General features: G+C 37.0%; 52 protein-coding genes, 1 tRNA gene and 1 other RNA gene (1 of these 54 only partly in view). 26 read left to right on the forward strand and 28 right to left on the reverse strand.

Translation table 11 applies throughout. The features are described 5' to 3' along the window. The 3 genes from AC3QLY_RS14000 to aat form a co-directional block, all read left to right on the forward strand. On the forward strand, window positions 1–361 hold the end of the coding sequence (locus AC3QLY_RS14000; RefSeq protein ID WP_074420197.1) for an AraC family transcriptional regulator. The gene continues 518 nt to the left of window position 1, outside the view; the window shows 361 of its 879 coding nt (coding positions 519–879); its start codon lies beyond the left edge, outside the window; it ends in the stop codon at window positions 359–361. 89 nt (window positions 362–450) lie between these two features. Further along, the gene (locus AC3QLY_RS14005; RefSeq protein ID WP_074420198.1) at window positions 451–765 is read left to right on the forward strand and encodes an ATP-dependent Clp protease adaptor ClpS; all 315 of its coding nucleotides are present in this window, start codon (window positions 451–453) and stop codon (window positions 763–765) included. Beyond that, entirely contained in the window at window positions 755–1,441 is a 687-nt protein-coding gene (gene aat, locus AC3QLY_RS14010; RefSeq protein ID WP_492989892.1) for a leucyl/phenylalanyl-tRNA--protein transferase, read from the forward strand. The genes AC3QLY_RS14005 and aat overlap by 11 nt, the downstream gene beginning before the upstream one ends. Here aat and AC3QLY_RS14015 read toward each other — a convergent pair. From AC3QLY_RS14015 to AC3QLY_RS14025, 3 genes are all read right to left on the reverse strand, one after another. Beyond that, a complete protein-coding gene (locus tag AC3QLY_RS14015) occupies window positions 1,438–2,049 on the reverse strand; it encodes a DUF4294 domain-containing protein (RefSeq protein ID WP_074420200.1) in 612 nt (203 codons plus the stop codon). The two genes, aat and AC3QLY_RS14015, sit on opposite strands and share 4 nt — an antisense overlap. 62 nt (window positions 2,050–2,111) lie before the next feature. After that, window positions 2,112–4,550 (reverse strand): cytochrome c biogenesis protein CcsA, encoded by a 2,439-nt coding sequence (ccsA, locus tag AC3QLY_RS14020; protein WP_288071212.1) that lies wholly within the window; start codon window positions 4,548–4,550, stop codon window positions 2,112–2,114. A gap of 84 nt (window positions 4,551–4,634) precedes the next feature. Next, entirely contained in the window at window positions 4,635–5,042 is a 408-nt protein-coding gene (locus tag AC3QLY_RS14025; RefSeq protein WP_074420202.1) for a cytochrome c maturation protein CcmE domain-containing protein, read from the reverse strand. A gap of 144 nt (window positions 5,043–5,186) precedes the next feature. On the opposite strand from AC3QLY_RS14025, the gene AC3QLY_RS14030 reads away from it, so the two are divergent. The 13 genes from AC3QLY_RS14030 to AC3QLY_RS14090 all read left to right on the forward strand — a co-directional run bounded on the left by AC3QLY_RS14030 (window position 5,187) and on the right by AC3QLY_RS14090 (window position 16,038). After that, window positions 5,187–5,783, forward strand: a complete 597-nt coding sequence (locus tag AC3QLY_RS14030; RefSeq protein ID WP_218330381.1) for a hypothetical protein — start codon at window positions 5,187–5,189, stop codon at window positions 5,781–5,783. 28 nt (window positions 5,784–5,811) lie between these two features. Then, a complete protein-coding gene (locus tag AC3QLY_RS14035) occupies window positions 5,812–7,107 on the forward strand; it encodes a radical SAM family protein (RefSeq protein ID WP_081299007.1) in 1,296 nt (431 codons plus the stop codon). A gap of 18 nt (window positions 7,108–7,125) precedes the next feature. Beyond that, a complete protein-coding gene (locus AC3QLY_RS14040) occupies window positions 7,126–8,037 on the forward strand; it encodes a DMT family transporter (protein ID WP_492989893.1) in 912 nt (303 codons plus the stop codon). Window positions 8,038–8,157: 120 nt separating this feature from the next. Then, window positions 8,158–8,739 (forward strand): hypothetical protein, encoded by a 582-nt coding sequence (locus tag AC3QLY_RS14045; RefSeq protein WP_143439408.1) that lies wholly within the window; start codon window positions 8,158–8,160, stop codon window positions 8,737–8,739. A 135-nt stretch (window positions 8,740–8,874) separates the two neighbouring features. Then, a complete protein-coding gene (locus tag AC3QLY_RS14050; protein WP_262900152.1) occupies window positions 8,875–9,009 on the forward strand; it encodes a hypothetical protein in 135 nt (44 codons plus the stop codon). 37 nt (window positions 9,010–9,046) lie between these two features. Further along, complete coding sequence (locus AC3QLY_RS14055; RefSeq protein WP_075051499.1) at window positions 9,047–10,270, forward strand: TCR/Tet family MFS transporter; 1,224 nt, start codon at window positions 9,047–9,049, stop codon at window positions 10,268–10,270. Window positions 10,271–10,411: 141 nt separating this feature from the next. Beyond that, window positions 10,412–11,407: a pyruvate dehydrogenase (acetyl-transferring) E1 component subunit alpha gene (pdhA, locus tag AC3QLY_RS14060; protein ID WP_068241218.1), complete on the forward strand. Its 996-nt coding sequence runs from the start codon at window positions 10,412–10,414 to the stop codon at window positions 11,405–11,407. Between the two features lie 47 nt (window positions 11,408–11,454). Then, complete coding sequence (locus tag AC3QLY_RS14065) at window positions 11,455–12,144, forward strand: tetratricopeptide repeat protein (protein WP_492989894.1); 690 nt, start codon at window positions 11,455–11,457, stop codon at window positions 12,142–12,144. After that, on the forward strand, window positions 12,144–12,653 hold the full coding sequence (gene ribH / locus AC3QLY_RS14070; RefSeq protein WP_081298999.1) for a 6,7-dimethyl-8-ribityllumazine synthase: 510 nt from the start codon (window positions 12,144–12,146) through the stop codon (window positions 12,651–12,653). The genes AC3QLY_RS14065 and ribH overlap by 1 nt, the downstream gene beginning before the upstream one ends. Window positions 12,654–12,656: 3 nt before the next feature. After that, window positions 12,657–13,376 carry a (Fe-S)-binding protein gene (locus AC3QLY_RS14075; RefSeq protein WP_074420210.1) on the forward strand — a complete coding sequence of 240 codons (720 nt, stop codon included), beginning with the start codon at window positions 12,657–12,659 and terminating at the stop codon, window positions 13,374–13,376. Between the two features lie 25 nt (window positions 13,377–13,401). Then, window positions 13,402–13,821 (forward strand): EVE domain-containing protein, encoded by a 420-nt coding sequence (locus tag AC3QLY_RS14080; protein WP_074417932.1) that lies wholly within the window; start codon window positions 13,402–13,404, stop codon window positions 13,819–13,821. 26 nt (window positions 13,822–13,847) lie between these two features. Continuing rightward, window positions 13,848–14,546 carry an SIR2 family NAD-dependent protein deacylase gene (locus tag AC3QLY_RS14085; RefSeq protein WP_074417926.1) on the forward strand — a complete coding sequence of 233 codons (699 nt, stop codon included), beginning with the start codon at window positions 13,848–13,850 and terminating at the stop codon, window positions 14,544–14,546. A 166-nt stretch (window positions 14,547–14,712) separates the two neighbouring features. Next, on the forward strand, window positions 14,713–16,038 hold the full coding sequence (locus tag AC3QLY_RS14090) for a hypothetical protein (protein WP_074420211.1): 1,326 nt from the start codon (window positions 14,713–14,715) through the stop codon (window positions 16,036–16,038). Between the two features lie 6 nt (window positions 16,039–16,044). On the opposite strand, the gene AC3QLY_RS14095 is transcribed toward AC3QLY_RS14090, so the two are convergent. Then, window positions 16,045–17,277: a nucleoside recognition domain-containing protein gene (locus AC3QLY_RS14095; RefSeq protein ID WP_074417924.1), complete on the reverse strand. Its 1,233-nt coding sequence runs from the start codon at window positions 17,275–17,277 to the stop codon at window positions 16,045–16,047. Window positions 17,278–17,523: 246 nt separating this feature from the next. On the opposite strand from AC3QLY_RS14095, the gene ychF reads away from it, so the two are divergent. From ychF to AC3QLY_RS14110, 3 genes are all read left to right on the forward strand, one after another. After that, on the forward strand, window positions 17,524–18,627 hold the full coding sequence (ychF, locus tag AC3QLY_RS14100; RefSeq protein WP_068241231.1) for a redox-regulated ATPase YchF: 1,104 nt from the start codon (window positions 17,524–17,526) through the stop codon (window positions 18,625–18,627). A gap of 82 nt (window positions 18,628–18,709) precedes the next feature. Beyond that, window positions 18,710–19,852, forward strand: coding sequence for an NAD(P)/FAD-dependent oxidoreductase (locus AC3QLY_RS14105; RefSeq protein ID WP_074420212.1), 1,143 nt, complete (start codon window positions 18,710–18,712; stop codon window positions 19,850–19,852). 49 nt (window positions 19,853–19,901) lie between these two features. Beyond that, entirely contained in the window at window positions 19,902–20,771 is an 870-nt protein-coding gene (locus tag AC3QLY_RS14110) for a glutaminyl-peptide cyclotransferase (protein ID WP_492989895.1), read from the forward strand. A 7-nt stretch (window positions 20,772–20,778) separates the two neighbouring features. On the opposite strand, the gene hisF is transcribed toward AC3QLY_RS14110, so the two are convergent. The 13 genes from hisF to prfB all read right to left on the reverse strand — a co-directional run bounded on the left by hisF (window position 20,779) and on the right by prfB (window position 33,673). Beyond that, the gene (hisF, locus tag AC3QLY_RS14115) at window positions 20,779–21,567 is read right to left on the reverse strand and encodes an imidazole glycerol phosphate synthase subunit HisF (RefSeq protein WP_288071198.1); all 789 of its coding nucleotides are present in this window, start codon (window positions 21,565–21,567) and stop codon (window positions 20,779–20,781) included. Then, window positions 21,567–22,292 (reverse strand): 1-(5-phosphoribosyl)-5-[(5-phosphoribosylamino)methylideneamino]imidazole-4-carboxamide isomerase, encoded by a 726-nt coding sequence (gene hisA, locus AC3QLY_RS14120; RefSeq protein ID WP_074417921.1) that lies wholly within the window; start codon window positions 22,290–22,292, stop codon window positions 21,567–21,569. The genes hisF and hisA overlap by 1 nt, the downstream gene beginning before the upstream one ends. A gap of 10 nt (window positions 22,293–22,302) precedes the next feature. Beyond that, window positions 22,303–22,890 carry an imidazole glycerol phosphate synthase subunit HisH gene (gene hisH, locus AC3QLY_RS14125; protein ID WP_218330376.1) on the reverse strand — a complete coding sequence of 196 codons (588 nt, stop codon included), beginning with the start codon at window positions 22,888–22,890 and terminating at the stop codon, window positions 22,303–22,305. A 49-nt stretch (window positions 22,891–22,939) separates the two neighbouring features. After that, window positions 22,940–23,710 (reverse strand): tryptophan synthase subunit alpha, encoded by a 771-nt coding sequence (gene trpA / locus AC3QLY_RS14130; protein ID WP_074417919.1) that lies wholly within the window; start codon window positions 23,708–23,710, stop codon window positions 22,940–22,942. Next, window positions 23,707–24,162: a GNAT family N-acetyltransferase gene (locus tag AC3QLY_RS14135; protein WP_074417918.1), complete on the reverse strand. Its 456-nt coding sequence runs from the start codon at window positions 24,160–24,162 to the stop codon at window positions 23,707–23,709. The genes trpA and AC3QLY_RS14135 overlap by 4 nt, the downstream gene beginning before the upstream one ends. A 20-nt stretch (window positions 24,163–24,182) precedes the next feature. Beyond that, on the reverse strand, window positions 24,183–25,397 hold the full coding sequence (trpB, locus tag AC3QLY_RS14140) for a tryptophan synthase subunit beta (RefSeq protein ID WP_074417917.1): 1,215 nt from the start codon (window positions 25,395–25,397) through the stop codon (window positions 24,183–24,185). A 15-nt stretch (window positions 25,398–25,412) separates the two neighbouring features. Continuing rightward, a complete protein-coding gene (locus AC3QLY_RS14145; protein WP_218330375.1) occupies window positions 25,413–26,051 on the reverse strand; it encodes a phosphoribosylanthranilate isomerase in 639 nt (212 codons plus the stop codon). Beyond that, window positions 26,042–26,833, reverse strand: coding sequence for an indole-3-glycerol phosphate synthase TrpC (gene trpC / locus AC3QLY_RS14150; RefSeq protein WP_218330374.1), 792 nt, complete (start codon window positions 26,831–26,833; stop codon window positions 26,042–26,044). The genes AC3QLY_RS14145 and trpC overlap by 10 nt, the downstream gene beginning before the upstream one ends. A 45-nt stretch (window positions 26,834–26,878) precedes the next feature. Next, entirely contained in the window at window positions 26,879–27,874 is a 996-nt protein-coding gene (trpD, locus tag AC3QLY_RS14155; protein ID WP_074417914.1) for an anthranilate phosphoribosyltransferase, read from the reverse strand. Between the two features lie 60 nt (window positions 27,875–27,934). Then, window positions 27,935–28,585, reverse strand: coding sequence for an anthranilate synthase component II (locus AC3QLY_RS14160; protein WP_228733071.1), 651 nt, complete (start codon window positions 28,583–28,585; stop codon window positions 27,935–27,937). Between the two features lie 19 nt (window positions 28,586–28,604). Next, complete coding sequence (locus AC3QLY_RS14165; RefSeq protein WP_074417913.1) at window positions 28,605–30,029, reverse strand: anthranilate synthase component I family protein; 1,425 nt, start codon at window positions 30,027–30,029, stop codon at window positions 28,605–28,607. Between the two features lie 232 nt (window positions 30,030–30,261). After that, window positions 30,262–32,472, reverse strand: a complete 2,211-nt coding sequence (locus AC3QLY_RS14170) for an alpha-N-acetylglucosaminidase (protein WP_492989896.1) — start codon at window positions 32,470–32,472, stop codon at window positions 30,262–30,264. 111 nt (window positions 32,473–32,583) lie between these two features. Next, window positions 32,584–33,673 (reverse strand): peptide chain release factor 2 gene (prfB, locus tag AC3QLY_RS14175; protein WP_218330372.1). Its coding sequence is split into 2 segments (ribosomal slippage): window positions 32,584–33,612 and window positions 33,614–33,673, totalling 1,089 coding nucleotides; the frame shifts between segments, so codons are not numbered across the junction. Window positions 33,674–33,908: 235 nt separating this feature from the next. Here prfB and AC3QLY_RS14180 point away from each other — a divergent pair. After that, a complete protein-coding gene (locus AC3QLY_RS14180; RefSeq protein WP_218330371.1) occupies window positions 33,909–34,400 on the forward strand; it encodes a hypothetical protein in 492 nt (163 codons plus the stop codon). Here AC3QLY_RS14180 and rnpB read toward each other — a convergent pair. The 7 genes from rnpB to AC3QLY_RS14215 form a co-directional block, all read right to left on the reverse strand. Further along, window positions 34,401–34,744, reverse strand: an RNA gene (gene rnpB / locus AC3QLY_RS14185) — RNase P RNA component class A. A 12-nt stretch (window positions 34,745–34,756) separates the two neighbouring features. Next, window positions 34,757–35,458 (reverse strand): dienelactone hydrolase family protein, encoded by a 702-nt coding sequence (locus tag AC3QLY_RS14190; protein WP_218330370.1) that lies wholly within the window; start codon window positions 35,456–35,458, stop codon window positions 34,757–34,759. A gap of 10 nt (window positions 35,459–35,468) precedes the next feature. Beyond that, on the reverse strand, window positions 35,469–36,503 hold the full coding sequence (locus AC3QLY_RS14195) for a Smr/MutS family protein (RefSeq protein WP_288097502.1): 1,035 nt from the start codon (window positions 36,501–36,503) through the stop codon (window positions 35,469–35,471). Between the two features lie 195 nt (window positions 36,504–36,698). Further along, on the reverse strand, window positions 36,699–40,223 hold the full coding sequence (smc, locus tag AC3QLY_RS14200; RefSeq protein WP_218330368.1) for a chromosome segregation protein SMC: 3,525 nt from the start codon (window positions 40,221–40,223) through the stop codon (window positions 36,699–36,701). Between the two features lie 215 nt (window positions 40,224–40,438). Next, window positions 40,439–40,885: a DUF3276 family protein gene (locus AC3QLY_RS14205; protein WP_143439285.1), complete on the reverse strand. Its 447-nt coding sequence runs from the start codon at window positions 40,883–40,885 to the stop codon at window positions 40,439–40,441. Between the two features lie 90 nt (window positions 40,886–40,975). Further along, window positions 40,976–42,835: an ABC transporter ATP-binding protein gene (locus AC3QLY_RS14210; protein WP_218330367.1), complete on the reverse strand. Its 1,860-nt coding sequence runs from the start codon at window positions 42,833–42,835 to the stop codon at window positions 40,976–40,978. A 56-nt stretch (window positions 42,836–42,891) separates the two neighbouring features. Continuing rightward, a complete protein-coding gene (locus AC3QLY_RS14215; RefSeq protein WP_218330366.1) occupies window positions 42,892–43,329 on the reverse strand; it encodes a CBS domain-containing protein in 438 nt (145 codons plus the stop codon). A 128-nt stretch (window positions 43,330–43,457) separates the two neighbouring features. On the opposite strand from AC3QLY_RS14215, the gene AC3QLY_RS14220 reads away from it, so the two are divergent. Next, window positions 43,458–43,542: transfer RNA gene (locus tag AC3QLY_RS14220), tRNA-Ser, on the forward strand. Window positions 43,543–43,642: 100 nt separating this feature from the next. Here AC3QLY_RS14220 and AC3QLY_RS14225 read toward each other — a convergent pair. Continuing rightward, window positions 43,643–45,652, reverse strand: a complete 2,010-nt coding sequence (locus AC3QLY_RS14225) for an LTA synthase family protein (protein ID WP_218330365.1) — start codon at window positions 45,650–45,652, stop codon at window positions 43,643–43,645. A gap of 101 nt (window positions 45,653–45,753) precedes the next feature. Next, the gene (locus AC3QLY_RS14230; RefSeq protein ID WP_218330364.1) at window positions 45,754–46,461 is read right to left on the reverse strand and encodes a C40 family peptidase; all 708 of its coding nucleotides are present in this window, start codon (window positions 46,459–46,461) and stop codon (window positions 45,754–45,756) included. Between the two features lie 160 nt (window positions 46,462–46,621). On the opposite strand from AC3QLY_RS14230, the gene dnaE reads away from it, so the two are divergent. Then, window positions 46,622–50,299, forward strand: a complete 3,678-nt coding sequence (gene dnaE, locus AC3QLY_RS14235) for a DNA polymerase III subunit alpha (protein WP_218330363.1) — start codon at window positions 46,622–46,624, stop codon at window positions 50,297–50,299. 180 nt (window positions 50,300–50,479) lie between these two features. After that, window positions 50,480–50,797 (forward strand): thioredoxin, encoded by a 318-nt coding sequence (gene trxA / locus AC3QLY_RS14240; protein ID WP_075051771.1) that lies wholly within the window; start codon window positions 50,480–50,482, stop codon window positions 50,795–50,797. A gap of 60 nt (window positions 50,798–50,857) precedes the next feature. On the opposite strand, the gene AC3QLY_RS14245 is transcribed toward trxA, so the two are convergent. Next, window positions 50,858–52,114 carry a nucleoside permease gene (locus tag AC3QLY_RS14245; RefSeq protein WP_218330362.1) on the reverse strand — a complete coding sequence of 419 codons (1,257 nt, stop codon included), beginning with the start codon at window positions 52,112–52,114 and terminating at the stop codon, window positions 50,858–50,860. Window positions 52,115–52,298: 184 nt separating this feature from the next. On the opposite strand from AC3QLY_RS14245, the gene mqnE reads away from it, so the two are divergent. After that, window positions 52,299–53,477: an aminofutalosine synthase MqnE gene (gene mqnE / locus AC3QLY_RS14250; RefSeq protein WP_218330361.1), complete on the forward strand. Its 1,179-nt coding sequence runs from the start codon at window positions 52,299–52,301 to the stop codon at window positions 53,475–53,477. A 34-nt stretch (window positions 53,478–53,511) separates the two neighbouring features. On the opposite strand, the gene AC3QLY_RS14255 is transcribed toward mqnE, so the two are convergent. Then, the gene (locus tag AC3QLY_RS14255) at window positions 53,512–54,948 is read right to left on the reverse strand and encodes an L-serine ammonia-lyase (protein ID WP_218330360.1); all 1,437 of its coding nucleotides are present in this window, start codon (window positions 54,946–54,948) and stop codon (window positions 53,512–53,514) included. A 121-nt stretch (window positions 54,949–55,069) separates the two neighbouring features. On the opposite strand from AC3QLY_RS14255, the gene AC3QLY_RS14260 reads away from it, so the two are divergent. Further along, on the forward strand, window positions 55,070–56,266 hold the full coding sequence (locus AC3QLY_RS14260; protein WP_288071190.1) for a serine hydrolase: 1,197 nt from the start codon (window positions 55,070–55,072) through the stop codon (window positions 56,264–56,266). A gap of 95 nt (window positions 56,267–56,361) precedes the next feature. Continuing rightward, window positions 56,362–57,558, forward strand: coding sequence for a pyridoxal phosphate-dependent aminotransferase (locus tag AC3QLY_RS14265; RefSeq protein ID WP_228733070.1), 1,197 nt, complete (start codon window positions 56,362–56,364; stop codon window positions 57,556–57,558). Window positions 57,559–57,671: the final 113 nt, after the last annotated feature.

Raw genomic sequence — 57,671 nt, forward strand, 5'->3', positions numbered from 1 at the left:
AACAATGATTCAAAATTTGCAAAACAATACTAATCAGGTTAATAAAGTAATGGATTATTTAAACACCCATTTCAAAGAAGAAATCAGCCTGAAAAAAATGTCGTGCATTATGAATATGAGTGAAGCTACATTAGCCCGTTTTTTTAAAATGCAGACAGGTAAATGTTTCACCGATTTATTAATTGAAAAAAGAATATCTTATGCAACCAAGTTACTGATAGAATCAAATGATCCAATTCATGAAATTGCCTACCAGTCAGGTTTTAATCAGGTTACCCACTTTAACCGTTTATTCAAAGCACATACCGGGTTTTCTCCCAAAATGTATAAGCAATTCCTACTTTCTTCCAAAACAGCCTGAATCATTTTTTCAAAACTTTGCTCTTTTCAACAAATGACCATGTAGAGTGTTGTATTTCCTATTTTAACAGAACTACCTATTTTTGCAGTATGATTCAGATTTTAAATCATACGAAAGAAAAAAATTGGGAAGAGGCCTCCATTGATACCATTACAGCATCAGTGCCTACCTGTCATTTAATTGTATGGAATGATGATGTGAATACTTTTGACTGGGTAATTGAAACCCTGATTGAAATTTGTGGCCATACGCAAGAGCAAGCAGAGCAATGTGCCTTATTAATACATATGAAGGGCAAGTGTGTGGTAAAAAATGGAGATTATGAAACCTTAGATCCCATGCGTAGTGCTATTTTAGACAGAGGTATCAACGCCACCATCGAAACCATTCCTATTGGTTCTTAATCATTCATTTCCCGATATTGATTACCACCCTATGCCTCTTTATCAATTAAATGAAACATTTTGGTTTCCGCCGGTTACCGAAAGTATGGAAGATGGCCTTTTGGCAATAGGCGGTGATTTACAAATACCTCGTTTACTCACAGCCTATAAAAAAGGAATATTCCCCTGGTATGAAGGGAATTCACCATTGTGGTGGTGCCCGGATCCCAGATTTGTACTTTTCCCAAATGAACTTAAAATTAGCAAAAGCATGCAGGTATTGCTAAAGAAAAATGCTTTTGAGTTTTCTGTTAACCAGGCATTTCATGCTGTGATTAAACATTGCAAAATAACCAAACGAAATGGGCAAGATGGAACATGGATAACCAATGAAATGCTTGAAGCTTATACCACACTGCATCAATCAGGCTGGGCACATAGCGCTGAAGCCTGGCAAAATGGCCAATTAGTGGGCGGGCTTTATGGCATAAAAATGGGAAATATATTTTTTGGGGAAAGTATGTTTAGCTTGGTGAGCAATGCCAGCAAATTTGCTTTTATACGTTTTGTGCAACAATTAATGGAGGAAGGAATTGTATTAATTGACTGTCAGGTGTATACAGAACATTTAGAAAGTCTGGGTGCACAATTTATCAGTCGGGAAAATTTTACCGAAATTTTGTCGAGAAATATTTAACCCCGCATACCATACATTCTTTCCAGGTCGCGTACAATGGTTTCAATATCCCGGTCATTTCCATTGGGGTCGTAGTTTTGTTTTAAACTGGTACCGAAAAAGAAGGCAACAGTTTGATAAACAGTGGCTGTTAAACTTCCCTTATATTCCTGAATAATTTCATAACAATTATTCCCGGTTTCTCTATAAATCAGTTTCATTAAAATTTTGCCCTGGTAAATGGATAATTGCGTTAACTTATCTGTAAATTCTTTTCTTAATTCTTTTTCTCTGGAGCGAATAATTTTTCTTCTTTCGCTTTTATTAGTAACACCTGCCAGGCGGGCATTAATTTCATTCATAATTCTGCCTGCAGCTTTTGCATAAGGATAGGTAACGTACACTGCATTGCGTAGCCTTGTCCATTCAGTCCAATATCTTTTTTGGCGGGCATTTAAGCGGTAAAGAATGGAAACATCCGGTAAATATCCCATGGGAATGGTATCACCTTCCGGTGTAATAAAAGCATGAACGGGAATGGTATCATAAATGCTGTGCTGTGCATGTGATTGCCTGGCAATCAAACACAAACAAACGATTACAATCATATGCAGGATTCGCTTTACCATACACGCTGATATGCTGTAGACATATATTCACTGGTTAATGCTGCCAGCGTAATAAAAGTAACCTATTCTTTTGAAAAAAGTACCAGGCGGATTCGCTGATAAATAGACATAAAAAAGCCAATTACCATTATTACAACCCCCAACCAAAGCATATTAATCAGAGGAAACTCATATACTTTTAATGTTACCAAATCGGTAATGGCGCCACTCTCTCTTACTCCTATTTCTAATTTACCATCCTGCGGGTTACTCACTTTATTAAATTTCACTATCAGACTTTGTGCTTTAACCGTATCCGGATAGTTGATTAAATCGTTATTATCAATAACAATTCCGGGTGTTATGGGATAACGGCGACCATCTTTAGTAATAGCAGTCATATCTAAAAACAATGCGGTTTCACCATTTTTAAATTTATCTTTTTGCGATTCAGGATTTACCTGCACTTTATTCAAGATAAGCATACCATTGCTGTAAAAAGTAGTATCGCCTGGTTTTATGGCAATATTTCTAAAAGTGGCAGTATCTGCCTGATCATTTTGCTGAAAGGATGATATGTATACAAAAATATCTCTGTTCCAATAGTGCTTTGAATCCGGATTGGGAGAAAAGCCTTCCATCCCTTTGTTATTTTTAATGATATCAGGATATACTTTGAACTGTTCTTTACCATTTTTGGCCTTAAAATCAATTTCATAATACCGTTTACGGTCTTTGGGGTTTAATGTATCCTGTACATAGGTTACCATGTATTTACCCATATCGGTAGCAACCCCTTTAAACAAAGTAATATTTTCTGCAGGATCTTCTTTTTTGTCTTTTTTAAACACTGCAATACCTGTTGTATTCCAACTCAATACTTCTTTTTTACTTGAAGAGATTAATACACCCAATAAAATCATTCCAAATCCAACATGCGCTACAGAAGCACCGGCAACCTTTAATTTTCCTTTTAAAACAATCCATATATAAGCAGCATTGGCAATAATGGAATAAATAGCCGCATAAATTCCCACATAAATGGCTACCAGAAAGCCAATACCTTGTTTGTTATAATGAATATTGCCCCAAATGCATATGGCTGAACCAACCAATAATGCTGCCACTGTTGGCCATAATATTTTTTTACCAAAATATTTTTCAGGCGTGCTTTTGTATTTAAAATACTGCGTTACCGCCGTTAAAATTCCAATGATTATTAAAATAAATATTTGAACCTGATTGAAAGAAAATTCCGGATCTTCAGGTGGAGCTATATTGGTACCAAATAATTTGTTATACACAGGAACGGATGTTTTGGCCGCAATAATAATAGCAGCAAGAAACAGTACCAATGCACCAATAAACATCCAAAATTCTCTGCTGTAAGTATTTTCTTCTTTCTGGATAGCCGGAATTTTTTTATAACGCAAGAAATATAAAACAAGGGCAGGAAATAAAAATACCAGTACAAACAATAACAACTGCACATTCATACCTAAATCGGTGAATGCATGTACAGAAGTATCGCCCAGTATACCACTACGGGTTAAGAAGGTAGAATAAAGCACTAAAATAAAGCTGAGAATATAAAAAAGATAGGTAGAACGTAAAGAATAGCCTGTTGATTTATAGATAAGATTCGTATGTAAGCCTGCAATCATTACAATCCAGGGTACTAAAGAGGCATTCTCAACCGGATCCCATGCCCAATAGCCGCCAAACGATAAACTTTCGTAAGCCCAGGCAGCGCCCATCATAATTCCGGTACCCAAAACAGCACCTGAAAATGCAGCCCAGGGAAGACTTATTTTTATCCAGCTATGGTCTTTTTTATATAAGCCTGCAATAGCATAGGCAAAAGGCACAATGGTTGAGGCAAAACCTAAAAACAATACCGGCGGATGAATGACCATCCAATAATTTTGTAATAATGTATTTAAATCATTTCCTTCATGAATGCGGGGCAATTGCAAATAATTTGGGTCAGAAAAAATAGGAATATCAGGCATTTGCTGACGCCATAAAATAAATGGATTACTCCCTACCTTGTAGCCAAAAAAGTAGATGCCAATTAACATAGAGGCTATGCAAAACTGCGCAAAACTTATCACCGTCATCACGCCTGCTTCCCATGTTTTGCTGGTTTTTATTAAAATCCAACCCAGCACACAATGCCAAAAACTCCACAATAAAAAACTACCTTCTGAACCTTCCCAAAAACAACTTAATATATATTTCAATTGCAAACTGCGGGAGGAGTGGTTCCACGCATAAAAATATTCAAAATAATGATTATAAATAATATAATATAATGAAAAGAAAACACCCAATACAGAAATGGTTTCAATTAAAAATGAAATACGGGCAAGCTTTATCCAGCTCTGTTTGTCTGATTGCAGATCGGGAATACGAGCTGCATTAAAATAAGCAATGGTGGCCACTAATGAAGCCACCAAAGAAAGGATAGAAAAAAAATGACCAATTTGTCCGGGTAAAAGGTGTTCTCCGTTATACTGCATAATGTATCAACTTAATAAAAAGGGTAAATGAGTGGCAAACTAAGCATAAAATGAGGATTGAATGAAAAACCCTGTTGTTTATTGTTAGTCTTGCTTCGCCATAGATTTTTCGGTAGACTGGGGATTATCTTTATATTTTGAAGGGCACTTTAATAAAATATCTTTACATTCAAAATGATCACCATCCATACGGCCTTTTAATACCAACCGGTCGCTTTTTTCCATATCAGTAGGTTTGGTATTATGGTAAACAACTTTTACTGAATTGCCCAATGTATCAATGGCAGTAAAACTTAAAAAATTGGGGTCTTTCACTGCATCGTACTGAATGGGTTCATTTTTGTCGAGTTTAGCAATTAAATTCACAAATTTTCCCGGCTTTTCTTTTGCTGAAGCAATGGTTTCATAAGTGGTTAAATTACCGGTATAGCTAATTAAAACAGTAATGGCTGCTGCAATGGCTACTAATAATATCAAATGCATCTTCTTCATATCATTCGTATTTTACTGCGCAAAAGTACTTGTAAAATGAATAGATAATACTGATGTTACTCAGCTATTCTTAATTTATTGCCTTTCATTTAACAAAAATATGAGTGGGTGCAGTTTTTAAACCTATTTTTGCGGTTTTGGATTATGATAGCACGCCCTTCAAAAACATACGATTATATTATTGTTTTAAAATACCCTGTTCGTTTTTTTAAAGCAATTGACATCATTAGTCAGTTAATGCTGGTTATTGCAAGTGTGACTTTTATTTTAAGAGGTATTTTATTATATCATGCCGGCATTAGCGGCGGCATATACACCCTTTTTTTTCTGATTCCCATTTTAATCTTCAGCTGGTGGATATGGTGTTACCGGCAACAATCCAGAGGCTATATGCCTTTTTACCGGTTTGCTTTAATGATAGCAGCCTGGGGATGGTATTTGTATCCAAAAGGCCTATTCTTTGCCATTCTGTATTTAATTGCTGCGGTACTTGAAAAGCCGGCCAAGGTATTGCCGGAAGTTGCTTTCGACAGCAAAGAAATTGTTTTCAACAGTATTCCTTCCAAAAAAATTAGCTGGTTACAGGTAAATAATGTGATACTGAAAGACAATATTTTAACAATTGATTTAAAAAACAATCAATTGATACAAAAAAATGTGGATGCTGAAGTATCGGAAAAAGAAGAAGCTGAATTTAATGCTTTTTGTGCAGCGCAATTACGGGCCGCACAAAAAAATTAATTTATTTTTGAATTGAACGAAATTACACATGTTACAACAATCGCCTTTTTTATTGTATTCAGATGGTAATGGCAATATTTTTGAAGATGAAACCCTTTTTGCAACCGGACGTGCTGGTTGGGATGCATTTCAGGTGCCGGTAGAAGACTGGATAACCTTACCTGAAGGAGGTAACCTGTATGAATTACCACAACGTAGGGGCATTGGCGTTGATATAAAAACCGGTGAAATGCGATTGTGTGAAAAAGGCTGGGCGGTTGCGGCGTTTATTCCACCCGCACATACAGGATTATTTTTGGCTGCCTACGAATCGTTTCCCGATGCGCCCACCCTTCCATTATTCTGCTATACTGCAGCAGGTTGGTATAACAATACCATTTATGTACCTGCTATCAGAATTGAGAAAGATATTCGCCAGGAATGTGCAGGATATGATGAAAAACTGATTCAAACCGGCGCTAATCAATTACTGAAAAATTATCCGAGAAACAGGTTAGTACAACATTTAATGAATAATTGTTGTAATACCTATCACTGCCCCGCTGCCAGAAATTTTGCTTTGGGAAGATGGGAATGCCCTGTGCCTACCTCTCCGGCTTGCAATGCCAATTGCATTGGCTGTATTTCTTTTCAACCGGAAGAAGAAACTATTGTTTCAACCCAGGATCGGTTAACTTTTAAACCTACTGCTGCAGAAATTATTGAATTTACGGTACCCCATTTGCTACAAGCCCCCTATCCTATTGTAAGCTTTGGGCAGGGTTGCGAAGGTGAACCTTTATTGATGTGGGAAACCATTCGTGATGCCATCATTGAAATCAGAAAGCATACCTACAAAGGCAGTATTAATATCAACACAAATGGCTCTAAACCCGATGCAGTGGCCGAATTATGCAAAGCCGGTTTAAACAGTATTCGGGTGAGCACCAACTCTGCACAAAAAAGTATTTATACCAGCTATTATCGACCCAATAATTATGCATTTGAAGATATTATTGAAAGCTTGAAAACAGTTCGCCAATTTGGAGGATGGAGCAGTATTAATTATTTTGTTTTTCCCGGCGTAACTGATACTGTTAAAGAATATGAGGCTTTAAGAAAATTGATCCAAACTACAAAACTCAATATGATACAATGGCGTAATTTTAATATTGATCCCGACTGGTATCTGGGTCAAATTAATATGGTCGAAACAGGCGAAATGCTGGGCATTAAACAATTGCAACAATTAATACATGAAGAATTTCCGGAAGTAAAATTCGGTTATTTCAATCCTCCCATTGAGCGAATAAAAGGCAATTACGAAAAAGATTTTGCCCATTAATGAATGTATGAATCTCAAATGAGTAACAAAAAAGTTCTGGTAGGTTTTTCTGCTGCAATATTTGCAGTGGTATTGTGGTCTGGCAATTTTATTGTTGCAAGAGGATTGGCAAAATCAATTCCACCGGTACAATTAAGTTTACTACGATGGTGTACCGCCTCCATTCTTTTATTACCATTTGCATATGCAAAAACCAAACAACAATGGAACCTCATTATTCAACATCGCCGTTATCTTTTGGGTACTGCATTTATTGGAATTAGTTTATTTAATACACTGCTTTATTTTGGTGGTCATTATACACAAGCCATCAATCTTGCCATCATCGGAACTTCGGCATCACCGGTTTTTTCTACTTTTTTAGCCGCTATTTTTTTAAAAGAAAAAATTGGTATAGCCAGAATAACGGGCATGCTTTTATGTTTATGGGGTGTATTATTTTTAATGACAAAAGGTAACTGGCAACATTTACAGTTGTTAAAATTTTCAACAGGCGATATTTGGGTTTTCTTAAGCGCACTTTTATTTGCAGTATATACCATTATGGTAAAGAAAAAACCTGCACCCCTTGATGCAACGGTATTTCTTTTCATAATAATAACAGCCGGAACCCTGCTACTAATTCCATTATTATGGATTCAACCATTTTTTTTGCAACAAAAAATGATATGGACTCCAAATACCATTTGGATAATTCTTTATTTGGGCTTAGGCGCATCTGTTCTGGCTTATTTAAGCTGGAATAAAGCGATACCCTTGTTGGGTGCGGCAAGAACGGCCTTATTGGGCAATTTAATTCCGGTACTAAGTACTGTTGAAGCCGTTATTTTTTTGGGTGAAGCCTTCAGTAACATTCACTTAATAAGCAGTATCATTATTATTGCAGGCATAATTATTGCCAATTTACCAAGACTCAAAAAAGAAATTTAAATAAGCGTGAATGCACAACTGCTATTGATGAATTTTTAACAAATTTTCTCAATCATGGGCTAAACCTTTATGTACAAAAACAGTCTTTACAGGCACGTTTTCATTGCAAAAAAATTTATTATGCTTTATAAAAAAATATTCAATACTATTTTAATAGCTATTTTATTTGCTGCCTGTTCTACCCCTAAAACATATTTTACTGCTGCCATCCGCTCTCAATTAGCAGCTAATCATCAACCACTTGATAAAATTCAATTTTATAATGACAGGAATATTGTGTTAAGAAGAGATGTAAAAACCGGTGAAGCTAAAGTAAATGATGGTAAAGTAGTTTTGGAAAATGGCCGTAATGTAAATATTATTACATTAAAGAAAAATACGCCTGGTGTTTGTGTATTACAACGGAACAATATTGTAGGCATTGCATTTGAACAAGACAACAATAATTTTATCACTTTTGGCAAAACCAAACAGGCTCGGCCCAACGATCCCTATCGTATTTTAGCAAATGAATGGATCAATGAATATGGCGTAATTAATTATGATGGCCAACCATACCACATTGAGCCCGCAGGTACCGAAGCGAGTATTATGATTAAATCTAAAATTCTACGTAAACTCAATATTAGTCAACGCGAAATGAAAGGAAGAAAAGTAAATGATAATGATATGAGTAATCATACAGCAACTGAAAATAAATAAGCTGTGTAATTTCTTGCATTCTTATATAAACTACACCCTGAATGCAGTTTAACCTGCTATTTAAATTTGTTTTATTCCGACCAACTAACTTACCGGGAGGATTTCAGATGGCTCAAAAAAAACAACAAATCGGATATGATTTTATATCTGCAAGCTTTTGCTGCATTGCTTGAAGAAAAATTAACCGAGTATACCAATATTTCGGATGTATTGCAGGCATCAGCAAAACAAGCCTATTCCAATCTATTAAAAAAGATTGATTCAGGATAGATAATTTACTGTTATTTTGCTGCCACATTTTCACTTCATGGCAAAAGACAAAAAGCAGGCGGCATTGGGTTTTATTTTTATTACATTATTAATAGATGTTACCGGTTTTGGCATCATTATTCCCGTATTGCCCAAGCTCATTGAGCAACTTATTCATGGTAATTTAAGCCAGGCATCGAATTACGGTGGCTGGTTATTGTTTGTATATGCTGTGATGCAATTCATTTTTGCCCCCATTCTAGGCAATTTAAGTGACAGATATGGCAGGCGTCGTATTTTATTATTTTCTCTTTTTGGTTTTGGAATGGATTATTTGTTACAAGGCTTTGCACCCAATATATTCTGGTTATTTGTGGGCAGGTTTATTGCAGGCATAACCGGGGGTAGTTTTACCACAGCATCTGCTTATATTGCCGATATCAGTACTCCTGAAAAAAGAGCGCAAAACTTTGGAATGATTGGTGCAGCATTTGGCTTAGGTTTTATCATAGGACCTGTTTTAGGTGGTATTTTAGGTCATTACGGACCAAGAGTACCTTTTTTCGCAGCAGCTGTTCTGGCTTTTGTTAACTGGCTATATGGCTATTTTATTCTTCCTGAATCATTGCCTGCCGAAAACCGCCGAAAATTTGAATGGAAACGCGCCAATCCTTTGGGTTCACTGGTTCAATTAAAAAAATATCCGGTTATTTCCGGTTTGGTTTTCTCCATTACATTGTTGTACATTGCCGGCCATGCTGTACAAAGTTGCTGGAGCTATTATACCATGAGTAAGTTTGGCTGGGATGAACGAATGGTTGGCTATTCTCTCGGTTTCATCGGGTTAATTGTTGGCATTGTGCAGGGTGTTTTAATACGTTCCATTATACCCAGATTAGGTCAGGAGAAAAGCATATACATTGGATTAAGTTTATATGCAGTAGGTTTTCTTTTGTTTGCATTTGCCTCAACTACCTGGATGATGTTTGTATTTATGATACCCTATGCGCTGGGTGGTATAGCCGGCCCATCTATACAAGGTATCATCTCAAACCATGTTCCACCCAACGAGCAAGGCGAATTGCAGGGAGCATTAACCAGTTTAATGAGCGCCACTTCCATCATTGGCCCATTAATGATGACACACATCTTCGCTTATTTCACTTCCTCAAAAGCACCGGTGCATTTTCCGGGAGCAGCCATGTTATTGGGCGCCTTACTTACTTTTATCAGTACAGCGTTCGCTTATCGAACACTTAAAGCGGAAAAAACAGACCAATAAAATATTTGTGCTCTCACGGTAACAAATACATTTCTAAAATTTAGATAGAGCGACTCTTTCATTCACTGAAATTCACTTAAAATATTGCCCTCTGTAATTTACATTCTAAGTACTATATTTGCCCCTCAAAATTAAGTAGCAGTGGCAACAAAATTTACGAAAGAAACATACCTATACTGGTACGAATTAATGCAATTGATTCGCCAGTTTGAGTTGAAAGCAGAAGAAATGTATAAAATGGCCGGAAAAATCAGAGGTTTTTTTCATGCCTATGTAGGCCAAGAAGCTATTGCAGCCGGCTGTATGACAGCAACTACGCCCGATGATCCATTCATTACCGGATACAGAGACCATGGCTGGGCATTAGCAAAAGGAGTATCACCCAATGCCTGTATGGCGGAATTATATGGAAAAGCTACCGGTTGTTCTAAAGGAAAAGGTGGCAGTATGCACTTTTTTAGTGTTGAACATAAATTTTATGGCGGTCATGGCATTGTAGGTGCACAAATTGCTACCGGTGCAGGTCTAGCCTTTGCTGAACAATACCGTGGCACCAATAATGTTGCCTTATGTTTTTTTGGCGATGGTGCTGCCCGTCAGGGAATTTTACATGAAACATTTAATCTGGCTATGCTGTGGAAATTGCCTGTTATTTTTATTTGTGAAAACAACAACTATGCAATGGGCACTTCTGTTCAACGCACATCAAATGTTGTTGACATTTATAAATTAGCAGATAGTTATGATATGCCCGGCGATAAAGTAGATGGTATGATTCCGGAAGATGTACACGAAGCCGTAGCCCGTGCCGTAAAACGTGCCCGTGAAGGCGGTGGCCCTACTTTGTTAGAAATGAAAACATATCGCTACAAAGGTCATTCTATTTCTGACCCCCAGAAATACCGTACCAAAGAAGAAGTAGATGAATACAAAAATCAGGACCCCATTCACAAGGTTTTACAAACCATCTTAACCAATAAATTTGCTACACAGGAAGAGATTGATGCCATTGATGCTAAAATTGCCCAGGTTGTTGAAGCCTCCGTGCAATTTGCCGAAGAAAGTCCATTCCCCGATGATAGTGAAGTTTACAAAGATGTATATGTAAACGACAATTATGTTTTTGATATTGATTAATTAAAACAATAACACAGTACAACTTAACACTTAAACCCACTATTGTAATGAGTGAACATACACACCCACACGTTGAAAAAGACCCATTATTAAAAGCTGAATATTTTTGGAATAAATATTCAAAACAAATTACCATTGCCGTTATTGCAATTATTGTTGTGGCGGGTGGATGGTATGGATACAATCAATACATTGTTAAACCCAAAGAAGAAAAAGCAGCAGAAGCTATTTATAAAGCACAGGAATATTTTGCACAGGATTCTTCTAATCTGGTATTAAACGGTGACGGATTTAACAAAGGTGTTCTTTATATCATTAAAAACTATGATGGTACAAAATCAGCCAATTTAGCTAAATATTATGCAGGTATCAGTTACCTTAAATTAGGCAATTTTGCAAATGCTGTAAAATACCTGAAAGAATTTTCAACCGATGCCCTGCAAATTCAGATGTCTGCCTATGGCGCATTGGCTGATGCTGAAGCTGAATTAGGAAAAAATGATGATGCCATTCAAGATTATAAAAAAGCCGGAACCACTTTCCCTAAAGATGCGTTCTCCTCTTCTGAATACCTGTTCCGCGCAGGTTTATTAAGCGAAACATTAGGTAAAACGAAAGATGCCATTGAATTCTATAAAGAAATCAAATCAAAATACCCGCAAACCGATAAAGGCCTTCAGGCCGATAAATACATTTATAGATTAAGCATCGAAAAAAATGATTTAAGCGTAAAATAATGACTGCAAAAGGAAATACAACATTACATAAAGGCATCCCCGTAATAAAGGATGCCTTTGTATTATTGGTTAAAACCGAATGGAATGCACCTATTGTTGATGCATTGGAAAAAGGTTGTATCAAAATTTTAAAAGCCAATCATATTGGTTATAAAGTGATGACGGTACCTGGCGCCATTGAAATCCCATTTGCTATTCAACAACACTTCGACTTTACTGTTAATATACCCGATGCTTATATTGCATTGGGAACGGTAATAAGAGGCGATACACCACACTTCGATTATGTTTGCAAGTATGTAACCGAAGGTATATTACAACTGAATTTGAGTTTAGCAAAACCGGTAATTTTCGGTGTACTAACAGTTGAAAATGAACAACAGGCCAAAGAAAGAATTGGCGGAATACATGGCCACAAAGGAGAAGAAGCGGCCATTACAGCCATTAAAATGATTGATTTAAACAGAAAGATTCAGGCCCAGCAGTTTGAGTTTGATATAAAGTATTAGGAAATGAATGTGCAATTGTTTATACCATGTTTTATTGACCAGTTGTATCCGCAGGTTGGTTTCAATATGGTAAAAGTACTGCAAAAAGCAGGATGCACGGTTCATTACAATACCAACCAAACCTGTTGCGGCCAACCGGCTTTTAATGCCGGATTTTGGGGCGAATCAAAAGAAGTTTGTTCAAAATTTATCAAAGATTTTTCAGGAGATGAATTTGTTGTTGCACCCAGCGCCAGTTGTATAGGTTTTGTAAAAAATTACTATCCCAAACTATTTGAAAACACTTCTATGCACAACGAGGTAAAATCATTAACTGAAAAAGTGTATGAGTTTAGTGATTTTTTGGTAAATATTGTAAAGATAGAATCTTTTGGTGCCAGTTTTCCTGCAAAAGCAACGTATCACGACAGTTGTGCAGCCCTTCGGGAATGTGGATTGAAACAGGAACCCAGAAAATTATTGCAGCAGGTAGCCAGATTAGAATTGGTTGAAATGAAGGATGTAGAAACCTGTTGCGGATTTGGCGGAACCTTTGCCGTAAAATTTGAACCCATCAGCGCAGCTATGGGCGATCAAAAAATAAGCAATGCACTTGCTACAGAAGCTGAATACATTATTAGCACCGATATGAGTTGCCTAATGCACCTACAGGGCATAATTAACTATCAGCAAAAACCCATTCAGGTAATGCATTTGGCCGATGTGCTGGCAAGCGGTTGGTAAACTTAGTCAGTTAAAAAATGATATTATGCAATACTGGTTAGTAAAATCAGAACCTTTTAAATACAGTTGGGAACAATTTGAAAAAGATGGACAAACCTTTTGGGACGGCGTGCGTAATTATGGCGCCCGTAACAATTTAAAAGCCATGAAAAAAGGTGATTTAGTGCTTTGGTACCATAGTAATGAAGGCTTGGAAATTGTAGGAATTGCACAGGTAATTAAAGAATATTATCAGGACCCCACTACTGCTGAACCTGCATGGGTAGTGGTTGATTTGAAACCTTTTCAAAAACTTAAAAAACCGGTTTCACTTGCACAGGTAAAAGCAGATGAACGTTTAACAAATATGGATTTGGTTCGCTTGGGTAGACTTTCCGTTCAAACCGTAAAACCGGAAGAATGGAAGGTCATTATGCAATTAAGTGAAACCAAACTAAAAAAATAACGGTATCGCATTTACATTTATTCATAATGCTTAAACCTAATATTGTTGTACTAACCGGAGCCGGTGTTAGTGCCGAAAGTGGATTAAAAACCTTCAGAGATGCTGATGGGCTTTGGAATGGTTATGATATCAACGAAGTAGCCACACCACAGGGGTTTGCAAAAAATCCAGCGCTTGTGCTCAATTTTTATAACCAGCGAAGAAAAGATGTGGCCAATGCACAACCCAATGCTGCACACTATTTCCTTGCATCGTTGCAAGAACAATATTCCGTTCAGATTATTACGCAAAATATTGATGATTTACACGAACGAGCCGGAAGTAAAAATGTATTACACCTGCATGGCGAAATTTTTAAAATGCGTAGCATTGCCAACCCCTTCCTAACCTACCCCATTCATGGTGATATTCATTTGGGTGATCTTGCACCAGATGGAACACAACTCAGGCCATTTATTGTTTGGTTTAATGAAGAAGTACCCTTACTGGGAAAAGCGGCAGAATGGGTTGCCGCAGCAGATATATTGATCATTATTGGCACTTCCTTACAAGTATACCCGGCAGCAGGATTAATCAACTTTGTTTTGACCGGTACACCTATTGTAATTATTGATAAAAATATACCCCCTTTCCCTTCAAAAAAGAATATCATTACAATTGAGCAGCCTGCTACCAAAGGTGTTGAAAGTTTGCCGGCCGTACTTGAGGCGCTTAGCGATTCCTAAGTATGTTTTGCCAGGTTAAATTGTTAAAAACTGTTGGTAACAGTATACAAACATAAAATTGATTGTAACATTGCATATAACATCCGGCCGATATCAATTTTTTATTTGAACAATTCTGAAGAATACATTATCAATAATAACATTCTGATTATCTAAGGCATCATCCATGAAAAAAATCATTCTCAGCATCATACTGTTTGTATTTGTTACCGGAAATCTGCTTGCACAAAGAAAAGCAACAGCATCTTTACTGGAGTTAGAACACTTTATTCAGCAAAATAAACAATTGGTAACAGATACAACCAACCCATTTTTATCGATGTTAGAAAAAGGACGCATCCAATATTTTAAACCATTATACAAAGCTTTTGTACTAAAAAATGAATTAATTGACACGCATGGTTTACCGGCCTATAACGAAGATGTAGCGCAGGCTTTGGCATTTGCAGGTGATTATCAGTCAGCTTTGTATTATCAGGAACAAGCTTCTGAACCACTGCCCGACAGCTATATTAACACGGTTACAAAAAAGGTGGAAGCATTGAACAATCTTCAAATGGTTCCCGCCATTCCATTTATTTTAAAGCAAGCAGGAAATCGTTCCATTGTTTTAATAAATGAATCGCATAGCAAACCACAGCACAGAGCTTTTGCCATTGTGTTGTTAGAAGGATTGTATCAGCAGGGTTTTAGATACTTAGCTATGGAAACTTTAAATCCTTATAAAAATGCATCTTTAAAACAACTTACCGTACAAACAGGATATTATACTTCCGAGCCGGTTTGTGGTGAATTGGTGAGAAAAGCATTGCAAATGGGATTTACATTATTGCCTTATGAAGATGAGAATGCCAACCGGCTCAGCAACAATCAGCGTGATTCAATGCAGGCCGTTCATTTAGCTCAATTTATGAAAAAACATCCATCTGAAAAAATTGTCGTGTTGGCCGGGTATGAACACACAGCTCAATTGGCATGGGATCGTGAAAGTATTCCCATGGCAGTGTATTTGCGCTATTTATCCGGTATAAAACCTTTGAGTATTGACCAGACTGAAATGACCGAGGGTAGTAATTCTGATTATGGCCGCTTGTATTATGCTGCATTCGTTCATCAACACAATATTAAACAAACGGTAATTCCTTTGCGTAACAATATACCGGTACAATTGTTAGATTCGGGAGTGTATGATATGTATGTTGTACACCCACCTACCAAATACCAGGATGGCAGACCTGCCTGGTATAATTTTAATAACACCAGAAAAGAGATACCTGTTTCACCCGCATACAAAACACTCTTCTTTGTTCAGGCATTTTATAAAAACGAATGGGGCGAAAAAGAAGAGGGAATTTATATACCTGCAGACCAAACTTTTGTAAATGCAGAAAATGGTTTTTACTACCTGTATTTATATCCGGGCAAATACCAAATTGTATACCGCGATAAAGCCTACGCAATATTGGGTACCAAAGAAATTACAGTACAGTAGTGATAATTATCTAAAAAAGATATATCCAATAATAATGGCTGCTATAACACCAATAAAATCAGCCAGCATGCCGGCCCAAATTGCATAACGTACTTTTTTAATACCCACACTTCCAAAATACAGGGCTATTATGTAAAAAGTAGTATCTGCTGATCCCTGAAAGGTAGATGCCATTCTGCCCACAAAAGAATCAGCACCATGCGTTTGCATTACATCCAACATTAATCCACGTGCACCACTGCCGCTAAATGGCTTCATAATGGCAACGGGCAAAGCAGGTGTAAAATCGGCATTAATGCCCAATAATTGAATGCCGTGTGTTAACACATCTACCAAATAACCTAAGGCACCACTATCTCTAAATACCCGTATTGCAACCAACATACCCACTAAATATGGAATAATTTTCAACACCACATCAAATCCATTTTTTGCGCCATCAATAAAAGCATCAAATACATTTATTTTTTTCCATAAGCCTCCAATAATAATCAGTACAACAATCAGCATTAACAATAAATTACCCGATACCTTACTAAAAACGGCTTTATCGGGCGCAGATAATCCATTTACCCAAAACAATAATGCACCCATTATGGCCAGCAGGCAAGCCAGCCACGTTACCAAAACCATATCCCATTTTAGTTTTTGCCAAAACCCAACAATAATAATAGACGCCATTGTTGCAACAACTGTAGCCAATACACAAGGTATAAATACACTGGCCGGTTCATGCGAACCTGCCGCCAAACGATAGGTAAGAATAGATAAAGGAATAATGGTTAATCCGCTGGTATGCAGCACTAAAAACATAATTTGTGCATTGGTGGCTTTTTCTTTTACCGGGTTTAGCGTTTGCAAACTTTCCATTGCTTTTAACCCAAAAGGAGTTGCAGCATTATCTAACCCCAACATATTGGCAGAAAAATTCATCACCATCTCACCCATTGCCGGGTGCCCATCCGGCACTCCGGGAAATAAGCGCTTCATAAAAGGATTTAATATTTTCGATACAAATCGGATAGCACCTGCCCTTTCTGCAATATTCATCAATCCTAAAAAAAACACCATGGTTCCTGCCAGAGGAAATGCCACATCAATTACAGAACCCTTGGCAGTATCAAACATTCCATCCACCAATGTTTTAAAAATTTCGGTATCATGTAAAAAAATAAATCTATACAATGCAATTACAAATGCAATCAGAAAAAAAGCAATCCATACAATATTCAACGCCATTTTATAAAGGTTTTAATACAATCAATGAATGTAAAGCCTGATTTTACAGTTAAACTGTGCTATTATCCCAACTTTTTATCAAAATTTCAAATACTTGTTTAAAATAGGCTCTTCCAAATTTTCATTGAAAATAAGCATTCTGTAAATATGAATAAGACCTTACTTTTGCGGCTTAATAGAACAAATTACTTTGCTGTAATTAAACCTGTTCGGGAGCTAGTTACAGTTATACTAAAACAAAAAACAATGGCTTTACAAGCAGGAATTGTAGGATTACCCAACGTAGGAAAATCAACTTTATTTAATGCCGTTACCAACAGTGCCAAGGCGCAGGCCAGTAATTATAGGTTTTGCACCATTGAACCCAATGTAGGTTTGGTAGATGTACCCGATGAACGTTTACAACATTTGGCCGCTTTAGTAAATCCCAATAGAATTGTACCCACACAGGTAGAAATAGTAGATATTGCAGGTTTGGTAAAAGGTGCCAGTAAAGGAGAAGGCCTGGGCAATAAATTTTTAGGCAATATTCGCGAAGTAGATGCGATTATACACGTTATCCGTTGTTTTGAAGATGAAAATGTTTTGAGAGAAGAAGGCGCCATTAATCCTGTTTCAGATAAAGAAATTATAGATACAGAACTACAATTAAAAGATTTAGAAAGTGTAGAGAAAAAAATTCAGAAAACGGAAAAGTTGGCTCGTGTAGGTTCCGAAACCAAAGCGCAGGCAGAGTTAAAAACGCTTTTACAATGTAAAGCACATTTGGAACAAGGAAAAAGCATACGTTCATTACAACTTTCAAAAGAAGAAAAAACAGCTATTGATGATTTGTTTTTGCTAACCGACAAACCAGTTTTATATGTAGCAAATGTAGACGAGGCCAGTATGCATACCGGCAATAAATATTCTGATATTTTACTGAAAGCCGCCAATGAAGAGGGTGCTCAGATGATTATTATGAATAATGCCATTGAAGCAGATATTGCAGCGATGGAATCGGCAGATGACCGCCAATTATTTATGGAAGAATACCACATGAAAGAACCGGCGCTAAACCGATTAATTCAAAGTGTATATAAACTTTTGAATCTGGAAACTTATTTCACGGTTGGCGTTCAGGAAGTAAGAGCATGGACCATACATGTGGGCTGGAAAGCACCGCAAGCTGCCGGTGTTATACACAGTGATTTTGAAAAAGGCTTTATTAAAGCGGAAGTAATTGCTTATGAAGATTTCATAAAATATGGTAGTGAGGCCGCCTGCCGCGATAATGGCAAACTAAGAATTGAAGGAAAAGAATACATTGTTAAAGATGGCGATATTATGCACTTCAGGTTTAATGTTTAACGCTTAGAAATAGCATCAATTCAACTTCTAAATGCTTTCTTAAAATGTAAGTATTTGATGTGATGTTTTGTACATTTGATAAATGCAAGCAAATATTTCAATTTGGGAAAAAGAAAGTTTTTTTGCACCTCAGGATGTAATTATTGTGGGCGGTGGATTAATGGGTTTATGGACCGCCATTGCATTGATAGAAAATGCACGTACTTTACGCGTTACCATACTTGAAAAAAATATTACCCCACTAGGTGCTTCTACCCGAAATGCCGGTTTTGCCTGCTTTGGCAGCCCAACAGAATTACTGCATGATGCACAAAAACTGGGAGAATCGGCCATGTTAACTATAACAGAAAAGCGATTTAGAGGGATAGAAAAAATCACACATTATATTCCTAAAAATCAAATTGAATACGATCCCTGTGGTGGTTATGAATGTATTACTAATGATCAATTAAAATTAGATACGATTGCAGATAGCATTGCCTATCTCAATAAATTACTGGCGCCCATTACAGGAACGAAACGCACATTCATTAGAAATGATGCTGCACTCTCCACTTTAGGCTTACAACATTTTGATGCGCTGATTCAAAATAAAATGGAGGCCGGATTACATAGCGGTAAATTAGTACAGGCATTACAAACAGAAGCAATAAGCTTGGGTGTACAAATATTAAGTGGTATTGAAGTAACTGAATGTTTGCAACACAACAATGGGGTACAGTTACATACCCGTCAAAATTTGGTATTTACCGCTGAAAAAGTGGTGTTATGTACTAATGCATTTTCAAATAACATTTTTACCGGGCAAACCATTCCCGTAACACCCGGAAAGGGTCAAATTATTCTCACGTCGCCCATCGAAAATTTGCCATTACACGGCACATTTCATTTTGATGCAGGTTTTTACTATTGGCGCAATTTGGGCAACCGTATTTTGCTGGGAGGTGCCAGAAACAAAGCGTTTGAAGAAGAAACCACTACCTCACTTACTACTTCTGCTACCATACAAACTGCATTGGAAGATTTTTTGAAAACACATTTGCACCCTTCCATTCATTATACCATTGAACAAAGATGGAGTGGTATTATGGGCTTTACCGACAACCATTTACCCTACATTCATTTTATAGAACCCAATATTTTAGCTGCCATTGCCTGCAATGGTATGGGAGTTGCTTTAACACCCATCATTGCCGAAGAGGTTGCTGATAGATTAATACAATGAAACTAATCCATTCAACATACTTTTCTATTCAAAAAACGAAACCATTACAATGAACATTGCAGAAAAAAATTTTTTTAAAAAAAATATTCGGTTGATGCGCCCAATCAATATTGTATTGTTTAGTATTTTGCTGTTTTTTACAGCATGCCATAATAACAACGAGAAAGAAAATACCTATCCCACTACTCCTTCCATTCCATCGCTTTCTTATAAAATCATTAGCGTATTGCCGCATGATACTACTTCCTTTACCGAAGGATTAGAGTTTCACAAAGGCTATTTGTACGAAAGTACCGGCGACCCTGATTATGCAGGAAGAAGTAAATTGGCAAAAATAAATACTACAACAGGCATGGATGAACAAAAAATTATTTTAGCACCCGCATATTTTGGAGAAGGCATTACATTATTGAATAGAAAAATTTATCAACTTACCTATAAAGAACAAAAATGTTTTGTATATGACGCCGCTACTTTTAAAAAATTAAAAGAATTTACTTATCAGGGTGAAGGCTGGGGTATGACCAATGATGGAAAATATTTAATTATGGATAATGGCAGTAATGAGTTGATTTATCGCGATCCGGAAACTTTTAATATTGTAAAAACCGTGTCTGTTACCGGTGTCCCAAAAGATTATAACGGACATGATGTTTTCATTAATGAGTTGGAATATGTAGATGGTTTTATTTATGCCAATTTATATACCATGGATTTTGACCAATTGGTAAAAATTGATCCTGCAACCGGTAAGGTAATGGGTATTTTGAATTTAAACGGATTGTTGGAACGTTATGCCCCACCTGCCGAAACCTCAAAACGTGATGTACTGAATGGCATTGCATACGATAATGCCAATAAAACATTTTATATAACAGGAAAATACTGGCCAAAATTATTTGCCATCCAAATTCAATAACATTATACTACGATCGAATTGGGATATTGCAGCTTTTTAAATATTTTTTTAAATCGGGTATCCCCATTTCTTTGAAATGAAAAATACTGGCGGCCAGCGCAGCATCTGCATGTGCATGGTTGAACACTGCTTCAAAATGTTCCATGGTGCCACCACCGCCACTGGCAATTACCGGTATAGGTAATGCAGTACTGAGCTGTTTGGTAATATCCAAAGCAAAACCTTTTTTAGTGCCGTCGTTATTCATAGAGGTTAATAAAATTTCGCCGGCACCGGCACTATATGCCTGCTGAGCCCATTCCATACAAAGCATTGCTGTTTTAGTGCGGCCGCCATTCAAATAAACATACCATTGTCCATCAGCCTCCTGCTTTGTATCAATTGCCAGCACCACAAACTGACTACCAAATTCATTGGCTAATTGTGTAATTAAATCAGGTTGTTTAAATGCAGCTGTATTTACTGAAACCTTATCAGCACCATTGTGCAGTAATATGGATGCATCATTAATAGAACTTACTCCACCGCCCACTGTAAATGGTATATTGATATGCTGTGCAATTCGGTTGGCTAATTCTTTAAACGTTTTGCGTTTTTCAACAGTTGCCGTAATGTCTAAAAAAACCAATTCATCAGCTCCCTGTTGTGCATAAAAAGCACCAAGCTCAACAGGATCTCCGGCATCACGAATCTGCTCAAAATGAATTCCCTTTACGGTGCGGCCATCTTTAATATCTAAACAGGGAATAATACGTTTGGTTAAGCCGGACAATATGGGTTTATTTTTTGTTTCCATTACAATGATGCATTAAAATGAACCAAATCGTTCAATGATATTTTATTTTCATAAATAGCTTTACCTACAATGGCACCGCTGCAACCTATTGCTTTTAAATCAACCAAATCCTGCAATTGGCTGACACCACCACTGGCAATTAAGTGCAAATCAGGCAACGATTCAATCAGATTTGTATACAATTCAATGGAAGGACCTTCCATTCTGCCATCCTTACTTACATCGGTACAAAAAATTTGCTGTACACCCAAGGCAAGATAGGTGGCCATAAAATCTTTTACGGGTAGATCGGTGGTTTCCATCCATCCATGAATGGCAATACATCCGTTTTTTACATCTGCCCCCAATAAAAATTTAGTAACGCCAAATTGCTGTAACCATTCTACAAACAATTCCTTGTTCTTCACTGCTATACTTCCTACAGTAACCAATGCAGCTCCTGATTCTAAAACCACTTGTACATCGTGTGTGGATTTAACACCACCGCCAAAATCAATTATTAAACCGGTTTCGGTAGCTATGGTTTCCAGCACTTTCCAGTTGGAAACTTTACCCATTTTTGCACCATCCAAGTCAACCAGATGTAATCGTTGAATACCGGAAGCTTCAAACATTTTGGCAACCTCTAAAGGGTTTTCATTATAAATTTTTTTCTGATCATAATCGCCTTCCGTTAATCGGACGCATTTTCCATCTATAATATCAATGGCGGGAATAATTTGCATAGAATAACTTTTATAATGCGATGAAATTTTTTAAAATCTTTTCTCCAATCTGTGCACTTTTTTCAGCATGAAACTGTACACCATAAAAATTATTTTTATGGATAGCTGAAGCATAAGGTTGTATGTAATTGGTTATAGCAATGGCATACTGATTATGTGGAACATAATAGCTGTGTACAAAATAACAATAACTTTCTTCAGGTACATCTTGCATAAGCGGTGATGATAAATGATAAATGGTATTCCATCCCACCTGTGGTATTTTAAGCATTGCACCACTTTCAAATTTTTTTACCGGTTCATCAAAAACCCCTAAACATGTTGTATTATTCTCTTCCGAATATTTACAAAGCAATTGCATACCCACACATATACCCAATACAGGTTGTTTCAATTTGGGAATTAGAAGATGCAAATTATTTTGCTGCAAACTTTTCATGGCACTGCTTGCCTCTCCTACTCCGGGGAAAATAATTTTATCTGCACTCAGTATGGTTGCATGATCATTAGAGAGTATGGTTTTAATACCAATTCTTTCCAACGCATACCGCACACTTTGAATATTGCCTGCATTGTATTCTATAATTACAACTTTCATGAATGCTAACTATTTATGGTATAAAAAACAATTTTCACGCTCAAAAAAACTATTTGATAATGTTTTGTAAAAAGTTTTTTGTGCCGGTTTCAATATCAACTGAACTCGACAAAGCCTTAATATAAGCACTACCTATAATGGCGCCATTGCTGTACTTACAAGCAGCAGTAAATGTTGCATGGTCTTTTATGCCAAATCCAACCATAATTGGATTTTTTAAATGCATTTGCTGTAAGTTTTGCAAATATTTTTCTACTTCTGCAAAATTTTTATCATTTCCTGTGGTTGCAGATGAACTAACTGCATATAAAAATCCTGAACTTAATGCATCTAATTTTTTGATTCTTGTTTCAGAGGTTTCAGGGGTTATTAAAAAAATAAAATCTAAACCATATTTTTTTATCATGGCTCCGTACATGGTTTCAAATTCGTATTCCGGTAAATCGGGGAGAATTAATCCATCTACACCCACTTCCACAGCTTTTTGGCAAAAAGCTTCAAAGCCATATTGCAAAATCGGATTCATATAACCCATTAAAATAATGGGCACATGAATGGTGTTTCGGCAATCCTTCAATTGTTCAAATAATACCTGAATGGTCATGCCATTTTGAAGTGCAATACTGCTGCTTTCCTGAATAATAGGGCCATCTGCTAAAGGATCACTGTAAGGCATACCCAATTCAATTAAATCTGCACCGTGGTTTTGTAATGCCTGCATTACTGTTAAAGTACTATTTAATTCAGGATAGCCGGCCGTACAATACACATTGAGTACATTGTTTGATTTTTTTAAGAATACCTCTGTTATTCTACTCATATAGAAAAATATTTTTGCATGTATAATTTTATTGGATCGTTTGTGGGAAAAATCATAAAACCTAATTGCTGATACAATTTTTGTGCTCCGGTATTTAAATGCAATACTTCTAATGCTACTTTCTTTTTAAGCGCTGTTGCTTTAATACACTGTTGATTAATTAAGGTTGTACCAATTTTTTTATTCTGAAATAAGGGATGAATGTATAAACTACTGATGAAAATTTTTTCTGTATCTTCTGCAATTTCTATGGTACCAATGGATTGATTTTGCCATTCAATGATCTGTGTTTGTTCGGGAAGAAAATTATCCCGATGAAACTGCTGTTGAATGACTTCATCCCATCCCCATATTGCATGTACATAATCATACAGCACTGTTTTTTTTAATTCATAAAAGAAAGCACTGTCGTTGATTGTTGCCTGCCTCAGATTCAATTGATGAACATCCATCCTTTTAATTCTTTAAAAAATTAAGCATTTATTTCCATTGCCTGCATGTAAGTAGATAAATCTTTATCCCCTCTCCCACTTAAACAAATCACAATAACATCGGTGGGTTTAAAATGCAATTGATGTAGTGCGGCAAAAGCATGTGCTGTTTCCAATGCGGGGATAATACCTTCCAATTTACTTACTTCAAATGCCGCTTTTAAAGCTTCTTCATCTGTTGCACTTAAAAATGTAGCTCTTCCGGTTTTAAATAAATGAGCATGTAAAGGACCTATTCCAGGATAATCTAATCCGGCTGAAATGCTATGTGGCTCTACCACTTGTCCGTCAATGGTTTGCATCACTAAACTTTTACTGCCATGCAAGATACCCGGTTTACCCAATTGTGTGGTAGCAGCACTCATGCCACTGTTAATACCATGCCCTGCAGCTTCTACAGCAATTAACTGTACAGCAGTATCTTCCAGAAAATGATAAAATGCACCCGCTGCATTACTGCCACCTCCTACACAGGCAATAACATGCGTTGGTAATTCGCTTCCGGCTTTTTCTTTTAACTGCCATCTTGTTTCTTCACTGATAATGCTTTGGAAACGAGCCACCATGTCAGGGTAAGGATGCGGACCAACAACACTGCCAATTACATAATGGGTATCGTTTGGATGATTAATCCAATCGCGAATGGCTTCATTGGTTGCATCTTTTAATGTTTGGCTGCCACTGGTGGCCGGAACCACTTTTGCACCCAGCATTTGCATACGGGCAACGTTAGGGGCCTGACGTTCAATATCTTTTACACCCATATACACAATGCATTCCAACCCTTTTAAAGCACAAACAGTTGCTGTGGCAACACCATGCTGACCGGCGCCCGTTTCGGCAATAATTCGTTTTTTACCCAAACGTTGTGCCAATAAAACCTGCCCTATAGCATTGTTAATTTTATGAGCACCGGTATGGTTTAAATCTTCTCTCTTAAAATAGATATTTGTGTTGAATTGTGCACTGAGGCGTTCTGCTAAAAATAGCGGTGAGGGCCTTCCTACATAATCGTGTAGCAATTGGTTAAATTCTTCAACAAAAGTTTTTTCCTGCATAATTTCCAAATACCTGCTACGCAATTCTTCCACATTTCTGTGTAACATTTCCGGAATATATGCACCGCCAAACATCCCAAAATAACCATTGGCATCGGGATGAGTGAATGATTGATTTTGTTTTTTTTCAGCTATCATAAAAAAAATTTAGAATTAAATATTTGTAACACTGTTTACAAATTCCTGTACCAAAGCTAAGTTTTTTATACCCGGGGCTATTTCAAAACGGCTGTTAATGTCTACCGCAAACAAATCTTTTGCAACGGTATCCTGCATAAAAGCGGCTAAATGATGTACATCTTCAGGCTGAATTCCACCGCTTAAAAAAAATGGTTTTCGAATAGATAAGCCTTTGAGCATATTCCAATTAAATTTTTTGCCGGTACCCCCGTATCCAACACCTTCCGTATCGAATAAAAACATATCCACCACATCTTGATAATCTTTAATTTTCCAAAGAATATTATCCTGCTCGCTGATTCTAAATGCTTTAACCGTAGTAACATAGTTTGAGAGATTTTCGCAGGTACGCGGACTCTCATCGCCGTGCAATTGAACCAGATACAAACCACATTCATCTACCATTTTTAAAACGGTATCTTCTTTTTCATTCACAAAAACGCCCACTTTATTAATATTCCCTTTTATTTTTTTAATTGTATCGGTTGTATTGGTATTCAACACGTAGCGTGGGCTTTTTGGATAGAAAATAAAGCCACAAAAATGCACCCCCAGATCGTTCAATTGACGCACCTGATTCATATCTGTCATACCACAAACTTTTACCCGCATAATTCAGAGTTTAGCTGATGAACAAATTGTGTAAATGCAATTTCCGGAGATGCATGTTTCATAAAATTTTCTCCCATTAAAAATCCTTTAAAACCTGCTAATTTTAATTGTTGAATACTTTCAATACTTGAAATACCACTCTCGGTAATTGCAATTTTATCATCAGGTATTTTGGCAATTAAATGGAGAGATGTTTGAATGTTTACTTCAAATGTTTTTAAATTTCTGTTGTTTACGCCCACTAAATCAACTTCATTACAAATATGTTGCAGCTCATCTGCTCCATGTATTTCTAATAACACTTCTAAGCCTAATTGTTTAGCAACGGTTGCCAATTCTTTTACCTGTTGTGGTGTTAAACAGGCAGCAATCAGCAAAATAACATCGGCACCAATGGCTTTGGCTTCATAAATCTGATAAGCATCTATCATAAAATCTTTTCTTAAAATAGGAACAGGTTGGATGCGTGCCTGTTGCAAATCTTTGAACGAGCCACCAAAAAAAGATGCATCTGTTAATACAGATATGCCGGCTGCATATTTTGCATAAGCACTTGTAACTGTTACTACATCGGCCGTAACATTGATGATTCCTTTTGAGGGCGATTTACGTTTAAACTCTGCTATTATACCACTTGTATTGCCTTTCTGTAAAATTGATTTCAATGAAATAGTATTGCGCCTGAAAAAAGGCATTTGCCGTAAATCATTAATAGATGTTTGCTGCTTTGCCAATGTAACCTCAGCTTGTTTTTTTGCTACAATTGTTTCTAAAATATTCATTGTAAATTTTATTGTTCAACTAATAAAACCAGCGGTTGATGAATGTTATGCTTGCAAACGAATGAGTTGCTGTAAAGTTTGATAGGCCTTACCACTTTCTAAACTCTCAATCGCTGCAAGATATGCATCATCATAACTGTTAAAAGCTTTTGTGGCATGAAGTGCCATTGCGGCATTGGATAGCACCACTGCATTTTGTGCCCAGGTGCCCTCCCCTTTCAAAATATTTAAAAATATTTTAGCTGCCTCTTCAACAGAGTTGCCGCCATAAATATCCTGCGGCTGTACCATTCTTTTACCCAAATTTTCAGGTGTTAAAATTTGTTCACCATTATTGGTAATTACTTTTGTATCGCCGGTTAAAGAAATTTCATCATAACCATCTAAAGAATGTATAATGGTAAACGATTTGTTGGTTTGTTGTAACAGATAATTGTAAATTCTGGCCATTTCTAAATTATAAACCCCTACTAATTGGTAGGCAGGAGAAGCAGGGTTGACCATGGGACCTAACATGTTAAAAAATGTTCTTACGCCAATGCTCTTCCGTAATGGGCCAACCACTTTTAAAGCCGGATGAAATAAAGGTGCATGCAGAAAACAAATATGAACGGTATCTAATTCTTTTTGCAAAGTGGCCACATCATTTTTAAAACGATAACCTAATTGCTCCATAACATTAGATGCGCCACTAATAGAAGTTGCACCATAATTGCCGTGTTTGGCAACTTTTTGGCCAGCACCTGCTGCAATAAAACAACTAATGGTAGAAATATTGAATGTATTTTTTCCATCGCCTCCGGTTCCTACAATATCCAATGTTTGATAATCTTCAAACGGAAGTTGCACACAAAGTTCCAGTAAAGCATCGCCAAAACCCTGTAATTCTTCTATGGTGATGGTACGCATTAAATAAACCGTTACAAATGATGTAATTTCATATTCATTGTACATGCCTTTACTGATGTTCAATAATACTTCTTTTGCTTTTTCCCTGCTGAACGACTTGTATTCAAACAAGTATTGTAAAATCTTCTTCATATTGTATATTTTCAAAAAATAAGATCTGATTAAAAATCAAGGTCGTTAGTTCTATTGGTTTCATGAATGGATTAACCAATTACGGAGAATCTCCTCACCTAAAGGCGTTAGAATACTTTCCGGATGAAACTGAACACCTTGTATATCATATATTTTATGTTGCATAGCCATAATATTTCCTGCATCATCGGTTGCAGTTATCTCCAGCTCTTCCGGTAAGGTTGCCTTATTAATAATCCAACTATGATACCTGCCTGCTTCAATGGTGCGTGGCAAATTTTTAAACCAGCTATTCGGCTTTTGCGTAGCCTGATTGGCAATATGAACCTGCGTAGCTACACCATGAAACACTTTGGTTAAGTTGGTAAGTTTTGCGCCAAATGCTTCACCAATAGCCTGATGGCCTAAACATACTCCTAAAATTGATTTTGTTGCAGCATACTTTTGAATTAAGGGCAATAATAAACCTGCCTCCTCCGGTATGCCGGGACCCGGCGATAAAATGATTTTATCAAATTGTGCTATGGCATCCAATTCAATTTCATCATTTCTACATACGGTTACTTCCTGTTGCAATAGGAATGAAACCATGTGCACTAAATTATAGGTAAACGAATCGTAATTATCAAACACCAATAATTTAGTAGGCTTTATATCTCCTTTCTGCATGGTGCCGGAGCTGTGAAATGGTTGTGCAATTTCAGTATTCATCAATTCAAATAAATTTTAGTTAATGGATGTTGATGTTAGTGGCATATTCTACGGCTTTTTTCAATGCCCCAAGCTTGTTGTTTACTTCCAGTAATTCGCTTTCCGGATTACTTGCGGCAACAACGCCGGCACCTGCCTGATAAAACAGTGTATTGTTTTTACTTAAAAAGGTTCTAATCATAATGGCATGATTGCAACTGCCATCAAACCCTATAAAACCAAGTGCACCACCGTAGTAGCTACGAGATGTTGTTTCCAAACCATCAATTAACTCCATTGCTTTAAATTTTGGTGCACCGCTGAGGGTTCCTGCTGGAAAGGTTTTGGCCAGTAATATAAATGGATTTGCACCTTCGGCAATTTTTCCGGTTACTTCACTCACCAAATGAATAACATGACTGTAATAATGTATTTGACGAAAATGGCTTACCGTTACATCGGTACACAATCTGCTTAAATCATTCCGAGCCAAATCAACCAGCATTACATGTTCTGCATTTTCCTTGGCATCGAGTAATAATTTTTCGGCAGCAATGGCATCTACTGCATCATTCCCTGTTCGCTTAAAAGTTCCTGCAATGGGATGTACAACTGCTTTCCCATCTTTAATAATCAATTGTGCCTCGGGTGATGAACCCATTAATTTATAATCACCATAATCAAAGAAAAATAAATAGGGAGAAGGATTAATGCTGCGTAATGCCCGATATACATTAAACTCATCGCCAATAAAAGTTTGCTGAAACCTTCTGCTTAAAACAATTTGAAATACATCGCCTCTTAAACAATGCTGAATGCCGGATTTTACCATGGCAATATATGCTTCATCTGAAATGTTGGATGTTTCATTGCCTTTAACAGCAAATGGGAAAACCGGTATGTCTTTACTTTGAAGTAAACTTTCAACACGTTCTACTTCCGACTCAATACCTTGTATTTTATTTTCACACAAAAACAATTCATCATTGAAATGATTGATGATGATAATATATTGATAAAAACGATACCGCATTAATGGTATAGCGGGTTGGGTTGTGGCTTCTTTTTTAAATTTGATGGTATCAAAAAAAGGAATAGTATCATAGGACGTATATCCGAAAAAGCCCTGTGCACTTTTTACCGTTTTATTGTCAGCAGGTGCCACTTCAAATCTTTGCATAAAATTCCAAACCACCTCCTGAACCGATGTATTATTATTTAAAGGAATTTTTTCAGGTTGTTCGCCTGGCAACTTAAATTCTATTTGCTGATTAGATGAGATTTCAATACCCGCAAGTGCATTAATGCAAATAAAACTAAAACTATTTTCTGCAACATGATGATCGGTACTTTCCAATAAAATTGTATCTCTGAATTTATCTCTGAATCTTAAATAAATACCAACCGGTGTGTACACATCGGCTAGTAATTTTTTCTCTTCTGTTGTTACCAAAATTTTTTTCATAAAAAATATCTATTTTATATTAAAGCATTTCAATACTGTTTTCTCTGCATGATTCTATTACCTGATTTCAAAAAAAAACCCCAACACAATTGTCGGGGCTTGTATAAATGTACATATGCAATGTGCAAGGCATTATAATCCCCGAAAGAGATTTGAATGCCACCACCACATATTGTTGATTGTATTTTTCATTGCTTTGCGAAGATGATACAGAAATTTGAAACCAACAAAATTATTTTACAGCCATAATTGCAGACGCATATTTTGAATATAACCGTTTGCTTACCTGCATTGTATTACCAATGGGCTGATCCGGAAAATGGAGTTTATTTTCAACCCAGCCCGATTCAAATTCCATGAGTGCCTGATTGAACTTATCCTGATCAAAATTGGTATTATCCTGCATATTTTTTTCAACTGCATCAATAAACATTTTCCATCTTTCACGGTAATAGGTTTGCATTAATCCTGCCCAGGCTCTGTTAGCATAGTCGGTTAAATGTTTACCGGGCTCGCCCCAAACCGTTAAAATTCTTTTTGCATCTTGGGCATAATATTGTTTTTCCTGAGAAGTGGCCGCCATTTTTTCTGCATCTGCAATCCAGCTACCCAACAAAAAATTTTGATTGGTTGCCAGAAGTGTATCCATATCACTCAATAATGCTAACATTTGCTTGCCATACTGTTGAACGGCATCGGTATTGTGTTCGTTATAACTTTTGGTAAAACCATCACGAAGCACAGCAAAATAATTTCCGAGTACCTGCCGGCCGGTATTTACTACATCGTATAAATAAACCGGAGGTATATGTGCATCAACAGGTGCCTGCAATAATAAATGCCAGGCCTCTAATAAGTTTTTGTTATTATATTTAATTTGGGGATCAGTTGTCCAGGTATTGTGTCCAGTAAAAGCCGGACGGGCATTGGTTAAAGTAGCACGCCCTAAACCGGCCCTTTCAGCGTATGTAGTATCTAATAAAATATTCCAGGCTTTTTTTACAAATTCGTTGTTGGATCCATACCGGCTTTTAGCCCAGTTATTTACCCAATTGGCAACATTTACAGGGCCTGAGCTCCAGGCCTTGTCGAATACATATTGATACATGATGGGGTTAACACCAAACCCTTCTAAAGTTGAGCCCAAACCTTTCATATTTGCACCTCCCTTCTGAAAAGTATTTTCCATTCTTTCCTCTATTTCCTCAAGGTTGCCCGACATCATGGTATTGCCGCCAAAATTGCCAAGATAGCACCAGATATAGGGTTGGCCATAAAAGGCATCGGTAAATTTCCATATTTCGGTATTATCACAGTAATAATCTAACAATGTCATTTTACCTTGCGGAACAGCCGTTAAAAAGGCTTTAATACGTTCATCTGTCCATTGTTTACGCTGGTAATAAAAAATCCAGCTCATTTGTAACCACTCTGCTTTGGGATCGGTTTGCAGCATAGATTCATAGATGGTTTTGGCTACTGAAGCCAGATAATTAGGTTCCCAACTGGGAGGAGTTACTTCATTAAATGGATCGGCACCATAAATATGACTGGTGCCCAATAATTTGGTTTGTTCTTCTAAATAAGCTTTTTGTATGGGTTTAAATAAGGAATCAAATGGATCTAAAAAATAACTTTCATATTGTTTACTAAACTCGCCCCACTCACCCAATGAATGAATTTTTGCTTTAGGATAAATGGTGGCAAGTGCCTCAGGAACATGGCCTGCAAATGCAGGTAAAACAGGCTTCATACCCAATTCTTTTTCACGTTGCACAATTTTTTTCTGTAAGACTAATTGTGTGTTGATCCAATGCATGGGCAATGGCCCTTCCCATCTGTCAATATTGGCCATTCTGTGCCAGGGCAAATAGGCGGGGCCGGTAAAAAAACTTCTGATTTGTTGATCTGTTAACCCAAATTTTTTCCATACTTTATACCAAATGGCTTCCTGGCCGGTTATGGCCAAAGGCATATTAATGCCATTTAATGCCATCCAGTCAATAAACCATTGCCAATCTTGCCAACCCCACCAGGGCATGGTATAACCAAATGTGCAGTAATTTAGAAAAAAACGCTCATTACAACGAGCTTTTAGCCCAATGGCTTTATCTAAAACAGGCATTTTTTGCGGCACGGTTACCCCTTCATTTCTGTACCACGAAACATTGGCTAAGCAGGTATTTTTCAAGTAATAGTTTAACCCAGCGGCCATAGCATTGACGTTACTGCCTTTAACAATGAGTTGATTATTTTGCCAATTGATAAAAAAAGAATCAATGGCGCAATGTTCAATTTTTTGAAATTGTATAGCAGCGGCATATTGGGGTACTACTCGTTTAGCCAGTGCCTGTGCAGCAATTATATCAGGCGTGCTTTTGTTTTGCTGTGCATGTACCTGTAAAAAACAACAGATCAATAATAATGAGAACAACCGTTTCATATGTTTCCTTTTTAGAAGTGACTAAAAAATAACACCCAAACTTATAATGGCATGGCTGTGAAACACAAGCAGATAATTTTTTTTCAATAATGAAAAAAGCAGATGTATATTTTACAAGCCTTCTTTTTCCAACATTAAGTAAGCTTTAATAAATCCATCTAAATCGCCATCCATCACCGGCCCCACATTGCCCACTTCATAATTGGTGCGATGATCTTTAATCATTTTATAGGGATGAAATACATAACTCCTGATTTGACTTCCCCATTCAATTTTCTTTTTAGTTGCATTGGTAGCATTCACTGCTTCTTGCCTTTTACGTAATTCCTCTTCATACAACCTGCTTTTCAGCATCTTCATGGACATTTCTCTATTTTCGCCCTGTGTACGTGCCTGCTGACATTCTACAATGATGCCTGAAGGTATATGCTTCAATCGCACAGCGGTTTCAACCTTATTTACATTTTGGCCACCTTTACCACCGCTTCGGTAAAATTCCCATTCTACATCGGCCGGGTTTACGGTTATTTCAATGGTATCATCAATTAACGGATACACAAATACCGATGCAAATGAAGTATGCCTTCTTGCATTGCTATCAAAGGGCGAAATTCTTACCAAGCGGTGCACACCACTTTCTGCTTTTAAAAAACCATAAGCAAATGTTCCGTCAAATTGCAAAGTAACACTCTTAATACCGGCTCCATCACCTTCCTGCAAATCCACCTCCGTTATTTTCCAGCCCTGCTTTTCGCCATACATAATATACATGCGCATCAGCATTTCTGCCCAATCCTGACTTTCAGTACCACCTGCACCGGGATTAATTTGCATCATAGCAGGCAATTCATCTTCCGGTTTATTTAATGTGCTTTTAAATTCAGCATCTTCAATAACGGAAAGCGCATGTTCATAAGCTGCTTTAGTTTCTTCGTCCGTAGCATCCCCGGCCTTCCAAAATTCAAACAGCACTGCAAAATCTTCAACAGCGGTATCTACCTGTTTAAATATATTTATCCAATATTCATGAATCTTAATAGATTTCATGATGGCTGTTGCCCGCTGATTATCATCCCAAAATCCGGGAGAAAGTGATAACTGTCGATCGGTTTCTAATTTTTGCAAACGATTATCCACGTCAAAGAAACCTCCTCAGGACAAGCACTCTGTCCCTCATATTCTTAATTTGTTCCTGTGTCATATACTTACAAAAATAAGGAATTGAAAAGTTTTGGCAGTAACGAAATAGGAATGAATGATAAGGAGTATTGTATTTCCTTACATTGTTTGATTTTATTCGAATTTTAATTATCCCGCACGGAGCTTATTCATTGAATATTTTTATCTTTAATTTCTTGAAATGTGCAACCATTGATACAATATCTAAATGCCCTGCTGTGTAGTAATTGATTATTCAAATCATTAAAAAAGACACCTTGAAAAAGTTACTGATTTATTGCTTACCATTGATAATGATATCCTGTTCTAATCATTCATCAGACTCTCAGGCAATGCAGGCAAAAATTGACAGTCTTCAAAAGCAAGTGAATAAAAGTTACAAACCGGGGTTGGGTGAATTTATGTCGGCCATTCAGGTACATCACGCCAAATTATGGTTTGCCGGCACCAATCAAAACTGGGAATTAGCCAATTTTGAAATTCATGAAATAATGGAAGCCATAGATGATATTCAGCAATATTGCACAGACAGGCAGGAATCGAAAGAAGTGGTGATGTTACAACCTGCAATAGATAGTCTAAATAAAACCATTGCGTCAAAAAACAAATTGGCTTTTAAAAGCAGTTTTATTTTTTTAACACAAACCTGCAATAATTGTCATAAAGAAGTACATTATAATTTTAATGAAGTGGTTATTCCTACCACGCCACCCTTTAGCAATCAGTTATTCACCATGCCTAAACCATAAAAAGCTACAAACCTCATAAGCCGGATTCTGTTTCTACACTATCATTTATCTGCGATAAACATTACTGTTTACCTGTTGCTGCCTACCCTGAGCCTTGAACGAGCAGCTCTCAAAACGGCTCTATATGTGGCATTGCAGCACCCAAGGTTTACCCGTTGCTACCGTTACCGATAACAACCGTGAGCTCTTACCTCACATTTTCACCTTTACCCCGTCAATGCAGGGCAGTTATTTTCTGTGGCACTTTCTCTCACCAATTGGTGGCCGGCTGTTCACCGGTGGGTTGCTCTGTGCTGTCCGGACTTTCCTCCCTGTTAAAACAAGGCGATAGCGCGGGTTTGTAGCCAACTGTAAAGTTATTGTAAATTATTTTGTAAGAAAGCTAAACTTAATGCCCATGCTTCTTTTGCCGCTTTTGGATGATAACTTGCCTGTTCATTACAATGAAATCCGTGATCGGCATAAGAAAAAATAACTTTCGCATAATCTTTATTGGCGGTTATTAAGGCCTGCTCCACTTCGTTTCTATGTGCTTCTGTAATATGCTGATCTTTACCACCATAAAAAAAGAGTTGTGGCCCATGTAGCTCATTTACTCTATTGGCAAGTGCATGCATGCCACCGCCATAAAAAGAAATGCCTGCTGACAATGGTGCAACCATATTGGCCAATAATGCAACTCTACCACCGAGACAAAAGCCTATGGATGCAATTTTATTGATTTGAACATTTTGTTCATTTTGTAACCAATGGTAGGCAGCTAGAATATCGACCGATAATTGTTCGGTGGTTAAAGCCTGAAAATGCGGTGCAATAACACTAAAATCATCATAGCCGGTTGCAAAACCAGGTGCGGTTCTATGGTATAATTCCGGAGCAATTACCACATAACCTTCATTAGCCAATCGTTGTGCTACATCTTTAATATGATGGTTTACACCAAATGCTTCCTGAAACAATAGTATACCGGGTAAACTTTTATTGGTTTCAGGATGTGCAATAAATGCATTCATTTGTGATCCATCGCTAACAGGCAATATAATGGTGTCTGTATACATGTTTCTTAATTTAATATTGAAAATAAATTTCTGTTGCACCATAACCATAACGCGGATGGTATTGATTTACAAAAGTTTTTACTTCTTTTCTTGTTTTTAAAATAGCATGAATTTCATCGCGTAATTTTCCACTGCCAACACCATGTATAACAATGAGTGAAGGTTGCCTGTGGGCAATGGCCAAATCATACCATTTTTCAAATTCTTTTAGTTGATACATTAAAATATCAAAATTGTTCATATCCTTCCAATTATCTAACAACTTTTCCATGTGCAAGTCAACCTCTGAACGTGGAGCTGCCAAATGCTCTTTTATTTTTTTGGCTTCATATATTTTGTAGCCTTGCGCTGCAAGCCCGGTTAATTCAAATTTTTCAGCTTCCGGTGCATTATCAGGATATGTTTCAAATAACAAATATTCAATTACAGATTGATTTTTACTTTTCAATTCTTCTATTTTCAAAAACAATTGTTTTGATTTTATTTTGATTGCAGTTTCAAAATGAGGAGCTTTATTTTTTTGCGGATTGTGTAAACTAAAAGTAAAATGAAAAGATGGCGCATCATTTACTGAAGCAAAATCAATGTCGTGCAGATAAAAATCATGAAAAGGCAATATAGAATTATTTAATTCGAAGGATGCTGTACCAAAAAAGTGTTGGCTATACTCAAATTGGTAAGCCACTGCTGTTCTGTTGCGTAAATAAATTTTAAATTTTTCAACTACCTCATCATTAAACTCATCAAACATAAATACAGGTAACAATGACAGCCATACACCATCAGCAACTTTTGCTTTATTGGGTATAGGTTTTTCTTTTGGAATTTGATCAATATATTTTTTGGGTACTTCTTTGGGAGCAGCCTGCTCTTTTTTTTGCTTACTGAACCGATAAAAATAAGGAAAATCAATCTGATCCATATATGCCGGAAATTGAACCCCACGCACCTCTACCAGCACCATTTTATCATTAATAATTTCTACCACCTTGCCCGATTCATGGTTATGCAGAATGATAATCTCATCACCTACCTGATATTTCATTTATATAATTTAAAAGTGAATGGAAAAAGCATTTCGCATTTAGTTGATGCAAAATATTGTTCAATGTTATTTTAACTATTGTTAACACACTGTAAACACAGTTTGCAAATTTACAAATTCTATGTTGCAAGGTTTTGATAAAAAAACCGCCTCGTGTTAAGAAAGCGGTTTCAAATACTTTTGTTGAAGGTAAAATTAATTCAGGCTTCTAAAATCAACCGGAACCAATTTACTGACACCGGGTTCCTGCATGGTTACACCATAAATTACATCCACCGCACTCATAGTTTGTTTATTATGGGTAATTAAAATGAATTGAGAGTTTTCACTAAACTTTTTAATCATTTGCGTAAACTTGGTAACGTTGGCATCATCTAGTGGTGCATCTACTTCATCCATAATACAAAATGGTGCCGGCTTAATCAAATAAATGGCAAACAGCAAAGCTGTTGCGGTTAGGGTTTTCTCACCACCGCTCAACTGGGTAATGGAGGATGGACGTTTCCCTTTGGGTTTAGCCATAATTTCAATACCGGTTTCAGCTAAATTTTCTGGATTTTCCAATACCATATCACAGGTATCTTCTTCTGAAAACAGTGCTTTAAATACTTTTTGAAAGTTATCGCGAACCTTATTAAAAGTATCTAAAAATTGTTGATTGGCGGTAGCCTCTACCTCCTGAATGGTTTGTAATAAACTTTCTTTTGCCTGAACTAGGTCATTTTTTTGTTCCACAATAAACTCATATCGTTTTTTCATTTCCTGATACGCTTCAATTGCTGTGGGATTGACTTCACCAATGTTTTCCATCCGCTTCCGCATCTTGTCGCTGGTGGCCTGTAACTCTTCCAGCGGCATTTCTGTGGTACGGGATTGCTCTAAAATTTCTTCCAACGAAATTTTAAATTCCACATTCAATCTTTCCTTCATGCCTGCCAATTGCAACTTCAATTCATTCAATTTATCTTTTATTTCAGCCAGCAGATGTTCTGCCATTTCACGTTGCTTATTTTTCTGGCGTACATCATTTTCTTTTTCCTGCAATATATTGCGCAAATTGTAATAGGCCTGATCTGCCTCATTCAATTGCTTTTCTTCTGTTTCCTTTTGCTTCATTAGCAGTATTAGCTCTTCTTCAATGATTTCAACTGTCAGTTTCCCATCTTCAATTTGTGTAGCGGCTTCTGCCAATTGCCGGGTATTATTTTCTATTTGCTTTTGCAGATCGTTCAACTGATTTTTTTTGAACTGCAATTCCTGTTGAATGGCATTGATTTTACTTTGCTGACGGGTAAGCTGCAGATTAAATTCATTGAACTGAATATTAGTAAGATTATAATCCTGCTCTGCCAACTGATAGTCCTGTTCAATCATGGCCATTTCATTGCCCAACGCTTTCAACTGTTCATTCAGTTGCGCAAGGGTTAGCCTGGTTTCAGCAATGCTATCCTGCTCATCCTGCATACGTTGTTCAATTTCTTCTATCCGTAGCTGGGTTTGTTGCTGAGAAGCAGTGATGTTTTCAATTTTATTTTTAGCAGCAAAAACCTGATTAATTAACTGATTAATTTCATTTTCAGTGGCACGTATGGTTTGTTCTTTCAACTGTTCATTAAACCCCACAACTTTTTGATGGTTGTGCTGAATATCTGCTTTCAGTAAATTTACAACTGCTTCCTGCTCCTGAATTTTTTCTTCTAATTTTTCCAAATTTTTTGCACGCCCAATTTTCTTTCCTTCAAACAAGCCAACGCTACCGCCGGTTAACGTGTATTTACCCTTTACAATTTTGCCCGATTTTTCCAAAATAATGGCATCAGAAAATATATCCTGTTCCATTAGAACTTCTGATTCTGCAATAAATACATGGCCAAGTAAATAAGCAGCTAATGGCCGGTATTGATCATCTACTTCAATAATGTCCATGGCCGCAATGGTTTGTGCAGGCTGTGCTATGCCGGTAGAATAATGTTGAAATTTATCCAACATAAAAAAGTTGGCTTTCCCTTTTTGGTGTTTATCTAATAAACGTACTGCCTGCAAACCTTCTTCTAAATTATTTACCACAAAATAGTTGAGATAAGGCTCCAACACATTTTCTACTGCGGCCCGATAAGCTTCTTTTACATAAATAATGTCTGATAAAATGGGGGCCTGATTATCCCATTCCGGATTTTTATGCAAAAATTTAATGCTTTCAGGGTAACCTTCCATTGAATCGATTAAACTCTTTAAAAGGTTGTATTCATTTTTGCGTGCATCTAACTTGCGGCTTTCATCTGCTAACTGATTGCGTAAAACTTCCAGCTCTTGTTGTGTTTCCAGAATTTGCTGTTTGGTTTTTTCATGTTGTTCCTGCATTTGTTGCAAATGTGTACGCTTTTCAGCCAGGGTTTGTTCTTTTTGGGTTAACTCAATGGTTAATTGTTGCAATTGTGCTTCCCTATTTTTTTGTTCGGTAGTTAATTGCATTTGCGAACGCTGCAAATTTTGTATAGAAGTATCGGCAATGGCTACTTTTTTTTCTGCGTCAAACTGTGACCGTTGTAATTGCTGATATTGCTGGCGTAGTTGATCAACGCCGGCTCTTTTTTCATCAAATATTTGCCTTTTCAGTTCCACCTCATATTTTAGGTTTTCTAAATTGGCATGCATATCTGCCAACTTATTTTCTTCATCCTTTATTTGTACTTTACTGAAAGCAAGAGATTCATCAATTCCTTTTAACTGGCCTTCCGCATTTTGAAGAAAATGCTTCAAATTGGTTTCTTTTTCTTTTAAAAAAACTAATTTTTGTGAGGCGAGATTTTTATCATTTTCTTTGGTACGCAACTGTTGCACCAGTTCATTAAACTGGTATTGCATGCTTTGCAATGCCCTTTCTTTTTCTATAAACCCAATTTTTTCCTGCTCTAATACTGCTTCCTGATTGGCTATTTCAGCCTCTAAGCGTATTTTTTTATCGGTTTCAAGTTCCTGCTGTTCCTGTAAATTTTTATAGGTTAAATTAAATCCTTCCAGCGAAGCCTTGGCCAATTCAACGGCTATGATTTTATATTCTTTTTTTATTTCATAGTATTTTTCAGCTTTTTTAGCCTGGCTTTCTAAGGATTTTAGCTGGTTATGAATTTCAAAAAGTAAATCTTCAATTCTGGCTAAATCCTGTTCGGTAGCATCTAATTTTGATTTTGCTTCCTTTTTTCTGGTTTTATAAATGGTAATACCGGCCGCTTGTTCCAACATTCTTCTGCGGCTGTTATCTTTGTCTTTAATAATATCATCTACCATTCCTAGTTCAATAATAGCATAACTGTCATTACTAACACCGGTATCTAAAAACAGATTATGAATGTCTTTTAAACGGCATGCTACGTCGTTTAAACGGTATTCACTATCTCCATTTTTATAAAACCTTCTGGTAACGGTAACGGTGCTAAATTCGGTAGGTAATAAATTTCTGGTATTTTCGAAAGTGAGGCTTACTTCAGCCAAACCGCTGGGGCTGCGGGTTTTAGAGCCATTGAACACCAATGCATCCAGATTTTCACTACGCAATGAGGAAATTTTCTGTTCACCAATTACCCAACGGATACTATCAATAATATTGCTTTTACCACAACCATTGGGCCCGATAATGCCGGTAATTCCTTCATCGAAATTAACGATGGTTTTATCGGCAAAACTTTTGAAACCTTTTATTTCTAATGACTTTAATCGCACAGTTCTACAGTTTTTTAGTACCTGCGAACATAGCTAAAAACCTTTAAAATTGTATGCTTTGGAATATTTTGTGGAGAACTGGGGTTAAAATGAGGAAAAATAAAAAGATATGCTTCTAAAATGCAGTTCTGTAACAGATTTTGCACAAAAAAACCTTACTTTTTGCGTTGAATGCTCGAAGTAAGGTTAAAGCTATTTTAGTATAATGTTCTATTTTACCACTTGTCAACTTCTTCTGTACCGGTATTATTTACCTCAGATATTGTCGTTTCAACTGAAGTAGTTGCTATTTCAATAGGGGCAACTTGTTCTTCTTCTACAACTGAAACAACAACATTTTGTTCTGCCGGTTCATATCCTTCTGATTCGGAATATTCGTGATTAAAAGCATCAAAATCAAAATCGGGCATTAAATCTGTTTTAACAAAATCAACCGCTTCGCCCAATGCTTTAATAAATTTATTAAAGTCTTCTTTATACAAGAATATTTTATGCCTGTCGTAGCCATTATCATCAAACCTTTTTCTGCTTTCGGTAATCGTTAAATAATAATCGTTGCCTTTTGTAGCTCTTACATCAAAAAAATAGGTTCTTCTTTTTCCTGCCCTGATACGTTTACTATAAACGCTTTCCATTTTTTTTTCGTTATTCTCGTACGCCACAGTTGTAAAGATTTTGGTTACTGAATTATTTGTGCTTGGCAAATATAGTATTGTTTATGAATTACCAAAACTTTATACCTGAAAGCTTTTTTAAGCTTCAAAAGCAGTTGCATTTTTTTCCAATACCTGTATGCGGTACAATTCTGCGTAATAACCATTTAATTGCATTAGGCTTTCATGGGTGCCTTCTTCGGTAATTTCACCATCTTCTAACACTACAATTTTATCGAATCTGAATGTTGAGAAAATACGATGGGTAATAATAATGCCGGTTTTATCTTTTAAAAAATTATACAGATTGGTTACAATTTCGTTTTCGGTTTTTGCATCAACGGCACTTAAACAGTCGTCAAATACAATTACTTCGGGCTGTTTTATTAAGGCTCTGGCAATGGATATTCGTTGCTTTTGGCCACCGCTTAAAGTAACGCCCCGCTCTCCTACCAGTGTTTCATAATGTTTATCAAAACTCATAATTTCATTGTGTATGCTGGCGTTTTTTGCTGCCTGCTCAACCTGGGCTTTATCAACAGGCCATTGCTGACCGAATGCAATATTATTGGCAATGGTATCACTAAACAGAAATACATCCTGCGGAATATAACTGATTTCTTTTCTAAGAATTCTCAGTGGAATATTCTGAATATCGTGCCCACCAATGGTAATATTGCCTTTATCGGGGTTATAAAAATGCAATAATAATTGTGCAACGGTTGATTTTCCGCTACCGGTTCGTCCCAATAACAATACTTTTTGGCCGGCCTGTACGGTTAAATTAAAATTAGATAATGCCTGTATGCCTGTGTTGGGATATGTAAAACTGATTTGATTGAAATGAATATCACCCGAAACATGCACCGGTTTTAAATTCGGTTTATCTTGTATTTCCGGTGTAGTGTTTAAAAACTCATTGATTCTTTTTTGTGAAGCAGCAGCCCGTTGAATCATACTGGCCGTCCAGCCAATTGCACTTACCGGAAACGTAAGCATGTTAATATAAATTACAAACTCTAAAATGGTTCCTGCACTTACATTATATTGTTGATGAATGAGATACCATCCGCCAATGGCAATGGTTAATAAAGTACTGATGCCAATTAACAGCGTCATGGATGGGAAATAGATGGCTTCTACCTTCGCCAGACCAATGGCATTTTTTTTGTATTCCTCGCTGTTTTTATCAAAAAAATGCAACATCGATTTTTCCTGAACAAATGATTTAATAACCCGAATACCGGAATACGATTCCTGCGCAGCGGTAGTTAAATCGGATAATAGTGCCTGAATTTTTTCGCTTTTCCGGTTAATGATGGTATTTACATAATAAATGGTAATAGCCAAAATGGGCAATGGCGATAATACATACAATGTTAAATGCCAATTGGTTTGAAACATAAAGAACAGGCAGAAACCAATGGTAGCGGCCAAATTAATAAAATACATCACTGCCGGGCCGGCATACATTCTTACCCTGCTTACATCTTCAGTAATACGGTTCATTAAATCGCCGGTACTATGCGTTTTATAAAAAGCAGCGTCTAATTGCTGATAATGGGTAAATATTTCATTTTTTTGATCAAACTCTATATGGCGGCTCATTACTATAATGGTTTGCCGCATTAAAAACATAAAGAAACCACCTATTAATGCCAGTAAAAACAAAACCACTGCACTGATGAAGATATTGGTTGAAAAACTGTTGTTTTCTGCCTGAATAACTTTAATAAAATGTTGCACCAAAAAATCGTAATTGGCAATCCGTTTATTTTCATGTATAGTATTAGCTGCAATTTGGTGTTGAATCAGATGCTCAGCCTGATCTACCACATAACCGGAAACCTGAGGAGCCAGGATTCGAAAATAGTTAGACAGAATAATGAAAAGTATACCTAACAGAAATCTGGTTTTATATTTCCAGAAATATTTATTTATTACGGATAATTGTTTCATGAACCGCAAAGATAAGAAAAGCGGTTTGTATCAATTTTTTCTGTGGAACCCCTTTTTTAAGTGGATTGTATGTAACTGTGCAGTTGTTCGATGGTTTCTTTTTGGTCGTGAATGGTTTCATAAATTACATCATTAATAGAAACAATACCACATAAACTATCTATTTGATCGAACACCGGCAAATAGCGGATATTGTTATCACTCATGATGTGCATACAACTTTCAATAGAAGTTTCGGGGGTAATATGCGGCAATCCTGTACTCATAATTTCTGCAACGGTGGTTTGTTCAGAATGTTTACCGGCTAAAATTACTTTACGGGCATAATCACGTTCGGTAAGTAAGCCAATGTATTGTTTTTGTTCATTTTGAACTACTACAGAGCCAATGTTTTTGTCGGCCATTAATTTTAAAGCATCAAAAACCAATGTGTTAGCAGGTACGCCTATCACAGCAGTACCTTTTCTGTTTAAAATATCTTTTACTTTTTTCATATTTAGAAGCAGTTTAGCAGTTACAAAAGCCAATGGAAAATACAATTTAAAAAGGATATTACAAAATAAGAAGCAGATAAAGTATAATTTTTTTGGAAGATAAACAGCCGCACCTTTATTTTGCACCCGGAGAGATGGCAGAGCGGTTTAATGCGGCGGTCTTGAAAACCGTTGACTGTAACAGGTCCGGGGGTTCGAATCCCTCTCTCTCCGCTCTCAATAAAAAAACTCCTGAAAATTCAGGAGTTTTTTTATGATATATATTCAAGCAAATGCTATCCATTACTACCTAACACCAACAAGGGTAAAACATTTATTTATTGCTGTTTTTTTTATTATGATGGGTAATATACCTGGTGGTTTCATAAATAGCCTGCATACATAACTGCATATCTTTTTGAATAGAATCAGTTAGGGCATTTTTAGGAACCGGGGCATTATTTTCCATTGAAAATATTTTTATTTTATCGGGCTTGCCAATTGGCTGAGTTACAAAATATTGGTGTTTCAATAATCCTAATTGTTGTTGTTCTCCTTCAAAAATAAATGCCATGTTTTGGGTAGTATCTTTTACATGCAATATGTCTCTGCCCATTCCGGTATTGGTGTAGGGTATGTTGGCAATGCCTGCTAATACAGGCAATACATCTACCTGCGAAGCCAGCATGGTGTGTTTGGCAGGCTTTACCAGTTTGGGGCCATAAATAATGAAAGGTACATGGTTTTTGGTAAGCCCTTCAGCTGTATAAGCTTTGGGAAATAAGGCTTCCGCATTCCCTACTAAACCATGGTCGCCAATAAATGCAATAATAGTGTTATTAAAATAGGGCTCTTTTTGTATGGTTTCAATAAAATGTTGCACATTAAAATCAAAATACCGAAATGCGTTTAACTCTTCATTCGATGTAAAGCCATATTTCAATAAAGTATCATTGGGTACGGTAACCTTTTTAAACGTTTTTAAGTCTTCTGCAGCAATTGAATAAGGCCTGTGGTTATCGGCCGTTTGTATTACGGCAAAAAATGGGCGATTCTGTTTTGCCAGCACTTTATTGGCTTCTGTAAACAAATTATGATCGCTAATACCCCAAACATCTAACCGTGGTGCGGTATAATTTTTCTCTTCATAAATATGCAAACTATCTATATTATTTTCCAACAAGCCTTTTATATTGGCCCAACTGGTACTGCCACCAATAAAATAATAATGGCCGTAATTTTTAAATGAATTAATGATGGTTTGCTGATCAACAATTTGCGGATTACGACTGGCCGTTTTATTTTGTTCAACATCGGTTAATCCGGTAATAGTGGTCCAAACACCACGTGCCGTTCCGAAACCGGGTGTAAACATATGATCAAAGAAAATACTTTTGGTTGCTAATTGATCAATAAAGGGCGTACTGTTTAACGGGTTACCAAACAACGAACTTTTATAAGCACTAAAACTTTCTGAAATAACTAAAATAATATTGGGATATGTGGTTGCAGACAAACTGGAATCGGGTACAATATGCCTGGTATAATTTAAATGATTGGCATCCGGATGGGTAATGCCTAAATAGTTGGCCATTAAAGAATAATATTTCTTTGCCTTTTCCACATCATAAGTAGATTGCCGAAAAGCCAGCGTACTGAAAAAACTTTGAAATGGATTTAAAGCGGCCTGCGCATTAAAATCGCTGTTCAACGAAAATGCATCACTCCAACGCAGTGGAAACTGATCAAATTTCCCAAAAATTCCAAAGCCAAATAGTAGAAAATACAGGATGGAAAATAAACCTCTCCGTTTTCTGTAAGGCTCCTGCATATCAGCAGACTGTGCAATGAGCCTATGAGTATATTTTACCAAAAAAAAACTGAGCCAGATAAAAAGAATCATTCCCAATAAAACCCAAATAACATGATAGGTTTCCCACAACATGCCGAGTGAAATGCGTGTATTATGTAAAAAATCGAGTGCCTGTGCATTTAAGCGCACATCTAAATAAGCAAAATGTCCATAATCAAATGCATAAAACAAGGTAAACAGCACAATAGCTACGAACCATAAAATATAGGCAACTGTTTTCCCCAATTTTTTTCGGAAAGGATGCAAGGGCTTAATGGCACCCAATATTAACATCAGTATGGCCATAATACCTACATCCCTGGCATCAAACCGAAAACCCATCCACAATACAGACAAAAAAGATTTCCATGAAAAAGCACCTGTATTGAATAAGCAGAAAGTAAAAATTCGGGCAATACTCATCAGCAGGAAGAAAGTAGCAGACAATATGAGTATCCAGCGCTGCAGGCGCGACAGTAGATTTTTTTGCATAGTAAGAGGCGTACAGTTAAAAAAAGAAAAACAAGCTGTAAAAATAATGTATTTCAATAAAAGCGAAAGTTATGATTGAACGCAATGGACAAATTGCAGGCTTAACGAACCCTGCCGGCACCACGGTAGGCTCTTTTCCAATAAGGATCATTCAAATCGCTGATGGTAACACCACTGCTTGTAGAAGCATTGGCAAATTTTTGATTGGCTATATAAACACCTACATGTGAAATGGCCCTGCTTCTTCTACCACCGGTATGAAAAAATACCAAATCACCTTCCTGCAGCGAATCATCGGGTATTTTAGAACAGCTATTATATTGTTCCTGCGCTGTACGGGGTAAATTCACTCCATAAACATCCCGCATTACAATATAGGTAAAAGCAGAACAATCAATACATGCTTTTGTACTGCCGCCTAAGCAATAATTGGTGCCCCACCATTCATCAATTTCTTGAAGCAAAAGAATATCGGTTAGCTTTTCAACCGTTACATCCATTATAATGGCATATTTCATTTGCAGCCAGCTGGCTTTTTCGATACTTACCCAGCTATTGGGATTATTTTCATTGGCAGCAGCACGATTCAAGGTGTTAATTTTTGTAGTAGCTGTTTTATGGCGGGAATTTACAACTGAACCGGGGGCAATTTCTATTCCATCAATAAATTCAGGGTTTCCTGATTTTACCGATTTGGAAGTAGTGGTTAATGAATTATCGTGGGCTGTAATTTTCCGCAAAGTTTTACAACCGGTTACAGCTAAAACTATTCCCGCAATAAAAAAAACTGTTATACAACGCTTTGCCATAGCTTGCAAAATAAACAACCCTTTTTTAAGCTGCCCAAACCTGCACAACTTTTATCCATTCAACTTTATAACACCGGAATTGTGGATAAATTTTTCAACTTCATTTGCCTGCCGAAAGCAGTACATTTGACTTTTGAATGGTTTCAAATTTTCAACAGTCATGCCTAAATTTTCACATCTACATGTTCACTCGCAATATTCCTTACTCGATGGGGCAGCTTCCATCGGTTCACTTTACAAAAAAGCGGCCGCTAATAACATGCCGGCTGTGGCTTTAACTGACCATGGAAATATGTTTGGCGTATTTGATTTTGTGAATCAGGCCTGGAAAAACACAAAAGTAGTTGGTAAAGATACCAATGGTAAAGATATATTAGAACCTGTTATTAAGCCTATTGTGGGTTGCGAATTTTATGTGGTAGAAAACAGGCATATTAAAACTTTCACTAAAGAATTAAAAGACCACCGCTACCATCAGGTATTGCTGGCTAAAAATAAACAAGGCTATCAAAACCTCATTAAATTAACCTCATTAGGATTTATTGAAGGCATGTATAGCAAGTATCCCAGAATTGACAAAGAATTAATTCTGCAATACCATGAAGGCCTCATTGCCACCACCTGCTGCATTGGCGCTTATGTGCCACAAACCATTTTAAAAGGCGATACTGCCAAAGCTGAACAGGAATTTAAATGGTGGTTAGATATTTTTGGCGAGGATTATTATATTGAATTACAACGCCACAACATTAAAGAACAGGAAATCATCAACCATACCCTTTTACAGTTTTCCAAAAAATACAATGTTCCGGTAATAGCTACAAACGACAGCCACTATACTGAACGTGACGACTACAATGCACATGATATTTTATTGTGCGTAAATACAGGTGAAAAACAATCAACACCAGGTTTTGATGATTTTGTAAATGATGAAGTGCAGATCAAAAACCGGCGTTTTAAATTTCCGAACGATCAGTTTTATTTTAAAACACCGGAAGAAATGGCTACCCTGTTTGCCGACATTCCGGAAGCAATTGACAATACCAATGCCATTGTAGATAAAATTGAAGTACTGAATTTAAAAAAAGATATTTTACTGCCGGCCTTCCCTATTCCGGTTTCTTTTAAAATTCATGATGATGATAATTTGAACCAGTGGGAATATTTAAAACACCTTACTTATGAAGGAGCCAAACAACGTTATGGCGAAATAAATGCCACAACCCAAGAACGTATTGACTTTGAATTGTTTACCATTAAAACCATGGGCTTTGCAGGCTACTTTTTAATTGTAAGCGATTTTATTAAGGCAGGCAGAGACATGAAAGTGTTTGTAGGCCCGGGCCGCGGTTCTGCCGCCGGTTCGGTAGTGGCTTATTGTATTGGCATTACCAATATTGACCCCATTAAATACAATTTATTGTTCGAGCGGTTTTTAAACCCCGATCGTAAATCAATGCCCGATATTGATACCGACTTTGATGATGATGGCCGTCAGAAAGTAATTGATTATGTGGTTGAGAAATATGGAAAAAATCAAGTGGCACAAATTATTACCTATGGTACCATGGCTGCCAAAAGCAGCATTAAAGATGTTGCCCGGGTAATGGATTTGCCGCTGGCCGAAGCCAATATGCTGGCTAAATTGGTGCCCGATAAACCCGGAACCGAATTAAGAAGAGTTTTACATGCACCCATCACCGCCAAAGAGGGCGAAAAATCATTAGAAGAAAAAGAAGGATATACTCAGGAAGATATTGAGAACATTAAAAAACTCAGGGAAATTTATGCCGGAGATGATATTCGTGCCCAGGTTTTAAAAGAAGCTGACAGACTTGAAGGCAGCATCCGCAATACCGGTGTGCATGCTGCAGGCATCATCATTGCCCCAAAAGATTTAACGGAACTGATTCCTGTTGCTACTGCAAAAGATTCTTCTTTATGGTTAACACAAATTGAAGGCAATAGTATTGAAGAGGCCGGTGTAATTAAAATGGACTTTCTGGGCTTAAAAACGCTTTCTATTCTTAAAACCGCACTTGAATTAATCAAACAAAATCATCAAATAGAAATTGATTTAGATACCATTCCATTAGATGATGAAAAAACTTTTCAATTATATCAGAAAGGTGAAACCAATGGCACATTCCAGTTTGAAAGTGTTGGCATGCAAAAATACCTGCGTGAATTAAAGCCCGATCAGTTTGATGACTTAATTGCCATGAACGCATTATACCGCCCAGGCCCTATTGCTTATATTCCCAGCTTTATTGCCCGTAAACAAGGACGAGAACAAGTGGTATACGATATTCCGGAAGCAGAACTATACCTGAAAGATACTTATGGCATTACCGTTTATCAGGAACAGGTTATGTTATTGAGCCAGAGTTTGGCAGGTTTTAGCAAAGGCGATGCCGATGTGTTGCGAAAAGCAATGGGTAAAAAACAAAAAAGTGTGCTTGATAAAATGAAAGCGCAGTTTATTGAGGGCGGTAAAGCCAAAGGACATTCAGCAGATGCTTTGGAAAAAATATGGACTGACTGGGAGGCCTTTGCGCAGTATGCTTTCAATAAATCGCACAGTACCTGTTATGCTTTTGTGTCGTATCAAACTGCCTATTTAAAGGCACATTATCCGAGAGAATACATGTCGGCTGTTCTAAACCATGCAGGAAGTATTGATAAAATTACTTTTTTTATGGAAGAGTGTAAGCGAATGGGTATTAAAGTTTTGGGGCCGGATATTAACGAATCGTTAAAAGGCTTTGCCGTGAATAAAAAAGGAGAAATTCGTTTTGGATTGGGTGGCATTAAAGGCGTAGGTGATGCCGCTATTGAAAACATTATTGAAGAGCGCAATAAAAACGGGCAGTTTAAAGATATTTTTGATTTTATTAGAAGGGTCAATCAACGTTCTGTCAATAAAAAATCGATGGAAAGTTTGGCATATAGCGGTGCGTTCGACTGTTTTCCACAAATGAATCGGGCACAATTTTTTGCCAAAGGCGATGGAGATAAAATTAGCAATCTGGAAAAAATTATTAATTATGGTGCTGCCAGTGTACAAATAAAAAGTGGTACTGCCAATACTTTGTTTGGAGAACTGCCTGTTGCCATGGAAATTCCGGCACCCAAAATAGCTGAATGTGAAGAGTGGCCTTTAACAGAAAAATTAAACTATGAAAAAGAAGTAACGGGTATGTTCATGAGTGGGCATCCATTAGATCATTACCGGTTTGAATTGCAACATTATCAAATTATTGAAATTGCAGAGTTTAATGAAGTAAAAATGGATACCAACCTCATAAAACAAGCTGCCAATTTAACGGTACGCATAGCAGGTTTAATTGTAGATGTACAACATAGGGTAACCAAAACAGGCAAAAATTTTGGCTCATTTATCATTGAAGATTTTTCAGGAAAAACAGAATTCACCCTTTGGAGTGAAGATTATGTAAAATTTCAAAACTATTTGGAAAAGGGCCAGAAAGTATTTCTCTCAGGCAATTTCAGGCAACGTTATAAAAGTGAGGAAAATTTTGAATTTAAAATTAACCAGCTCTATCTGTTAGAAACCCTGAAAGAACGAACTACCCGTATGCTCGAAATCAATATGGAGCCAGTTGACCTAACAAAAGAATGGATTGATTTTTTAGCCGAAAATGTGAAAGCATATCCGGGAAAAACACTTTTAAAATTCAACATAATTGATAACGCTGAAAACCTGAAAATTAGTTTATACAACAATGAAGTGAGTATTTTACTGAATGATGATTTAATCCAGTTTTTACAAAACCATCCGGAAGTACAGGTAAATGTGCATTTGCAAAATTAATGGCCGAATCAGCAACTGACGATTTGCCTCATATTAGGGCAAAATGGCTGAAAACAAACGTTTCAGTCATCACAAAGTCATAATTAACAGTGGTGTATAACTGGTTTCAAACATATTGTAAGTTTGGATTTATTTTTGCGACAAATTAATAAATTATTCATAACCATAAAAAATTGTACAATGGCTTTAGAAATTACAGATGCGAACTTTCAAACAGAAGTTTTGGCAAACGATAAATTAACTATGATTGATTTTTGGGCAGAATGGTGTGGCCCTTGTCGCGCTATTGGTCCGGTTGTAGAAGAGCTGGCAAAAGAGTATGAAGGTGTGGTTAAAGTGGGCAAATTAAATGTTGACCATAATCCGCAAGTAAGTTTAAACTATGGCATTACCAGCATCCCTGCTATCCTGTTTATTAAAAATGGAGAAGTAGTTGATAAATTAGTGGGCGCACAACCCAAAGCCAATTTTGTGAAAAAAATTGAAGCGCATAAGTAAAATAGATTGACTCAATTTCAATGAGGCCGTCCCAACAACAATGAAGGCGGCCTCATTCTTTTAATGTTGCATTTGCAATACTTCTTCCGGCCTGTGTTTATGCCGAAACAGCAGCAAAAATAATACTGCAATAATAATGGCATATACAGAAAACGACATCCAGATACCATACCAATCAAGGCTTTTATCGCTATGGGTAAAAAATTTGGAGATGGCATAGCCACTGATACGACTTCCCAATAAAGCACCTACTCCATTAGTCATCATCATAAAAATTCCCTGTGCGCTGGCACGTATTTGTGGTTTTATCTGCGTATCTACAAACAAAGAACCGGTTATATTGAAAAAATCGAAAGCCATTCCATAAACAATGCAGGAAAGAATAATCATCCACAATCCATTACTAGGATTGCCATATGCAAACAAACCAAAACGCAATACCCAGGCTAACATACTCAACAACATCACTATCTTAATTCCAAACTTTCTAAGAAAAAAAGGAATGGCCAAAATAAACAAGGTTTCAGAAATTTGAGAAATAGACATAATAATAGCCGGAAATTTTACGGCAATGGTATTTTTGTAGGCATCAATCTTTGCAAAATCATGCAAAAAAGTATCACCATAAGCATTCGTTAATTGCTGGGCAGCACCCAAAAGCATAGCAAAAATAAAAAACAGCGCCATTTTGTATTGTCCAAACAGAGAAAAGGCCTTTAACCCCATCATGTCGGCAAATGATTTTTTCTCACCGGTTTTTGCCTGCGGCGGACATTTGGGTAAAGTAAATGCATATACACCAAACAATAATGATGCGATAGCAGCCACATAAAATTGACTGGCAGAAGTTTCAATATGCAATAAACTTACAATCCACATGGCTACAATAAAACCAATGGTACCCCATACTCTGATGGGAGGAAAATCTTTAATAATATTTTTCCCGTTTTTAATTAATGCAGTATATGAAACCGTATTGGCCAATGCTAAAGTTGGCATATAAAAAATCATATACAATAACAGTACCCAGAAAAAAGTATCGGGATCATTTACCGCAGGTAAATAAAACAATATTGCAGCACCTGCTAAATGACAAAAAGCCAACAATTTTTCGGCATTTATATATCTGTCGGCAATAATTCCCATAATAGCCGGCATAAAAATAGCAGACATGCCCATAGTTGAAAAAATTTTACCAAAATCCTCTCCCGTCCATTGTTTGTTTTGAAACCAATAAGCACCCACAGTAATTAACCAGGAACCCCAAATAAAAAACTCTAAAAAACTAAGCAAAATCAATCTAAACTTAATATTCATTGCATTTGTTTTTCTTCTTGCATATAATAGATGGCAGTATTTTAAAACGCCAGGCAACTCCATTCAGAGCAAGCAAGGTTAATAATAATTTAAAACGGAAGATAGTAATTTTTGCTTATCGCTTAACATTCCCTTCATGTGAACAATTATAATGGTAGTTTTGCCTGTCAAAAAAAAATAGAAGATGAAAGCAACTGTATATAACTCCTCGGATATGCTGATTCAAACAGCAGATAAAAATTTACAACCCATTGCCGAAAAAATATTTGCCAATCAGCGTATCAGTTTTGAAGAAGGTGTACAATTATTTGAAAAAGGCTCTTTACCATTTTTAGGTGCATTGGCCAACTTTGTACGAGAACAAAAGCATGGTGATAAAACTTATTTCAATCGTAATTTTCATATCGAGCCTACCAATGTTTGTGTGTTCAGTTGTAAATTCTGTGCCTATTCCCGTTTATATGCACACCGCGAAGAAGGCTGGGAACTGAGCATTGAACAAATGCTGGATATTGTGAAAAGCTATGATGGTAAACCGGTTACTGAAGTGCATATTGTGGGGGGTGTTCATCCTAAAATGGATTTACGGTTTTTTACCACGCTGTTGAAGGCCATTAAAGCACATCGCCCCGATTTACACATTAAAGCATTTACCCCCGTTGAGTTGGATTATATGTTTAGAAAAGCCAAAGTTTCTGTTGAAGAAGGCATGCGCATAGCACATGAAGCAGGTTTAGACTCATTACCCGGTGGCGGTGCAGAAATTTTTCATCCGGAAATACGTACCCAAATTTGTGCAGACAAAGTAGATGCAGATGGCTGGTTACACATTCATAAAGCGGCGCATCAATTAGGCATGCATACCAATGCCACCATGTTGTATGGCCATATTGAAAAATACTGGCACCGGATTGACCACATGGAACGTTTGCGTCAATTGCAGGATGAAACCGGCGGGTTTAACACATTTATTCCTTTAAAATTCAGGAATAAAGACAATGACATGAGCCATGTGCCGGAATCAACCATTGTGGAAGATTTAAAAATGTATGCAGTAGCAAGGCTGTATTTAGATAATTTCCCGCATATTAAAGCCTATTGGCCTATGTTGGGCAGAAAGAATGCACAACTTACACTTCAGTTTGGTGTGAATGATATTGACGGCACCATTGATGATTCTACCAAAATTTATTCAATGGCGGGAAGTGAAGAACAAAATCCAAGCATGTCAACCGCCGATTTAGTTACCCTGATTAAACAGGTAAACCGCCAACCTGTAGAAAGAGATACACTGTACCATGAAATAAGAGATTACAGCAATTTAAGTTACGATGCTATTGTTGCCAATCCATTATTGAATTAATCTAATCTATTCAGTTCAATCATGTGTTAGCACATCAACATTCGCTTAAACCCAATGGAATATTTACAGCAAGACCACCATCGGAGGTTTCTTTGTATTTGCTGTTCATATCTAAAGCCGTATCCCACATGGTTTTAATTACTTTGTCTAAACTTACTTTGGCAAAATCTGGCGCACTTTGTAAAGCCAGTTGCGATGCGGTAATGGCCTTAATAGCACCCATGGTATTGCGTTCAATACAGGGTATTTGTACCAACCCGCCAATGGGGTCGCAGGTTAAACCCAAATGATGCTCCATGGCAATTTCTGCAGCCATTAATGCCTGTCGCTGGCTACCTCCCATACATTCAGTTAAAGCAGCGGCTGCCATGGCACTGCTTACACCAATTTCGGCCTGACAGCCACCCATTGCCGCTGAAATGGTTGCCCCCTTTTTAAATATCGATCCAATTTCGGAAGCGGTTAACAGAAAACGAATAATTTTATCGGTTTCATTTCCATTACAAAAACAAATAAAATATTGCAATACGGCAGGTATTACACCGGCAGCACCATTGGTAGGAGCTGTAACTACCCTGCCAAACGATGCATTTTCTTCATTTACCGCCAAAGCAAAACAACTTACCCAATCTAATGTGTATTGAAAGGCGTTGCCGCCAGCCTGTATTTTAGTAAGCCAAATATCATAATCCGGCGCAAGGGTTCCACCCATTAATTTTTTATTCAGCTCAAATGCCCTGCGTTTTACTTTTAATCCACCCGGTAATTCGCCTTGTGTATGGCACCCTCTGTAAATACAATCTCGCATGGTTTCCCAAATATGTAAAACGCCTTCGCGAGTGGCCTCTTCACTACGCCACGCCAGTTCATTTTCCATCACCACATCACTAATGCTAAGGCCTTTCATGCACCAACGCAATAAATCATTCGCCCTATTAATCGGAAAAGGCAATTCAACCTGATGATGTGTGGAAGCAAGCTCCTCACCTTCCTTCACAATAAAGCCTCCACCAATAGAATAATAAGTAGCACAAATTTCTTGACCATCACTTAATGATATCAAAAAAGAAAGACCGTTTGGGTGATAAGGCAACGTTTCCTGTTTCAAAAAAATAATATCATTTTCAGGTTGAAAATCAATTGCTATTTCATTGCCTAAATACAAAGTGCCCTGTTCTCTAATTTGAGCCACTTTTAGAAGAATGGAATTTACATCAATCGTTTCAGGATTTTCGCCACAAAGCCCCATCATTACAGCAATATCGGTACCATGCCCGTGCCCTGTTTTGGCTAAAGAACCATACAGTAACACTTGCATTTTTTGTACTAACTGTAATTGATATGCAGTCTGTAAATTATTAACGCATTGCAAAGCTGCTTTCCATGGCCCCAATGTATGCGAACTGGAAGGCCCCACGCCTATTTTAAAAATATCGAACACTGATATTGACTCATGTACCTGATTTGCCATTGTGCAAAGTTAGGAACCGGCTTCATGTAATGTTACAGGATTTGTATATTTGGAAATGCTTCAAAAAATGTTTATTTTTTTTATCATCGCAATATTGTTTGCCTGCAATACCCCTAAAAAAATGATGCAGAATATGCTTCCGGTTAATTTTTTAGAAACCTTAATGCAACAACATCCCGACCAATTTTCAGCCATTTTACAAAACCGGCAGGCATATAATGTTCAAATTATTTACACCCAAATTAACCGTGATAAAAACAACCAGCCCATCCTTACAGAATATCATTTCTACACTTCCAACAACTATTTCTATCCGGCCAGCACGGTAAAAATGCCCATTGCTTTTTTGGCATTAGAAAAATTAAATGAAATCAATATTTCCGGCGTTAATGCAAACACCACTTTAATTACCGATAGCAGTGCACCCCAACAAAGTTTTGTTTTTACACAGCCAACCGCTATTGATAGCCGGCCTACCATTGCCAATTACATCAAACAAATTTTTTTGATAAGTGATAATGATGCATTTAACCGCCTTTATGAATTTTTAGGACAAAAAACCATCCTGAATCAACTCAAACAAAAAGGTTATCCCAATGCCATTATCCGCCATCGGCTACAGGTAAGTTTAACAGATGAGCAGAACCGCCAAACCAATGCCTGCTCTTTTTACGACACTTCAGGTAAACAGTTATGGCACCAACCGGCGCAATATAACGATGGTCCATTGCCGAACCTAAATGTGTTTTTAGGAAATGGTTATTACAATAATGGAACATTGGTTCACCAACCCTTTAATTTCTCAGAAAAAAACAGGGTGTATTTAGAAGATTTAACGCATATACTCCGCTCCGTTATTTTTCCGGAATCTGTTCCGCCTCAAAGCAGGTTTAACTTAACAGCCACCGACAGACAATTTCTGTTACATTGGATGAGCGCCTACCCCCGCGAAAGCAATTATCCTAATTATGATACTATTGCATACTGGGATGCTTATTGCAAATTTTTAATGTATGGTTCACAAAAAGGGTCTTTACCCAAAAACATCAGAATTTTTAATAAAGTAGGCGATGCTTATGGTTTTTTAACCGATGTAGCCTATATCATCGATACCCAAAATAAAATAGAATTTATGTTGAGTGCAACCATTTCCTGCAATTCAGATGGTATTTATAACGACGATCAATACGATTACGATTCCATCGGCTATCCATTTATGAAAAACATCGGACAACTGCTTTACCAATATGAGTTAACAAGAAAACGGACATACGTGCCAGATTTATCGGAATTTATATTCGATTACCAAAAACAGTAAATTTTATTTAGTTTTTTCAGTTTCTGCTGAAAATTCTCTAATAAACCTGTTCAGTAATTAAGTACATTTGGTGCCATTTAAAAAGCAATTGAATCATGAGCACCAATTTATCTACTTTACTACTGCGTTTCAGCGAACCCGAAACACTTAAAATGGCCAAATTAGGTCGCGAACTAAGGGCAAAAGGCATTGATGTAATTGACCTGAGTTTGGGAGAACCCGATTTTGATACCCCCCAACATATAAAAGATGCAGCCATTAAAGCCATTAACGACAACTGGAGCCATTACACACCTGTTGCCGGATTTGCCGATTTAAAAGAAGCCGTTTGCACCAAATTAAAACGCGATAACCATTTAGATTATAAACCCGAAAATATCATTACCTCAACCGGCGCCAAACAAAGCTTAGCCAATGCCATTTTAGCCTTGGTGGATGAGGGTGATGAAGTAATTATACCCACACCGTATTGGGTTACTTACTCTGAACTGGTTAAAATTGCCCGTGGCCATGTTGTTGAAATAAGAACTACGGTTGAAAATAATTTTAAAATTACACCACAACAATTAGAAGCGGCTATTACTTCCAATACCCGTGTTTTCATGTTCTCATCACCATGCAACCCTTCCGGCGCTGTTTATACCAAAGAGGAACTGGCTGCTTTGGTAAAAATATTTGAAAAGCATCCAAAAATCACCATTTTATCTGACGAAATTTACGAATACATTAATTTCATTGGTCAACATGAAAGTATTGCGCAATTCTCTTCCATCAAAGAAAGAGTGGTGGTGATTAACGGATTAAGTAAAGGCTTTGCCATGACGGGCTGGCGCTTAGGTTATATTGCAGCCAATACAGATATTGTAAAAGCCTGCGAAAAATTACAAGGCCAGTTTACCAGCGGCACCTGCTCTATAACTCAAAAAGCAGCTGTAGCAGCACTTACCGGCGATTTGGCACCTTCACGTGCCATGACTGCCGAGTTTGCCCGCCGCAGAGAAAAAACATTAGCATTGGTAAAGAGCATTCCGGGTTTTAAATGTTTTGAACCACAGGGTGCATTTTACGTATTTCCTGATGTAAGTGCTTATTATGGTAAAAAGAATGGCACTGAAACTATTGCCAATGCGGCCGATTTAAGCATGTTCTTACTAAACACAGCACATGTTTCATCCGTAATGGGCGATGCTTTTGGTGAACCCAACTGTATTCGATTCTCTTTTGCCAACAGCATGGAAAATATTGAAAAGGCCTGGGCAAGAATTAAAGATGCACTTGCAACTTTGCAATAAACTAATTACCAACGGGATGGTATTGTTGTACCCGGCATTATATACCATTGTGCAGTTTCGTTGCGTCGCACACTTGTACGTTCTGTTCAGTATGCAGCCACTACAAAATACCA

The sequence above is a fragment of the Hydrotalea sp. GW822-HT8A01 genome, assembly GCF_058798575.1.

Bases quoted from the DNA above. Each gene is read 5' to 3' on its own strand.
- hisA (WP_074417921.1), bottom strand. From the start codon at position 22,292: ATGCAAATTATTCCCGCCATTGATATTATAGATGGAAAATGCGTCCGA.
- AC3QLY_RS14090 (WP_074420211.1), top strand. From the start codon at position 14,713: ATGAAAAAAATCATTCTCAGCATCATACTGTTTGTATTTGTTACCGGA.
- AC3QLY_RS14030 (WP_218330381.1), top strand. From the start codon at position 5,187: ATGATAGCACGCCCTTCAAAAACATACGATTATATTATTGTTTTAAAA.
- AC3QLY_RS14075 (WP_074420210.1), top strand. From the start codon at position 12,657: ATGAATGTGCAATTGTTTATACCATGTTTTATTGACCAGTTGTATCCG.
- AC3QLY_RS14065 (WP_492989894.1), top strand. From the start codon at position 11,455: ATGAGTGAACATACACACCCACACGTTGAAAAAGACCCATTATTAAAA.
- AC3QLY_RS14210 (WP_218330367.1), bottom strand. From the start codon at position 42,835: ATGAAACAATTATCCGTAATAAATAAATATTTCTGGAAATATAAAACC.
- AC3QLY_RS14025 (WP_074420202.1), bottom strand. From the start codon at position 5,042: ATGAAGAAGATGCATTTGATATTATTAGTAGCCATTGCAGCAGCCATT.
- AC3QLY_RS14080 (WP_074417932.1), top strand. From the start codon at position 13,402: ATGCAATACTGGTTAGTAAAATCAGAACCTTTTAAATACAGTTGGGAA.
- AC3QLY_RS14165 (WP_074417913.1), bottom strand. From the start codon at position 30,029: ATGAAAAAAATTTTGGTAACAACAGAAGAGAAAAAATTACTAGCCGAT.
- ribH (WP_081298999.1), top strand. From the start codon at position 12,144: ATGACTGCAAAAGGAAATACAACATTACATAAAGGCATCCCCGTAATA.
- dnaE (WP_218330363.1), top strand. From the start codon at position 46,622: ATGCCTAAATTTTCACATCTACATGTTCACTCGCAATATTCCTTACTC.
- ccsA (WP_288071212.1), bottom strand. From the start codon at position 4,550: ATGCAGTATAACGGAGAACACCTTTTACCCGGACAAATTGGTCATTTT.
- AC3QLY_RS14040 (WP_492989893.1), top strand. From the start codon at position 7,126: ATGAGTAACAAAAAAGTTCTGGTAGGTTTTTCTGCTGCAATATTTGCA.
- AC3QLY_RS14110 (WP_492989895.1), top strand. From the start codon at position 19,902: ATGAACATTGCAGAAAAAAATTTTTTTAAAAAAAATATTCGGTTGATG.
- AC3QLY_RS14005 (WP_074420198.1), top strand. From the start codon at position 451: ATGATTCAGATTTTAAATCATACGAAAGAAAAAAATTGGGAAGAGGCC.
- AC3QLY_RS14050 (WP_262900152.1), top strand. From the start codon at position 8,875: ATGATTTTATATCTGCAAGCTTTTGCTGCATTGCTTGAAGAAAAATTA.
- trpC (WP_218330374.1), bottom strand. From the start codon at position 26,833: ATGAATATTTTAGAAACAATTGTAGCAAAAAAACAAGCTGAGGTTACA.
- ychF (WP_068241231.1), top strand. From the start codon at position 17,524: ATGGCTTTACAAGCAGGAATTGTAGGATTACCCAACGTAGGAAAATCA.
- AC3QLY_RS14095 (WP_074417924.1), bottom strand. From the start codon at position 17,277: ATGGCGTTGAATATTGTATGGATTGCTTTTTTTCTGATTGCATTTGTA.
- hisH (WP_218330376.1), bottom strand. From the start codon at position 22,890: ATGAAAGTTGTAATTATAGAATACAATGCAGGCAATATTCAAAGTGTG.
- AC3QLY_RS14245 (WP_218330362.1), bottom strand. From the start codon at position 52,114: ATGAATATTAAGTTTAGATTGATTTTGCTTAGTTTTTTAGAGTTTTTT.
- AC3QLY_RS14045 (WP_143439408.1), top strand. From the start codon at position 8,158: ATGCTTTATAAAAAAATATTCAATACTATTTTAATAGCTATTTTATTT.
- trpA (WP_074417919.1), bottom strand. From the start codon at position 23,710: ATGAGTAGAATAACAGAGGTATTCTTAAAAAAATCAAACAATGTACTC.
- AC3QLY_RS14135 (WP_074417918.1), bottom strand. From the start codon at position 24,162: ATGGATGTTCATCAATTGAATCTGAGGCAGGCAACAATCAACGACAGT.
- AC3QLY_RS14230 (WP_218330364.1), bottom strand. From the start codon at position 46,461: ATGGCAAAGCGTTGTATAACAGTTTTTTTTATTGCGGGAATAGTTTTA.
- AC3QLY_RS14055 (WP_075051499.1), top strand. From the start codon at position 9,047: ATGGCAAAAGACAAAAAGCAGGCGGCATTGGGTTTTATTTTTATTACA.
- AC3QLY_RS14145 (WP_218330375.1), bottom strand. From the start codon at position 26,051: ATGCGGGTAAAAGTTTGTGGTATGACAGATATGAATCAGGTGCGTCAA.
- AC3QLY_RS14035 (WP_081299007.1), top strand. From the start codon at position 5,812: ATGTTACAACAATCGCCTTTTTTATTGTATTCAGATGGTAATGGCAAT.
- AC3QLY_RS14015 (WP_074420200.1), bottom strand. From the start codon at position 2,049: ATGGTAAAGCGAATCCTGCATATGATTGTAATCGTTTGTTTGTGTTTG.
- AC3QLY_RS14190 (WP_218330370.1), bottom strand. From the start codon at position 35,458: ATGTATACAGACACCATTATATTGCCTGTTAGCGATGGATCACAAATG.
- AC3QLY_RS14265 (WP_228733070.1), top strand. From the start codon at position 56,362: ATGAGCACCAATTTATCTACTTTACTACTGCGTTTCAGCGAACCCGAA.
- hisF (WP_288071198.1), bottom strand. From the start codon at position 21,567: ATGGAAACAAAAAATAAACCCATATTGTCCGGCTTAACCAAACGTATT.
- AC3QLY_RS14085 (WP_074417926.1), top strand. From the start codon at position 13,848: ATGCTTAAACCTAATATTGTTGTACTAACCGGAGCCGGTGTTAGTGCC.
- trpD (WP_074417914.1), bottom strand. From the start codon at position 27,874: ATGAAGAAGATTTTACAATACTTGTTTGAATACAAGTCGTTCAGCAGG.
- trpB (WP_074417917.1), bottom strand. From the start codon at position 25,397: ATGATAGCTGAAAAAAAACAAAATCAATCATTCACTCATCCCGATGCC.
- AC3QLY_RS14160 (WP_228733071.1), bottom strand. From the start codon at position 28,585: ATGAATACTGAAATTGCACAACCATTTCACAGCTCCGGCACCATGCAG.
- mqnE (WP_218330361.1), top strand. From the start codon at position 52,299: ATGAAAGCAACTGTATATAACTCCTCGGATATGCTGATTCAAACAGCA.
- AC3QLY_RS14255 (WP_218330360.1), bottom strand. From the start codon at position 54,948: ATGGCAAATCAGGTACATGAGTCAATATCAGTGTTCGATATTTTTAAA.
- AC3QLY_RS14105 (WP_074420212.1), top strand. From the start codon at position 18,710: ATGCAAGCAAATATTTCAATTTGGGAAAAAGAAAGTTTTTTTGCACCT.
- AC3QLY_RS14225 (WP_218330365.1), bottom strand. From the start codon at position 45,652: ATGCAAAAAAATCTACTGTCGCGCCTGCAGCGCTGGATACTCATATTG.
- trxA (WP_075051771.1), top strand. From the start codon at position 50,480: ATGGCTTTAGAAATTACAGATGCGAACTTTCAAACAGAAGTTTTGGCA.
- AC3QLY_RS14260 (WP_288071190.1), top strand. From the start codon at position 55,070: ATGATGCAGAATATGCTTCCGGTTAATTTTTTAGAAACCTTAATGCAA.
- AC3QLY_RS14170 (WP_492989896.1), bottom strand. From the start codon at position 32,472: ATGAAACGGTTGTTCTCATTATTATTGATCTGTTGTTTTTTACAGGTA.
- AC3QLY_RS14215 (WP_218330366.1), bottom strand. From the start codon at position 43,329: ATGAAAAAAGTAAAAGATATTTTAAACAGAAAAGGTACTGCTGTGATA.
- AC3QLY_RS14195 (WP_288097502.1), bottom strand. From the start codon at position 36,503: ATGAAATATCAGGTAGGTGATGAGATTATCATTCTGCATAACCATGAA.